Below are 57,671 nucleotides of genomic sequence, written 5' to 3'. Positions count from 1 at the left end.
AACATATAGCCGCCCCTTATTTATTTCATGGTTCTGTACCCCCATTTATTAAAATCCGTCTGCGCACTCATGAAAATATTGGATCAGGGCCCATTCATTTGCCTGAGGAAGAACTTCATACGAGCAGCTATTGGTTCTCCTTTAGTGAAGAGGCTGCTGCGCGTAAAAGCAAAAATGAAATGCAATTTGCCCTGCTAGGTCTTGCAAATGTTCTTGTTCATATTGCTCCGCTTTACTTAATGTGTGATCCTTTTGATATACGTGTCGTGCCACAGGTCAAAGCGATTCATTCACAACGTCCCACAATTTATTTCTATGACCGATATCCAGGTGGAATTGGTTTAAGTGAGCGGTTATTTGAGGTACATGATGAGTTGCTAAAGCAAGCCAAATCAATGATTACTTCATGCACCTGTTTAAGTGGCTGTCCGGCTTGTGTAGGACCAATTGAAGAGGTTGGTTTGCTCGGTAAGCAGCAAGCATTGGAGTTGATACTAGAAGCGGAGAGAAAGTCATGAGTAATTTACGTAGTCGAATGAATCGACTAAGAGGTCTTTCGCAAGAAGAGGATCAATTAAATGTAGAGGTTATGACAGAATCATCGTTCATTGAAGATGTTGTAGACAACCCAGAAGTTCAAGAGAATACGGAAGTATTGCATCCAGCATGGTCTACTTTTGGTGTAGAGCTGAAAATGACAGAAGAAGGTTCTTTTTTGTTTCGAAAAAGGATATTTCAGCTCTCACATTTCCATGGAACTCATCAGCTAGGTGAGCTTAAAGAAGCCGTATCTGGTCTTAAAGCATTTCACTCCGGAGCGGGTGAGGTGGATGTGGAGCAAGTGCTTTATTTGGATTTAGAAACGACTGGACTTGGTGTAGGGGCAGGCAATGTGCCTTTTATGATCGGAATTGCTTATCAAGAAGGTGAAACATTCGTTGTTGAACAAATGTTAATTCGACATCCCGCTGAAGAATTTGCAATGTTGAATGAGCTAGCTCGAAAGCTTCGCAATTATACTTATCTTGCTACATACAATGGAAAAACATTTGATTGGCCTCTTGTTCAGAATCGAATCATAATGAATGGCATTAGAGGGGCGAATTGGACACCGCTTCACCTTGATTTTCTTCATCCTTCACGATCCCTTTGGAGAAATACACTTGCCTCTTGTAAGTTAAGTCATATTGAGGAAGAACGACTTGGCATAAAGCGTGATGGGGATGTGCCTGGTTCATTAGCACCGCAATTGTATTTTCAGTATTTGGCGGAAGGGAATCCTGCTCCACTAGAAGGAGTATTTCTTCATAATGAAAGTGATCTTCTTTCTTTAACTTGTTTATCGATCCGATTTGGTTTTCTGCTTCAGGAACAAATTTTCAAGCGAATTCCTTATCCGGAGGAAGCCGAGGAACTTGTAAGAACCGGATTATGGCTTGAGAAGATGGGATATCGCTCATTAGCAGATACGTTGTTCGAAAGGTCACTCTTATCAGAATCAGCTCTTCCATCTGCACTTAACTTACTGGCTGCAAGAGATAAGAAGGCTGGAAATTGGGAGCGTGCTGTGTTATTGTGGCAGAAAGCCGTCAAGCCAACTAATCATCTAGCGGGCTCAGACATTCATGATGCGTATATTGAGTTAGCTATGTATTACGAACATCGTGTGAAAATGATTGATGTAGCATTATCCTATGCGGTTCAAGCATTAGATCGAAGTGAGCAGTCTTTTATGTATCAACGTAGAGATAGTAAACGTCGCGTTGAACTTGACGGAATTCATAATCGTATCGCTAGATTGCGGAGAAAACTAGAAGCAAAAACCAACTAAGTAATAGAGGAATGAACATATGACTACGACAGTTCGTGCCATGAAAGGTTTGCTTATTGATTTAGATGGCACTCTTTATCATGGTTCAAAGATGATAGATGGTGCTGATCGACTTATAACGTATCTCAGAGATAAGAATATTTCTTATCGTTTCGTTACTAACAATTCAGCTTCATCACCTATAGAAGTTGCTAATCGACTATTATCGATGGGAATTCCTGCAAAACAAGAAGACATCTGCACGTCTGCACAAGCGACTGCACAATATATCGCTGCTATTCATCCTCATGCATCTGTTTATGTCATAGGAGAATCTGGACTGCATGATGCTATTTTAGAAGCAGGATTGGATATAACGGAAGATAAGCCGCATTTTGTCGTACAAGGTATCGATCGAAAGCTTTCCTACGAACGGATTACTCAGGCTGTTCGGTATATTCGAGAGGGTGCGACTTCTATTTTAACTAACCCCGATCTGCTGTTGCCATCTTCAGATGGGCTTATACCAGGTGCTGGTTCCATCGGAGCAATGATAAAAGCAGCAAGTGGGAAAGAGCCAGTGCTGATAGGAAAACCGTCAACTATTTTAATGGAATATTCTTTAAAACAGCTTGGTGTAGAACGTGCAGATACATGGGTCATCGGTGATAATATTGCAACAGATATCGCGGCAGGAATAGCTGCTAACTGCGGAACTTTACTCGTATTAACAGGACTTACTACAGCTGATAATATGGACTATTATAAAAGTGTAGCCGGCTGCAAACCGGATTTGATTTGTGAAAATTTAGATGAACTGCTGTTAACGGTTTCAAATTATTACGCCGGCAATCCAAATGAACAATGACATATAGGGAGGAATGAAATTTAGATGCAGGAATTGCCCGAATTAGATATATATCGATCTATGCTTGCAGAACGATTCGCAGGAGCAGAGCTGACAGCACTTCATATTAAGCAGAACAAACTAACGAATTTATCAAGCGATCAAATTATAGAAGAAATAAATGGTAAGACTGTCTGGTTTGTTGAAAGACGAGCTCAGCATCTTGTGTTTCATCTTGATAATGGAAAACGATTAGTGATCCAAATTTCAAACCAATCCTATTTATATAGCCACACCCCAAGTGAACAATATGACATTTCGAAAGCTGCAATAACGTTACAGTTTGGAGATCGTATGTTGAGTGTCTTCGGATTACGTGCGGATGATCTTCAATTAATGACGGTAAAAGCGGTTGAGGTTTATATGAAGGCATTTGGATCAGATCCACTAGACAAACGTCTCACTTTAAACCGATTTATCGAGAAATTTTCGAAAAAGAGAAGTTCTTTGAAGACCGCTTTGATGGATCAAACTATCATAGCTGGTATTGGAACAGTCTATTCGGATGAGATTGCTTTCGCAGCAGGAATTAGACCTGATACTAAACTCACTGAACTTAATTCCACACGTTGGGAACAACTATATACTGCAATGGGAAATGTACTAAGAGAAGCGATTTCGCATGGTGGCGCAGGTTTGAATCCTTTATTTGCGAACGATATTTTAACTGGGGGTTATTCCGAACGGTTCAAAGTGTTTGATCGCGAAGGTTTGACATGTACGTGCTGTGGTGAAACAATTGTAAAAATAACAGTCGGTAATCGTAAAGCTTTTGCTTGCCCTAAATGCCAAAGTATAGATGAATAAGTGAAACTGAAATCGAAATTAAGGTAGGGGATCACTAATGATACATGTCTATTTGGACGATTATCGTCATTGTCCAGCAGGCTTTATTTTAGCCAGAAATGCGGAAGAATGTAAGCTGCTAATTGACAACGAGACCATTGATATTCTTTCGTTGGATTATGATCTAGGATGGGGGCAGCCAACTGGCTTGGAAGTTGTTCGTCATCTAATCGCTGGTGGCAACTATCCGAAACGAATTTATTTGCATACTTCCAGCGCTTCTGGCAAATTACAAATGTATCATTACCTCTCTGAAAATATACCGAATGATGTTATGTTACACGGAGGACCCATGCCTCAAAATATACTAGATGAAATTGCTAATGCGTAATCAGAATGTACACGCTAAGGTTTTATCCAACTTCATAATGAAAGAGGCATAACTAATCGTGAGTCAATGGATCGGAACTGCTAATCAAAGTTATGCACCACTTGCAATTGAGGAGATGCGCAGACTTTTACCTGGAGCAACTTTTGCCCCACTTGCTGCTGGCGAAGTATTCCTGATGAATTGTCAGCAAGAAAGAGAAGAGACACTTGAAGCCATTCATGGCCAAGAGCCAATATTTCTTCGACATATTCAGCCAGTAGACAGATTAATAGAAATAAGCGGCAGCGCAATTGACCTGGAAGGACTATCGGACATGATACGTCACGCCCGTCTTACTTTCTCGGACAAGCGTACTGCGGTTCATATTCGAAGAAGCGCTAAGTCGAACTTTCATTATTCGGCTTCTGATACAAAAGCTTTGCTTGATGCTGTGCTTGAAGAGATTGATGCTGAGCCAGTCGTACAACTGCCCGAAGTGATCATTTCGATCTATGCAGCAGAAAATGTACTGTATGTTGGCTTTGCAAGTCCAGAGCAGATGTTATCAGACTGGCCCGGCGGAGCCGTTCGATTTCAACGGGAGGAAGGTCAGGTTTCAAGAGCGAAGTTCAAGCTTCTAGAAGCTGAGCGTACATTCGGATTAAATTATGCAAGCTTTAAAAATGCATTGGACGTTGGGGCTGCGCCAGGAGGATGGACTTCATTACTACTTGAGCGGGGACTTCGCGTAACAGCTATCGATCCTGCGGACATGCACCCTTCTTTGATGCAGCATCATGCTTTAACACATCATAAACGTAATGCAGCCGATGTAAAGTTAGTCGCTAACACGTTTGATCTTCTTGTTTGCGATATGAGTTGGAGTCCGATGCTGATGAGCAGACTTATATTGGACTTGCAGGGATCGCTCAAACCGCATGCAACGGCAATTATAACAATCAAGCTTATGCATCGGAAGCCATTGCAGACGATTAGGGAAGTGAAGGAACGTCTAGGTACAGCTTTCACCATTCTCAAAGCAAAGCAGTTATTTCACAACCGTGAAGAAATAACGTTATTTCTATTGAAGAAATAGTAGCACCTATACCAGAAGGAATTAACGTTAACAGATATTCGTTATTATTGTAGGAAGACTTGAACGTATGCTACAATACTGTTTAGATAACCATAATTCGTAGGGAAAGCATCCCGATATTGTCTGCAATTTGCAGGCATTATCGGGGTGCTTTTTTTTTTCAACTGGAGGGGTCAAGAAGTGGATGGAATCGGAGTTAAGTTTCCCGTCTTAGAGAAGGGAATGTTAATCGGTAATAGATATCGAATCATTCGAACGATTGGACAAGGCGGTATGGGAGTCGTCTATGCTGTGGAGGATACAAGATTAGAAGGTATGCTCCGAGCGATGAAAGTAACAGCAGCCAGAGAAGGCCAAGGAGCATTTTCTGAGGAAGCAAATACATTGATGAGACTTAGACATCCATACTTGCCCTTAATTACAGACTACTTCCCTCCCGATTCGGGTTCAGGTGTAGAAATGTTAGTTATGGATTACATCGATGGCGATACGATATCAGCCATGATGTCGCAATCGCTGGCAGCATTTACGTTCCCTGAGATTATTCATATTGGCCTTGGATTATGTTCAGCCTTAAATTATTTACACACACTGCCTTCAGCGATTATTCATAGAGATCTTAAGCCGTCTAACGTAATGATTGACCGCAAAGGTCAAGTAAAACTCATTGATTTCGGAATATCGCGTCGATACAAAGAAGGCAAACTTCACGACACTGTAAAGTTGGGTACAGCAGGGTTTGCGGCACCTGAACAACAGCAAGGCAAACAAAGTGATGCAAGGACAGATATCTATGGACTTGGAGCATTGCTTTATTTTATTGGTTCTAATGGATCAGTTCTTTCACAACAATGGACGAATACAGGAAAAGCTCCCTTATTAAATCAACTATCTAAGCATATCCCTGCATCATTTAGAACACTATTGGAACGAATGTTACAACCATTGCCAGATTATCGCTATCAGAGTATGAAGGAAGTAGAACAAGCACTTCGAGCATTTTCAAATCATGCACAAGTGACGATAGATGAGCCTAAGCGTTGGGACAATCATATGGATCTAATTAAGCCTCCATTAGTAAGTGTTCTCTCACTTTCTCCTGGAGCTGGCGCAACAATGTTATCGATAACACTTGCGATAATGTTAGGCCGCAAAGGGCATACGGTTACGGCTGCAGAATATTATAATGTTCCACCCGAATGGCTTGAACTTCTACCATCAAAGTCTAAAAAAGATCAGTTAGAAGATGAGGGTATTACTAGTTTTACAGAACGTTTTATAAGGCGAAAATCACATGATAACTGTATTAATTGGCTTACCGTCAATTCACATTGCCTTGAGGGAAATAAACAAGACGAACGGCTTTTTGATCAGAAACTGCGTCAATTCGGCAGCGCTGTTAATATTATTGATTTCTCCAGCCAATGGCAAGATTCTCACGCAATGTATTGGCTTCGACAATCAAAACATATTATTGTCATTGCAGACCCGTTCATTTCACGATGGCAAGTAGGACAACTCCAAAAACTAAAAAAGATACAAGAAGAGGTACGAGTTAAAGGAGGAGCTTTTCACTGGGTTGCCAACAAGGATGTCCGATTTAGCGGACGAAGAGAATGGCTTTCTTTATTCCCTGAAAGACCTCTTGCTGCCGTACCGCTGCTTCCACAAGATGCTGTCCTTAATGCTTTATGGGGTAGTAAATGGGTTACAGATAATGCCGTTTTGGACTATCGTATTAGCAGAGCTTTATTACCTGTTTATGAACTTATAACCCAAAATTTGAAGTCAATCTAGCCTTTGTGAACTTGTAAATTTGTGAAAAGTGAGAAATAGTTAATGCAACATCAGTATTGATAGAGGGGCTGTTTACTTGCAATTCCACACTTCCTTCATTATGATGAATGTATTATTCAGCTATGAAGGAAGGTGACCGAGGTCATGAACGAACGAGTTCTTGTCGTAGAAGATGAAGCGGGAATCGCCCGCATTTTGCAGCTTGAATTGGAGCATGAAGGCTACACAGTGGGTGTAGCAACAGATGGGCGCAAAGGTTATGAAATGGCGTCAACAGGAGAGTGGCAGCTTATTTTGCTTGATGTCATGCTTCCAGAGATGAGTGGAATTGAAGTACTTCGATTAGTTAGACAAGCAGGGAATCCTGTCCCTATTATATTGTTGACGGCTAGAGATACAGTTCCTGATAAAGTAAGCGGTTTTGAACATGGAGCAAATGATTACATCACAAAACCATTTGCAATGGAAGAACTACTCGCAAGAGTTAGAAACATACTGCGAATTTTTCAGCAAAATCCTAAAGAGTCCGAAGGGTCAGATATGATTAAGCTTGGTGACCTGACGATCGAACTGCGTTCGCGCAAAGTATATCGGAAAGATATTTTGATTGAGTTGACGCCTCGTGAATTTGAGTTGTTAGTTTATTTGGTTGAAAGTCGCAATGAAGAGAAGTCTCGTGAAGATATATTGTCAGAGGTGTGGGGATACGACTTTATTGGAGAAACAAACCTGGTGGATGTGTATATTCGTTATCTTCGTCAGAAGCTGGATAAAGGTTACCGCCATAAGTTAATTCATACGGTTCGTGGCGTAGGCTATATGATAAAGGAGCCGGATGCATGACGCTGCGTAAACGATTTACGCTCTTCACCATTTTTTGGCTTATATTAATATTGATCTTTTTTAATATATTCGTTTACTTTTATGTCATCAAAATTACGACTGAAAGTGAAGAAGAGGTCATTTCGACTAAGGTCAATCTCATGCTTGATAATCCGCGAATACAGAGCGGTCGGGGACTAAACGACTCTGAACTGTTGAAAGAATATTCGAATGTAAATGAAATGATTCGTATCATTGGGCCTAATAATCGAGTTATCGTTATTGAAAACTCGAATTCTGTGCTTGCAGAAATTCCAGCAGCGTTTGAACCCTATCACCATACGGGGATGATTACGAAGGGTGGGGAGCGCATAATATTTATGCGCGTACCTTTATACGAAGATGGAAAAGTCATCGCCATGCTTGAAATCAATCGTATACTGGACGAGCTCGATAATTATTTGCAGGTGCTTGTCGCAGCTCTAAGTGTTACGAGTGCCGGAGCTATTTTATTCGCTATTTTTGGAACCTACTGGTTCACATCTAGATTAACTGCACCAATTCAGCAAATGGTAACTACGATGAGAGAAATCGATCGAAGCGGAAAGCTGCGTCAGATCGAAATGACTAATCGTGAGGAATCAGCTGAGTTACAGCAGCTTCTTCGAGCATTTAATCAGATGATCGAAAGACTAGATCGCACATTTGCAAGGCAAAAACAATTTGTCGCAGATGCATCGCATGAACTGAAAACGCCTCTAACCGTAATTAGCAGTTATGCTGGAATGTTGAAAAGATGGGGAAGAGACGATGAAAGTGTGCGCGACGAAGCAATAGAAGCAATTGCAAAGGAAGCAAACAGGCTTCAAAATTTAACGAAATCTATGCTAACGCTTGCTGAAGCGGAACAAGAGGATTGGCTAAAATTGGAAATGTTCGACGTCGTTCAAGTTGTTGAAGAGTTAGCGACGATGTTGCAGACGACATTCCAACGTCCAATTCGTGTAAAAGCTCTGACAAGGGTAGTACGAATGTCTGGCGACAAGGATAAGGTTAGACAACTTCTAGTCATCTTGCTAGACAACGCTATTAAATACTCCAAAGATCCAATCGATATTTCGATCACACTAATGAAGAATATAGTGAAAATCGAAGTAAAAGATAAAGGTATGGGTATCCCAGAGAAAGAAATTCCACATTTGTTTGAGCGTTTCTATCGTGTCGATGGTGCAAGAAGTCGTATTACTGGCGGTGTTGGGCTTGGCCTTTCCATTGCGAAACGAATCGTGGATCTACACGAAGGAAAGATCGATGTGTTCAGTCTTCCAGAGCTAGGAACGACGATTACATTACAATTTAAGCAACGTAAGTAACTCTAATGAATGTATAAACGAATATGCAATGTCACGGGAGGTTGTCAATGTATGAAATTTCGTACAGCCGCTGTGCAGTACAAGTTGAGCGATATTGAAACATTTAAACAATTTGAAGCACAGGTCACACATTATGTCCGCAACGCATCTGAATATGGCGTACAATTTTTATTGTTTCCTGAGTTTTTGACTACTCAATTGCTTTCTATTGGTGACGAGAATGGTAAAGCTCTCGGGATAGACAAGCTTCCGAGCTTCACAGAGCAATATTTACAGTTGTTTGTTTCACTTGCGAAGGAATACAACATGTATATTGTTGGAGGAACGCATGTCGTAGACGTTGGTAACGGAAAGCGGCGTAATGCAGCGCATTTATTCCATCCAAATGGACAAATTGATGTGCAACATAAAATACATCTTACGCCAACAGAAGTAACGGAATGGGATATGACACCTGGAGACGGAGTTGAAGTGTTCCAAACCGTATTTGGCAAAGTTGCAATGCTCACTTGTTATGATATCGAGTTTCCAGAAATCGTACGGATAGCAAGGGCGAAGGGGGCAGATGTTATTTTCTGCCCATCCTGTACTGACGACAGACATGGCTTCTATCGCGTACGTTACTGCTGTCATGCGAGGACAATTGAAAATCAGATTTATGTCGTTGCTACTGGTACTGTAGGGTCGCTTAGGAAGGTAGATTTCATGAGAGCTAACTTTGGACAAGCTGCAATTATTGCGCCTAATGATATACCATTCCCTCCCGGGGGGATTATTGCTGAAGGTGTCGTTAATGACGATATGTTAGTTGTAGGAGATCTGGATATCAGTCTATTAGAAGATGTTAGACAAAATGGATCTGTAATGACCTGGCGTGATCGTAGAACGGATCTCTACACGGACTGGGTAGAACATGAATAAACAATTGTATCTGCTTAAAGACGGCGTTCCAATTCATACCGTTATACGGAATTATACGATTGATGATGTTGATTCATTAATAGAAGTACAAACGACAAGCTTCCCTCCTCCATACCCGGAACATTTGCACTGGAATCGCGAGCAAATAAGTGAACAAGCCACACGATTCCCAGAGGGAGCTATTTGTGCAGTAGCAGAAGGTCGAATAATAGGCTCAATGACTGGATTAATTGTAAATATGAATGACTATTCTGGTACTCATAGCTGGAGTTCAATATCGGATGACGGATACATACGTAATCATCAATCGAATGGCGATACCTTATATGTTGTAGACTTATGCGTCACACCTCAGTATCGAAAAACAGGTGTTGGCAAATGGCTAATGCAATCCATGTATGAAACAGTCGTTCATTTACGACTGCAACGTTTACTCGGAGGCGGCAGGATGCCCGGATATGCCTCTAAAGCAAAAGAAGCAACTCCTATGCAGTATGTAGAGAAAGTAATGAATGGGGAATGGAGCGATCCTGTCATTTCATTCTTACTGCGGTGTGGGCGCAGCCCGCTATCTGTTATGCCGAATTATCTTGAAGATGATGAGTCGCTTAATCATGCGCTTTTGATGGAGTGGCGCAATCCTTTTCTAACAACTATCACGAAATCAAGCCTATAGCATTTACTAATGGATTGGAGTGTACATTTTTATGTTAACTTATCATCGGATTACTTCAATTAAAGATCCTTTTTTCAAACCACTTCATGAACTGCTTGGTACAATATTTCCTCCTGAGGAAGTATTAGCTTATGATCTTTGGAGCGAGCCGCTTCAAGATGCTGGCATTCATGTCTACGTCGCTTTGCAGGGCGATGAAGTAGTTGGATCTACAGAGTATCGTTATTATCCGGAGTTAAGAGTTGCAATGACGGACTTTACGATTATTGGTAAACCATCGTTAGGAATTGGAAGATTTCTTATGAGAAATCGTGAGAGGGACTTACAACGTTTAGCACAAGAGTCAAACACGATGCCAATCGGCATGTTCGCTGAAATCTATGATCCTTATCGTGCTGAAGCTCATGGATTTGGCGGAGTTTCTCCTATGAACCCATATGTAAGAAGAGAAGTGCTTTCTCATATCGGCTACAAAAAACTAAACTTGCAATACGTACATCCTTCTTGGGATCATGAAGGGCAAGCAGTTACGGAGTTAGATCTAGGGTTCCTGCCACAAGATGAGAACCTCTCCCATGTGGACGCATCATTAGTCGTTACTTTCTTAGAAGGCTATTACTCTGCTCTGCCTAACAAGCCATTGAGCTGGTTAGATATGGTCGCAAAGCTAAAAGAAACGGATCAGATTGAGCTTTTGCCATTATAAAGTTTTTACTTCTTCATGTTAAAGCTAGGGGCTGTCCCATTTGTAGTTAACTCTACTTATGATTCAGTCCTTTGCTTTTTTATTTAAGTTGTGTGGAACTAAATTACTAACAAAACAAGGGTACGTCAATTTTATTAAAAGTTTTTGTTTCAGAATTAAATAAATTGGGTATATGCGAATAGTACTTGATGTAAGCAATGGGAAAGAGTATTTTTTGAGCATCACTCATTCCAACATGTAGCCACACAAATTGTAGAAAGAAGGGGCGTTGAACTTATTAATATCAAAAAGATAAAAAGCTTCAAAAGATGGGTACACTTTTAGTGAAGAGTCAAGAGAGAAGAGTGCAAAGTGAAAAGTGAAATGTAATTAAAGGAAGAATAAAGATGGAATACTGGATGAAGATACTTAGGAACATAAGTAGACTGAAACGTTGCAAGACGGGACAGCATTGAGGCAACACCCAAGTTACATAAACTATAAAAACTAGATTTCCCTTAATTGGGGTCGCATGAATCTGCTTGAGAATACAACACGTTCATACTCAAAGTTGACATAATGTGTATCCGATATCATCAATGATATTTTTGTTAAAAATGGAGATGCTAAGGGAAAAAGGAGGGGCAACAATGGTCTTCTGGATATCCTTGATCATTATTTTGTTATTTGTTGTATGGGGAGCGCTAATGCCTGGTCGGATGTCAGATTTATCGACCATCGTATTTGACTATACGATTGAGAAATTCGGTTGGTTTTATTTAATGGCGATGTTTTTCTTTTTAATATTCGCTTTCATCTTAGCGTTTGGCAAGTATGGAGGCATAAAGCTTGGATCTGATGATGATGAGCCCGAATACTCGTTAACAGCATGGTTTGCTATGTTGTTTAGTACAGGAATGGGTATCGGCTTAGTGTTTTGGGGAGTTGCAGAGCCGCTTTCCCATTACTTAACTCCTCCTGAAGGAGTTGCCGGGGGAACGCCAGAAGCTGCTCGTGTTGCAATGCGTTATTCCTTCTTTCACTGGGGATTACATCCATGGGCGATTTATACCATTGTCGGCCTAACGCTTGCTTATCATCAATTTCGTAAAGGTCGCAAAGGACTAATCAGTGAAACGTTCTACCCTTTGATTGGTGAAAAAGGAGTAAACGGACCTATTGGTAAAGGTATAGATGTACTCGCAATAATTGCGACTGCATTTGGAGTCGCTACATCTTTAGGTTTAGGTGCTTTACAAATCAATGGTGGTTTAAATGCAATGTTCGGACTCGAAAATTCAGCAGTTAATCAAATGTGGATCATTGCATGTGTGACGATTTTATTTATGATCTCAACACTTTCGGGACTGGATCGCGGTATAAAACTATTAAGTACTTCAAATTTATTTATGGCTTTTGTGCTCATGATCTTCGTATTTCTTGTTGGACCTACAGCATTTCTAATGGATACGCTGACCAATACACTGGGGTCCTATGTTCAAAATATAATTCAAATGAGTTTGCGATTAATGCCGTTCTCAGAAAGTAATTGGATTGGTAACTGGACTTTATTCTACTGGGCATGGTGGATAGCGTGGGCGCCATTCGTGGGTACGTTTATCGCACGTGTTTCCAGAGGACGGACCATTAAAGAATATATTTTGGGAGTGCTTATCGTTCCCAGCCTCCTAGGTTTTGTATGGTTTTCTGTTTTTGGCGGAACAGGTCTACATATGGAGTTAATGAAAGGTATTCCAGTTGCGAAAATAGCTCAGGAGGACGTTACGTCTGCATTGTTCGTCACACTAGGCAATTTGCCGTTTGGTATGATCGCTTCGGGGCTTGCGACTATTCTAATTATTATCTTCTTCGTGACTTCAGCTGATTCTGCTACATTTGTATTGGGTATGTTGTCACAAAAGGGAAATCCAAACCCAAGTGCAAAAATAAAGTTGTCATGGGGTGTACTCCAATCGACAATAGCTGTTGTATTACTTTTAAGTGGTGGTTTAAAGGGACTCCAAACAGCATCCATTGTGACGTCACTTCCATTTGTTATCATCATTGTTGGCATGTGTTTCGCGTTACTTAAATGTCTAAAAGAAGAGGACAAAATATTTAGAGTACGTGAACGAAAGCGGAGAAAGAAACTAGATGAACTGATCGATCAACATGATATTTAACTAAAGAATCCGGTTAAAACGTATGATAATCCGAAAAATTCATTATAAGACTTGACTTGGACGAAATGGATTTAGTAATATGTAAATAGTTTTTAATTGGCGGAAGGGGAAATTTTAATGTTTGCAGGTGTTCTTAACTCATAAATTGGATATGGTCAGATCGTTACAACGGCACTGTACATGTACTCATAACGAGTAGTGTGTTTACAGAGGCTTAGTTTCGTGATCTGATGCCAAGAGTTGAGAACATGTGGATTTCCGCCTGAATGCCTACGGGATGATGGCCTGATCACCGTGCTCATGTAGCACGGTTTTTTTATACTTATTTTTGGTGAGCAATTTTGCCGGCTAAAAATGAGCTATTCAGGTATATCATCGTATATGGACAGGAATGGAGCGCACACGCGTTCTGTTCCTGTCTATTTTTTTGTCCAAAAAAAGGAGGAACGAACAATGAATGAAGCAACATTAGTTAAATTAGAATTTTCGAAAGTAAAAGAAACGGTTAAAACTATGACAATGTCTACTGCTGGTCGGAAGCTTGTAGACGACATGTATCCAAGTGCTGAATATAGGAGGGTGCAGGCTTGGCAGCAAGAAACGTTTGAAGGAGCACAATTGTTAGCAAGCGGGGCGAACATTCCTCTATCAGCGATGGAAGGGATCGAGCCGTTTTTATCTCTGCTAGGGAAAGGACGTATTTATACTGAGCAGGAGCTTGAACAGCTTGCTGTTTGGCTCACATCAGTGGCACAAATGAAACGATACATGAATACTAAGCGAGAAATAGCGCCGACAATATCGGGTTATGCTGATTCTATGCATGATTGCCCTGTACTAAGAGAAGAACTTGAGCGCAGCATACGTTTCGGTATATTGAGGGATGAAGCTAGTGCTGATCTCGGATATATTCGCAGACAAATCTATTCCTCAGAAGACAAAATCCATCGCAGAATGGAACAAGCTATGGGGAAATACAGGAGCTACTTGCAAGAAAGTGTCATTAGTAAACGTAACGACAGGTTCGTTCTTTCGGTTAAGCGTGAGCTACGTAAAAATGTGCCAGGATCTGTCTTAGATGAATCATCAAGCGGTCAAACGGTGTTTATTGAACCAAACGAAGTATCCGAGCTCCAAAGAGAGCTGCAGCAATGGAAAGGATCAGAAGAACGTGAAAGAACCATTATATTGTCCAAACTGTCAGAGCTTGCTGATGTTTATAGCACAGAATTAAAAATCAATGTTCAGGCTATGGCATCGTTCGATTTTCTCATGGCTAGAGCAAAGTATTCGAGAAGTTGCGGTGGACGACGAATAGAGTTAAGTAACGAACCGATAATTAAATTGATCGGAGCGAAACATCCGTTCCTGCCTCAATCAGCGATTCCACTAGATGTTGAACTAGGATTGAATTGGAAGCAGCTTATGATTACTGGTCCTAACACAGGCGGAAAGACTGTAACGCTCAAAACGATAGGATTGTTTGCTCTAATGAACCAAGCAGGGCTGTTAATCCCAGCCGAGCATGGGAGCAGTCTTGGGATTTTCAAGCATATTATAGCCGATGTTGGAGATGGACAAAGTTTGGAGCAAAACCTTAGTACATTCTCTTCTCACATTACCGTTCTTGGAGAGATGCTCAAAAATGCTGGCTCCAGATCGTTATTGTTGCTTGATGAACTTGCTGCGGGGACTGATCCGACAGAAGGCATTGCTTTATCAATCGCGGTACTGGAACAGTTGCTCGAACGAAATGCATTAGTCGTAGCGACAACTCATTTTAATGAGATTAAAACATTTGCATCAAAGACCAAAGGTTGTCAGAATGGCAGAATGGCATTTGATCCCGATTCGTTGCAGCCACTATATCGACTTGAAATTGGTGAAGCAGGAGATAGTCAAGCATTCGCAATTGCAAGAAGATATGGTTTGCCAGAAGGGGTTGTTCAGAGAGCGGAGTCGTTGCTTATGGACAGGAATATCAAAATGGAAGTCTGCTGCAAGAAAGAGAGTAATAATAAAGAATCGAGTGTTAATGAACGGGACGTAGTTCAAAAGGATTGTAATGCTCCACTTAAAAATAAAAAGAAGTTTGAGAAAGGAGACGTCGTATGGATTCATCCACTGAGGAGGGCTGGAGTTGTGTACCAGCCCGCGGATGAACGTGGAATTGTTATTGTGCAAGTAAAAGAAGAGAAGCTCAGCTTTAATCAAAAAAGATTAAAAATTTATATTCCTAAAAGCAAGTTATATCCTGATGAGAACTATGATCTTGACATTGTATTTGACTCTAAAGAAAATCGGAAGAAAAGAAACACTATGAGTCGCAAACATGTAGAGGGTCTTGAAATCGTGATTTCACAGGAGCTGCAAGACTAGTCGCAGCTTTGAATAACGAGTAGATGACCTTGCCTGAGATCTATAATTCCTTTGTCTTCCTTAAGAACGTTGCTAATTCCAATCGATTGGCCAACTTTGATCGTGGCGTCATTTAAAGGGTACTGAAAGCCAGTCAACGTAATGCCTACTACTTCTAAGGAAAGTGGAAGCAAAGATACTTGTGCATAATGGCTTCTTTCAATAATAGTCGTAGTCGTTATTAGTCGAATGCAGTTGTTGCTATCAATGATTTGTGCTTCAATGCCACATTCAAGTGCAAGATTGAGCAAGTGAATATTGCTAAGCGAATGGTCAAACCGACTTCCGAGAGCGCCAAGTAGCAGTATGCTGCTTGGCTTCATATCCAGCGCAAGTCTAAATGCCATTTCGGTGTCAGTATAGTTTTTATCAATGGGGTCACATTCTATCGTTTGGTGGCTTCGCATTCTTATCTGTTCCATTTCTTGTGGAGAAACAGAGTCGAAGTCACCAATCGCTATCTCTGGATTCAGTCCGTGTTCTATTAGGAAACGAGCACCGCTGTCAGCGCCGATTAATATATCTTCTTTTTGAATATAGTTAAGAGCCCAGTTGCCCAGACTACCTCCCGTACATATAACGATTCGTTGTTTCATATAAGTGGTCATCCCTTCAAACCTAGATTATTCGCGTAAGAGTACATGTGTCTCAGTATATCGCTTAAAAGACCATTCGACAATTAGTCGAAATTAGTCGTTGCCAATGAGCAATAGCGGCGATAAAATGGTAGAGGATGGTATATGTGAACAACTATGTACAGGTATCAGGAAGCGAGGAAATAAGCTGTGAGCATGGATATTTTCAACATATTCAGCATCATTGGGACGATTGCCTTCGCCGTAAGTGGGGCTGTTGTAGCGATGGAAGAAGAATATGACATCTTAGGTGTTTACGTTCTTGGTCTCGTAACAGCTTTTGGCGGTGGAGTTGTTCGGAATTTGCTTATTGGCTTGCCTGTAACATCTATTTGGAATCAAGGATACTTATTAAAGATTGCAATAATTGCAATGACAATTGCATTTCTCCTGCCTGTAAGATGGATTCTTCGATGGCGCCGAAGTGAAGCTTTTTTTGATGCCATTGGATTATCCGCATTCGCGATACAGGGTGCATTGTATGCCACTAAGATGGGACACCCATTAAGTGCAGTTCTCGTAGCAGCGATGATGACGGGAATTGGCGGCGGCATTATTCGTGATGTGCTAGCAGGTCGTAAGCCGCTAGTACTAAAGGATGAAATTTATGCTGTTTGGGCAATGCTAGCAGGTCTTGCTATTGGTATGGGCTGGTTTGTTACGACTACTGAATTGCTTATTCTGTTTGTTGTTATAATAACGTTCCGTATGCTTTCTGTATATTTCAAGTGGAAGTTGCCACGTCGTTCACTTAAGCGGGCTTTTGTTACAGAGCCAGCTGTTTCTATGAGTACCCGAAACTTATTTAAGAAAAGAGATGTTGATTAATGAAGTCTTCTGCACGAATATTGTTTGTATGTCTTGGTAATATATGCCGTTCTCCGATGGCAGAAGCGGTTATGCGTAATTTGGTTAACGCCGAAGGACTTTCTAATCGAATAGAGATCGACTCCGCAGGCACAGGTGATTGGCATCTGGGACATCCGCCGCATGAAGGAACTCGGAAAGTGCTTGATGAGCATGGAATATCTTATGAAGGAATGAAGTCTCGATTGGTCGAGCATGCGGATTTTGAGACGTTTCAATATGTAGTATGTATGGATACGAAAAATTTAAGAGATGTAAAGGAACTTTTTCTAAAAGCTATTGCGGACAATGGACTAATTGAAGCTCATTCTGCACAAGTATTAACTTTTATGGAGCTGTCACCACAGCGAGGAATTGTAGATGTGCCTGATCCTTATTATGAGGGTAATTTTCCATATGTATTTGAGCTGGTTGAAGAAGGCTGCAAAGCGCTCCTGAAACAAATAAAGGCCGACTTGGCATTGGATTAATCCAATGCCTCGTCTGGCCTTATTGCTGTTATACATTATTCCACTTCTATAAAATAACGCAATGCCTGTGGTACTTCTTGTTGCCAGAAGCCCCATTGATGCTTGCCGTCCTTCTCTTCATAAAAGATAGTTGCGTCTTTGTGCTCCAGCAGAGCTTTTGCATTGCGATTCAAAGCTACAAAATCATAAACGCCGGTATCGGTTTCAAATGCCGTTTCTTGTAGTCCAACGATCATATAGATGGTGAGCCAGCTCAAATCGTAGCAGTTACCGATAATGCTCTGTGAAACTCCATAAAATGCGCCAGACATCGACATTACTCTTGTGAACAAATGTGGATATTGAAGTGCAATATGAAGCGAAACCGAACCACCTAGTGAGTCACCCGCTAACAAACGATGTTCAGGTTCACGACGAACAGGGAAACGTTCCTCAATAAAAGGAAGCAGTTCCTCAGCAAAGAAGCGAACGTAAGCAGCATGGCGATCTCCGTCTGGTGCATACTCGGCAGTACGTACCTTTTTATCTACATCAACGCCTACTATAATGAAAGGTTCTAAACCTTCGTCTAAAATTAACTTCGTTGCAGTTGTAGCGATTCGTCCAAAGTTGAAAAAGTCTTCGCCATCCTGACAATAAACAACGGGATAGCTAAGCAGATCATTATAGCCTGGAGGTAGAAAAACGCGAAGATTACGTTCACCCTCGGGCAGCCACTTGCTGCTAACAGTTTCCTTCAAAATGGTTCGTTTCAAGTAACGTTCATCTGACATTGTGATTTCTCCTTCTAAATAATTGAATGGAATACGACTACAGTGGGTAAACAATAGTAAGGTGAAGAAGGGAATAGTGTGACAATCATTCTATTGTATTATGCTGTTATAGTGTATTTTAAACTCTGTAGCATATACAATTTCGTAACAGAATGATTACAAATGTCGAAAAAACAACGGTTTTTTTGTTTTTTGCTTTGACCATTATGATTAAACAGGGTTATAATAATTCTATAACAGAGGTACAAGATTTTCAAATATTTCGATTGAGGTGAGCGTTCAAAATGAGCAAACTGCCATACGAAGTTCAAACAGAACCGGTCACACCGCTAACTGTGTTGTCACTCGATGGAGACGTAACCAACCCAGAATTTATGCCGGATCTAACTGATGATCAGCTAAAAGAGATAATGTATCGCATGGTTTTCACTCGTACATGGGACGAGCGTGCAGTTAACTTGGGTCGTCAAGGCCGTCTAGGTTTCTACGCACCAGTATCAGGACAAGAAGCTTCCATGATTGGTAGCGAATATGCACTTAATAAAGATGACTTCATTTGCCCGGGCTATCGTGATATGCCGCAACTAGTGTGGCATGGACTTCCACTTTACCAGGCATTCCTATATTCCCGCGGACATCAACAAGGTGGTCAAATTCCTGAAGATGTTCATGTACTTATGCCGCAAATCATCATCGGCGCTCAAATTTTGCACGCTACTGGCGTTGCAATGGCATTTAAGAAAAAAGGCGAGAAGCGCGTAGCTATTACGTACACTGGAGACGGTGGTTCTTCCGAAGGCGATTTCTACGAAGGTCTAAACTTTGCTGGCGCATTCAAATTGCCGGCGATTTATGTTGTACAAAACAATGGTTATGCAATAACTACTCCTTACGCAAAACAAACAGCGGCATTGTCAGTTGCTCACAAAGCAATTGCAGCTGGTATCAAAGGCGTTCAAGTTGATGGTATGGATGTTCTTGCAGTTATTAAAGCTGTTCGTGATGCTGCTGAGCTTGCTCGCAGCGGCGGCGGAGCAACATTGATCGAAATGATTACGTACCGTTACCGTCCACACTCAATGGCAGACGATACGTCCAAATACCGTACAAAAGAAGAAGAAACAGATTGGGCACCAAGAGATCCACTTATCCGTTTCGGCAAGTTCTTGGAAAGCAAAGGACTATGGTCTGATGAAGAAACAGCTCGCGTAAAAGAAGAGGCGAAGGCTACTGTAAACGAACAGATCAAAAAAGCAGAAGCAGTTGAAAAAATGACTGTAGCTGGCTTGATCGATTCGATGTTTGAAACGACACCACAGCATCTTGAAGAGCAAAAAGCTGATTTCCAATAATAAGCCCTAAGCAAAGGAGGATCTATTAACATGGCTCAAATGAATATGAAAGAAGCGATCCGTGATGCGATGCGGGTCGAACTTAAGCGCGATCCAAACGTATTAGTATTCGGTGAAGATGTCGGTAAGGTCGGCGGCGTATTCCGTGCAACTGAAGGACTGCAAGGTGAATTTGGCGAAGAGCGTGTATTTGATACACCGCTTGCTGAATCTGCTATTGGCGGTTTGGCAGTTGGTATGGGTATCCAAGGATTCCGTCCAGTTGCTGAAATTCAATTCGTTGGCTTCATCTATGAAGCAATGGATCAAATGTTTATCCAAGCAGCACGTATGCGTTACCGTTCTGGCGGTCGTTACAACTCACCAATCGTATTCCGTACACCTTTCGGTGGCGGCGTAAAAGCGGCTGAGCTGCACACAGATTCACTAGAAGGTTTGGCTGTTCAAACACCAGGTATTAAAGTTGTTATTCCTTCGAACCCATATGATGCAAAAGGTCTATTGATCGCAGCAATTCGCGACAATGATCCTGTATTCTTCATGGAGCATCTTAACCTGTATCATGCATTCAGAGCTGAAGTTCCAGAAGGCGACTACACTGTTGAGATCGGTAAAGCGAACGTTGTTCGTGAAGGTAGCGACGTTACAATTATCGCTTACGGCATGATGGTTCATACTGCGGTTAAAGCTGCTGATGAGCTTGAAAAAGAAGGCATTAAAGCAGAAGTAATCGATCTTCGTTCACTTGTGCCTTTGGATATTGATACACTTGTAGCTTCTATCAAAAAAACGAATCGTGCGATTGTCGTTCAAGAAGCGCAAAAAACATCTGGAGTAGCTGCAGAAGTTATTGCACAAATTAACGAAAAAGCGATTCTTCACCTTGAAGCACCAGTTCTTCGTGTTGCGGGTCCGGATACCGTTTATCCGTTCGCACAAGTGGAAGATGCTTGGTTGCCATCCACAGCTCGCGTTGTAGCAGCTGCACATAAAGTAATTAACTTTTAATAAATGAAGAGCGATTTCGCTCTTCATCTAACATAAGATTAGAACCATTTCAAAGGAGGTTACTATCGGTGGCTAAATTCGAATATCGATTCCCTGAGCTTGGCGAAGGCTTGCATGAAGGCGAAATTATTAAAGTACTCATAAAGCCGGGTGCTACAGTAACGGACGATGATATAATTTTGGAAGTACAGAACGATAAAGCTATCGTTGAAGTACCTTGCCCAGTTAACGGCAAAGTATTGGAAGTGTTTGTAAAGGACGGTCAAGTGTGTCATGTTGGCGAGGTAGTAGCTATTATTGATGCTGAAGGCGATGTTCCTGAGCAAGCTGCTCCAGCAGAAGAGCCTAAGAAAGAAGCAGCACCAGCGGCTGCAAGCACGCCTGCGCAAGCAGCGGCACCAGCTGCAACTCCAGCACCACAAGCTGAAGTAAAAGCAACGAATGCATTAGTTCTTGCAACGCCAAGCGTTCGCAAATTTGCTCGTGAAAAAGGTGTAGACCTTACACAAGTAGATGGAACAGGCAAAAATGGTCGTATTACTCGTGATGACGTAACTGGATTCGGCGGAGCTTCTGCGCAAGCAGCAGTTGAAGCACCAGCTGCTGAACAAGCACAAGGAAATGCGGAAGAAGCACCAAAAGCTGCTGCACCAGTAGCAGCAGGTACAGCATATCGCCCTGAAGAGCGCGTTCCATTCAAAGGTATCCGTAAAGCAATCGCTAATGCGATGGTTAAATCGGTATACACGGCTCCTCATGTAACAATTATGGACGAAGTAGACGTAACAGAGCTTGTTGCTTTGCGTGCGAAATACAAGCCATATGCTGAGAAAAAAGGCTCCAAGCTTACTTACTTGCCATTCATCGTAAAAGCATTGGTGGCAGCTTGTCGTCAGTTCCCAATTATGAACGCTACGCTTGATGAGCAAAATCAAGAAATCGTATTGCGTAAATATTACAACATCGGTATCGCTACAGATACAGACAACGGCTTGATCGTTCCTGTTATCGAAGATGCGGATCGCAAAAACTTGTTTATGGTAGCAGACTCTATCCGTGACCTAGCTGTTCGTGGTCGCGATGGCAAGTTGACTGCTAATGAACTAAGAGGCAGCACAATTTCCATTTCCAACATCGGATCTGCTGGCGGTATGTTCTTCACTCCAGTAATCAACTTCCCTGAAGTTGCGATCTTGGGTACTGGCCGCATTACTGAAAAAGCAATCGTTCGTAACGGAGAGATTGTAGCTGCTCCAGTTATGGCGCTTTCACTTAGCTTCGACCACCGTCTAATCGACGGCGCAACTGCTCAAAACTTTATGAATTATATCAAACAGCTTCTGGGTCAACCTGAACTGTTCATAATGGAGGTTTAACGAATGGTAGTTGGAGATGCTTCATTAGATATTGATACTCTAATCATTGGCGCAGGTCCTGGTGGATATGTTGCAGCAATTCGTGCAGCTCAACTCGGTCAAAACGTGCTAATCGTAGACAAAGAACATGTTGGCGGCGTTTGTTTGAACGTTGGATGTATTCCTTCCAAAGCGCTAATCTCGGCATCACATCAATATGAATCCATCAGCCATGCTTCCGCGTTCGGTATTGAAGTAGGCGAAGCTAAAGTTGACTTCACTAAAGTTCAAGCATTCAAAAACGGTATCGTTAAAAAGCTTACAGGCGGCGTAGCTTCCTTGCTTAAAGCTAACAAAGTTCAATACTTCCAAGGTGAAGTAATGTTCATTAACGAAAACGAAGCGCGTGTATTTAACGATCAAGAAGCGCCTCGTTACCGTTTCAAAAACTGTATTATCGCTACTGGCTCACGTCCAATCGAGCTTAAAGCATTTCCATTCAGCGGACGTATCGTTTCTTCCACTGGCGCTTTGTCTCTTCCTGAAATTCCGAAAAGCCTAGTTGTAATCGGCGGCGGATATATCGGTATCGAGCTTGGCCAAATGTACTCCAAATTCGGCACGAAGGTTACTGTTATTGAAGGTTCTGATGCAATTCTTCCGGGCTTCGATAAAGATATGTCTTCCATCGTTGCGAAGAAATTGAAGAGTACTAAAGTGGACATCATTACTGGTGCACAAGCGAAGAGCGCTGAGCAAACAGATAACGATGTAACTGTTACGTACACAGTTGGCGACAAAGAAGAAAAAGTAACTGCAGATTACTTGCTAGTAACTGTAGGTCGTCGTCCGAATACGGATGGCGAACTTGGTCTTGATTTGATCAACGTTAAAACAACTGATCGTGGTTTGGTTGAAGTTGATGCGCAATGCCGTACGAACATTCCTCACATCTTTGCAATCGGCGATATCATTGCTGGACCTGCGCTTGCGCATAAGGCAATGTACGAAGGTCGCGTAGCTGCTGAAGCAATTTCCGGACAGCCTAGCGTTATCGATTACAAATGTGTTCCTGCTGTATGTTTCTCTGATCCAGAATGCGCAAGCGTTGGACTTAGCGAAAAAGAAGCAAAAGACAATGGTCATAACGTCAAAGTTGGCAAATTCCCGTTCGCAATCAATGGACGTGCTATGTCGCTTAACGCAAACGAAGGTTTCGTGAAGCTTGTTGCTGATGCGGACTCCGGCCTTGTTCTTGGTGCACAAATTATCGGTATTGAAGCTTCCAATATGATCGCTGAGCTTGCTCTAGGAATTGAAATGGGCGCTACTCTTGAAGATATCGCTCTTACAATTCATGCTCATCCAACACTTGGTGAGATCGTACTAGATGCAGCTGAAGTTGCTCTTGGACATCCGATCCATACTTTCATTAAATAATATTGCAATTTTGAATAGATATTACGAGCAGAGAGGTCACGCGGCACATTAGAGCCGTCGCGGCCTCTTTGTGCATATAATTGTATAGGCAAGGGAAAGATTCGAATCGAAGGGATGTTGATGATATGGATCAACCTGTAGCGAAGCGAGCAAGCGACTCTAGAACATTAATGACCCAACTTATTTTTCCGCTGGATACGAATCATTATGATACGATGTTTGGCGGCAAATTAATGGAGTATATGGATAAAGTAGCTGCAATTGCGGCGATGAGACATGCCAGAACTCGTGTAGTGACAGCGTCAACAGATAGTTTGGATTTTCTTGCACCGATCAGGGTTGGAGAAGTAATCGAGGTGGAAGCATTCGTAACGTGGACTAAGCGAAGTTCCATGGAAATTTACGTAACGGTAACCTCCGAGAACTTATATACGGGTATACGTGCAGTTATGGTAACAGCATTTTTTACATTTGTTGCTCTTGACGATAACGGAAAGAGTTGCCCAATAGCTACAATTATACCTGAGAGCGAGTTAGAGCAGCGTTTATTCGAGACAGCACCCGAGAGATATGAGCTTCGTAAGAAACGAAAGCAGGACAGAGAGGGCAACTAATGTTATAATGATGATTATTTTGTCTACATATAGACAATAGGCGAGAACATCGCTGATATAGTATTGGAAAGTTTTGCTGTGCAAAAGATGCTATTTCAATGTAGCATGTTTTGCTTCGCAAAACGAAGCTATTTCAATGTAGCATGTTTTGCTTCGCAAAACATAGGGGGAGGCAACATTAATGAGTAACAGCGAACAAGCCTATTTGCAGTTATTGAGAGATGTGCTGGATAAGGGCGTTAAGAAAGAAGATCGTACAGGAACGGGTACGATATCTACTTTCGGCTATCAAATGCGATTTCCGCTAAGCGAAGGATTCCCTTTGTTAACGACAAAGCGAATTCCATTCCGATTAGTTGCGAGTGAGTTGCTATGGTTTATAAAAGGAGATACGAACATCCGTTATCTTCTTCAACATAATAATAATATTTGGAATGAATGGGCCTTTAAGAAATGGGTGGAAAGTGCCGATTACAGAGGACCGGATATGACTAACTTTGGTCTACGCTCGCAATCGGATACTGCCTTTGCCAAACAATATAACGAGCAGATGGAAGCTTTTAAAGCACAAATCTTATCAGATGACACATTTGCAGCGAAGTACGGGGAGCTTGGTAACGTATACGGCAAACAATGGAGAGAGTGGAAGACATCACAAGGAGAAACGATTGATCAGTTAAAGGATGTTATTAAAACGATCAAAACGAATCCTGATTCCAGAAGATTAATAGTATCCGCGTGGAACCCAGAGGATGTACCTGGTATGGCGCTTCCTCCATGTCATACGATGTTCCAGTTTTACGTTTCCGAAGGTAAACTTTCTTGCCAGCTGTATCAACGCAGTGGTGATATTTTTTTGGGTATTCCATTCAACATTGCTAGTTACGCACTACTCACGCATCTTATCGCACATGAATGTGGTCTTGCGGTTGGAGACTTTGTACACACGCTTGGTGATGCTCATATTTATACAAATCATATGGAACAGATTGATTCACAGCTAGCACGTGCTCCTAAAGCGTTGCCTGTTCTTACATTAAATGAGGAGAAATCTTCTATATTTGACTTCGAATTGTCCGATTTGACAATTGAGCAATACGATCCGCATCCAGGTATTAAAGCACCAGTAGCGGTTTAAGTTTGAATGCTTGGCACATTTGAAAGAGAGTGGGTTTCATATGTTTATTACATTAATAGCAGCTATGGATCGTAATGGGGCAATCGGATTTGAGAACCGCATGCCTTGGCGGCTTCCTGCTGAGATGGCTTATTTCAAAGCGATGACTACGGGAAAGACAGTGCTTATGGGTCGCAAGACATTTGAGTCACTTGGAAAACCGCTCCCAAATCGGAGAAATGTGGTATTGACGAGACAAGAGAACTTAGTGTTGGACGGTTGCGAAGTTGTTCATTCAGTAGATGAAGCGCTGCAGCAATTCAATCAAGAAGAGTTAATGATAATCGGTGGAGGCGAAATTTATTCATTGTTTCTGCCTCATGCAGACATGCTTTTGCTTACTGATGTCGAAGTCGAGATCGATGCTGCGGATGCTTATTTCCCTAAGTTTTCAAAGAATGAATGGCAAGTGGTTGAGAGCCAGTTTAGAGAGAACGATGAGAAAAATGAATATAACTTTACTTTGCAAACTTTTAAGCGAATAAACGCGAAATAAGATGGAACAGATTGGCTTTATGACGAACAATTCGTCATAAAGTGCAAATGATTGTACGTATAGTCCATTAACGCGATAAACAATTGAATGCTAGCATGGTATAATATAGTTAACGGCTTTCTCGTGTAAGTTTATTGTTGAACAAAATATCGATTCCCGATATAGTTTGAAAAAGAATGATTTCTGATGCAATCGGGAAACAGGGATGGAGGAACTGCGATCATGTCAACACCTACTGGATTTATGGAATATCAGCGCGAATTGCCGGCCGATCGCGACCCGCTTGAACGTATTAATGATTGGAATGAATTTCACAAGCATTTATCAGACGAGCAACTCCGTACACAGGGTGCACGCTGTATGGATTGTGGCACACCTTATTGTCATACAGGAATGGAACTAGCTGGTTCTGTCTCTGGCTGCCCTGTAAACAACTTGATTCCAGAATGGAACAATTTGATCTATAGAGGATTGTGGCGTGAAGCGCTAGAGCGTCTTCATAAGACGAACAATTTCCCAGAATTTACGGGTCGCGTATGTCCCGCACCTTGCGAGGGCTCTTGTACGGTAGGCTTGATCGGTGATGCGGTCACGATCAAGACGATCGAAAACGCGATTATTGAACGTGGATTTGAAGAAGGTTGGGTCGTTCCACATCCTCCGAAAGTTCGTACGAGTAAACGAGTAGCAGTTGTTGGCTCCGGCCCTGCAGGACTTGCTACAGCAGCTCAGCTTAATAAAGCTGGACATACCGTTACAGTTTATGAGCGAGCTGACCGCATTGGTGGTTTACTTACGTACGGCATCCCAACAATGAAGCTTGAAAAACATGTTGTACAGCGTCGTGTAGATATTATGGCTCAAGAAGGAATTTCTTTCGTTACAAATACGGAAATTGGAAAAGATATTACAGCTAGTGAGCTAGTTGAGCAATTTGACGCTGTTGTACTTTGCGGAGGATCGACTCGTGCTCGTGATGTCGAGATCGAAGGCCGTGATTTGGAAGGCGTTCATATGGCAATGGATTATTTGAATGGAACGATTAAGAGCTATTTGGACTCCAATTTGGAGGATGGACAGTACATTTCTGCTAAAGACAAGGACGTCATTGTTATCGGTGGCGGCGACACTGGAACGGACTGCGTAGCAACAGCACTTCGTCACGGCTGCAAATCAGTTACTCAATTCGGTACACATGGCAAGGCACCTCTTGAGCGCGATTCGATTAACAATCCTTGGCCACAGTTCCCTAATGTGTATACACTTGACTATGCACAAGAAGAAGCTAAAGCGTTGTACGGAGAAGATCCACGTGCCTTTTCGGTATTGACGAAAAAATTCGTCGGTGACGGCAATGGCAAGCTAAAGGAACTTCATACTGTACAAATCGAACGTACTGTTGACGAATCAGGTCGAAAAATATACAGGGAGCTGGAAGGCACTGAAAAGGTGTGGCCAGCAGATCTAGTATTCATTGCTGTAGGCTTTGAAGGCCCTGAAACAACTTTGATCGAGCAGCTTGGACTTGAACAGGATCGTCGTACAAACGTAAAAGCTAGGTACGGCAAATATAACACTAATGTTGAAAAAGTATTCGCTGCAGGCGATATGCGTCGCGGGCAAAGTTTGGTCGTTTGGGCTATTAATGAAGGCCGTGAAGCTGCTCGTGAAGTAGACAAATATTTGACAGGTTCATCGATGCTGCCTTAGTGATTATGGTCATACTTTCTTTTGCAAAATGGGAAAATAGCAATTATACTAGCTAATAGAAGCGCCTTCGGGCGCTTTTCTTGCTTGATAGACCCCCCTTAAATCGATCATACTTTTTTGGATATGAACAATGAAATGTGTAATCACGGTTATGATTAAATATGGCCTGGACACGATAACAGAATTGAAGGTTGTTCAATTTAATCCTGTGATTGAACGCAGAAACGATCGTTGGGTTGATAATTGTATTTAGACCTGAGCTGGAAACACGAACCCCACTTTCAGTAGACTAGACAGCATTCTCAATTCTTGTTATCTGTACGTTGGGCGGAACGATTGTTCAAATTGTTCCGCAGGACGAAGATTGCGATTGTGAATCTCGATGTACATTTAGCGAAAAGGAATAAATACGGGCATTTATTGAGCAGGAACTAATACAAGCCGAGATTGGAAATCTAACTTCCCCACAAGAAGGAAAGTTGTGGTAAAATCGGTGTGAGATGTGTGTGGAGGGGAGATCTTCATGCCTGCAGATAACGCCTACGTATTAACACCTACAGATGTAAAAAATATTCGCACCTACGTGCATTCAAAATATGCAGCTATGTCTCATGACAAACGTGCGGAGATAGTTGCAGATGCTGTTACTCGCATTATACATAAACAATTGCCCGACTTTGCAATTGATATAAAGCGGCAACTTACAAGCACGCTTATTCGTACAACAGTGCTTGAGCATCAAAGACCGGTTAGTGCAGATGATATTTTTTTGCTGTGCATGGAACTGGATCAACAAGATGAAAGCATAGCAGTACCGCTAAGAGAGTGGACTCGAACGCAAGAAGCCAGATTTAATGGCATGAAGAGTACTGCTCAGACAAGCGTTGGTACAGCGAATGCTTCTTTGGGCGCTGAAATTATACAGTTACCAATAGCAAGTACTATGCTGATTAGGAAGAATAGACGCTCTAAATATCTTTTATTTATGACATTAAGTATTTGCGTAGCAGCCGTAACATTGCTGTTCGGATGGTCTCTGACTGATCGATCGGAACAAAAAGATTCTACTTCAACGATTGATACACAATTGCAACAAAAACCCGGTGCACCAGTGGTAGCGCTTAATGGGTTACCAAAAAATCTTAAGTATACAGGAATCGATCGGAACAAGCTCATTGCTTTTTTGAAGCAAAGAGATTCTATTCTTGCCGAACCTAAATATATTGATGCTATCTTGGAGACGTCTAAAGATTTCGATATTCATCCTGCTTTTATGTTTGCTATCACAGGGCAGGAGCAAGGTTTTGTCCCACGTACACATAAGAAGGCAAAAGAAATTGCGAATAATCCGTTTAACGTATTCCATAGCTGGGAAGAGTTTAATACGACGATCGATGAGTCATCGCAAATTGCAGCACGCACCATTGTTCGTCTTAGCAAGGACAAGCCAGAACATATAGATCCCTTTACTTGGATTAATCGTGAATACGCAGAAGACCCTAACTGGTCAAAGGGCGTACGTTCGATATTCGCTTTGATCTTAAATGAGATAGGCACACCTCAAGAGGGTAACTAATTACCGCAAAGGAGCGATCCTAGATTTGAAGACACTTATTATTGCGGAAAAACCCGACATGGGAAGAAATATAGCAGCCGCCATCGATCCAAAAGCAAAAAATAATCGCACCTATTTAGAAGGTGAACATTATATCATTACTTGGGCGATTGGACATTTGATCGGATTAGCCGAGCCGGATGCCTATGATGATCGTTATAAGAAATGGAATATTAATGACTTGCCTATCATTCCATCTCCGTTTAAGCTCGTACCTAACAAAAAAACAATTGATCAACTTAAAGTAATTGGCGATCTTGCTAAACGGTGTAATTCACTTATTAATTGTTGCGATGCGGGGAGAGAAGGGCAATACATCTTTGCATTAATTCAGAAGCATCTAAAGCTTAAGCAGCCCGTCAAGAGATTATGGATATCAGATCTTACACCAGAAACGATTCGTAAAGGATTCGCTGAGCTGAAGGAAGGATCTGAGTACGATAATTTGACGAAAGCTGCCACAGCTCGCAGTGAAGCGGACTGGCTTATCGGCATGAACGGATCTAGAGCTTTTACAACTAGACATAACGTACTGTTATCGGTTGGACGGGTTCAGACTCCTGTCTTAGCGCTTATTTATGATCGCCAAAAAACGATTGAAGCGTTTGATTCGCTGAAGTTTTTTGAGGTGGAAGCGCATTTCGACCAGCAAGAGACCAAATATCGTGGAATGTGGCAAGGCGACCGAATAACGGATCCTAAGCAAGCTGAGGCTATTGTAGCGAAGGTGAGAGGTAAGGAAGGGAGTATTGCTTCCTATGAAATTAAGGACGTTAAAGAATATCCTTATAAATTATATGATTTGACGTTACTTCAGCGTGAGGCGAACGGTAAGCTCGGCTTTTCTGCCAAAAAAACGTTGGACACTGCTCAAGCCTTATACGAGAAGCATAAAGTCATTTCCTATCCGCGTACTAACTCTAATTATGTGACAGAGCAAAACATACCGGAAATGCACAAAACATTGTCTGCGTTACAGGGGACTGCTTATGATGAGTGGGTTAAGGGTGCAAATCGTAACTTAGTTCATAAAGGAAATAAATTTATTTGTAATCCTACTAAGGTTGAAGATCATCATGCTATCTTGCCTACATATAGGAAAGCGAACGGTTTAGCTCCAGATGAACAAAAGCTTTATGATCTCATTGTTCGCAGATTTCTGTCGCAATTTTACCCTGCTGCTGAATATAAATCGCATAGTGTTATTACTGAAGTTGAAAAAGAATCTTTTAAAACTTCGGTTAAGGAACTTGTTAGTTTAGGTTGGAAAGTTATATATAGTGATCAGAAAAAAGATAAAGATAAACAAAAAGTGAGCAAAAAAGATGAAGATACGGATGAAGAAGAGGAAGTAAATGAGCCTTTTTCCGTTCGAGCACAAGAAGCAGTTCAATGTACGGATGCTTTGATGAAAGAAAAGGATACACAACCGCCAAAGCATTATACCGAAGGTACTTTGCTTAAGGCAATGGAGAGTGCAGGTAAACAAATTGAGGATGAGGAAGTTCGGGATGCGATGAAAGATTCGGGTCTTGGTACTCCAGCAACCCGTGCGGCAACGATTGAGCGGTTAAAAAATGTCGGTTATGTAAGCATGCAAGGAAAACGGATTATGATTTCCCAAAAGGGTAGTACGGCTATTGAACTCATTCGAGGCGCCGGAGTGGAGTTGCTCACTTCCCCCGAGATGACCGGGATGTGGGAAAGAAGATTAAACGATATTTCTAGGGGCAGTGCATCCGACACTCAATTCATGGAAAATGTGAAGAAGTTTGCAACGATGATCGTAGAGAAGGTTCGTCAACAGTCTCGTGCAGATAAACTGATGTTTGAAGCAGACGCAACACCTGATAATAAACGAACAACGAGCGGTAAAAGGTCAGCAGGTACTGCTTCTACAAGTAAAAGCGGAACAACCAGAAATAGAACAAGTGGCACTAAACCTTCTACTAATGAGCAAAGCGAATCGAAGCAAAGGGGAGTAGCTGTTGCTGATAAGAAGGCAAGTATGAATGGTGTACCTGCTATTATAACCAGCTGCCCACGTCCTGGTTGCGGTGGTTCGATCTTTATGGGGCGGAAGGGTTATGGTTGCTCTAACTATAAAATTGGATGTAAATTTGTCATTTGGAAGGAAAGTTTTGGCCGCAGCTTAACTGACAGCCAAGTTAAAGCGTTAGTGGAAAAGGGGAAAACTGCTAAGCTTAAGCTCGTATTAGAGGATGGGACGACGACAGAAGGTAAAATCATCGTCCAAAATGTTGAAACGGGTCAGCTTGCCGTGGATTAATGGATTAACGATTAGATGCGATTCAGGAAGCCTTGAATTGTACTTGGCACATCCTTTAATTGATCTAATGTAAAGAAGGCGCCTTTTGGCTCTACATTAATTTGAACGACGTTGTAATGCCATTCTTCCTGAGTTCGCATGTGAATGGCATGAATACCAGCTGTAAGTGCAGGTACAACGTCTGTTCGAATGGAGTTACCGATCATCCATGTGTGTTTCCGATCAAATGGACCATTCGCCAAAATATTTTCAAGTGCTGCATTGTCTTTTAATTGTCTAATATAGATACGTGATTCGAAATAGCGCTCAAGTTGCATACGCTCAATCTTGCGTTGTTGAATTAATATTTCGCCGCCCGTATACAGATGAAGCTCATGCCCTTCAGAAGCAAGTGCATCTAATGTGTGCTCCATGTTAGGGTATGGCTCTGTATCGTGATCATAAACGCTCATACCAAGCTTCCAGAGGAAGTTCTCTTCCGTAGAAGATCGTTGTTTTCCTGTCATATCACAGAAGTGAATATAAGTATCAACAAAAGATTGAGGGAAATGTTCACTCTTAAAGCCAGTAGTGCCAATCAGGACGATATCAAGTTCAGTTTGTTTCTCTCTGACAGAGTCAGGTGTAACGAGATCAGATCCACCGAACCATGTAGTCATCGAATCAATAAATTGATCAACCACATAAAAAAAGTATTTGTTGCAATAAATCAACGTATCATCAAGGTCAAATATAATTTTTTGCTTCATCTAATACAAGTCTCCTTTGCGGCAGTAAATGCTGCTGTATGAACAATCTACCGCATATGCTAGTGTATAGTCAATGAAAGCGTTGTTAATATAGCAGCATAATTATAGTAGCGTTCATACCTATTATAATCAAAAAAGAGGCGAGATCGGTTATTCCGATCTCGCCTCTTCTCGTATTAAGCATATTTTAATTGTGAAGCAGTTAGTTGGTTTTTAATGAATGCAATTCGTCTGCGAATATAGAAATCTCGACTGTCGCTCCTCAGGTCTCTAGGGTCGATCACCTCCTCATTGCTATTGTCAATAATGACAAGACGCCCGTCGTTATAAAATTTAAAAGTTAAATCGCGATTAGGACGACTCTTTTCTACGTAACGGAAATTTTCACAGTTGGTTTTCATGATGATCTAGCCTCCTTTGAGTGGTTGTTTTATCGAAATAGAACGTTTGTTCTTATTTGTTATTATAGCAAACATTTGTTCGTGTGGAAAGTGTTTTTTATTTACCGTACACTAAGATTAGTAGAAGTTTCAGCAAGCAGCAGGGGGGAAGAAAAGATGCTAAGAGTCAAAGGTTTGACGAAACGAATTCCTGGTGGACCTACGATCCTTAACGATATTAGTTTTGAGGCTTACGAGGGGGATTTTATCGCTGTCAAGGGGAGCAGTGGAAGTGGAAAGTCTGCGCTTCTTAAATGTTTGGCGCTGCAAGAGCGATGGACCTCAGGATCGTATAAGTTTAATGGCAAAGACGTATTTAATGATGGATGGGCAACAAAGATTAAAGTAAAGAGACAAGTTGCATACATAGAGGAAAAGCCTTTTCTATATCCTGAGAAGAGCGGACTGAAAAATGTAATCATTGGATCAGTTAGTCAGACACCTGCTTGGAGAAGATGGACAGGCAAGATGCGCAGCGATGATTATATGGGTGCGATGGATATGATTGAAAATCGTGGACTGTTGGATAAGGCACATGTATTAGCAAAACATTTAAGCGGTGGGGAACGTCAACGTATGGCAATTGCTAGGGCACTCGTGCATGGAGCGAAAGTAATCGTTGCAGACGAGCCTGTTGCAGGACTAGATCCACATGCAGCGAATAATGTGCTTGGTGAACTAAAAGCTCTTTGCAAAGAAAAAGGGATTATCGTAATCGCAGTTATGCATCAAGGGGAATGGGCTGAACGTTACGCAGATCGGATACTCGGATTAAATAAAGGTAATCTTGTAGTAGATGTGTATGGAAGGCGACTAACAGAACGAGAGAAGACACTTTTTTAATTGATAGAAAAGAAGAAACAGTTAGATGAAATGCGTTATATTGTCTTATGGCGGTTTCTGAACTGAAGTGATAACAGCAGTGACTGAACAATACGCGCGACAACAACAGTATCTGAATGATACCCTCATCTCATATTATATAAGGACTCCTTAGCGGCATAACCTATGCAGCGATTAAGGAGTCCTTTTACTATTGTATCTGCATGTCTACTGGGATCTATTCATATAGTAGAGTAGGGGGTGGAGAAATGATAGGAATGTATATAGGGCTGTTATTGGCTTTAGGTGTGTGCGTCCTCCTTATTGCCATTACACATAAAGCTCAAAAGGGAATGAATTACTCCAGCTATCAAAGTATGGTTAAATATGGGATAGAAACGCAGTTATTTCAGGATAAACATGATCTTCATCGTTTTGGCATTGCACAATTGCTTGCGAGAAGATGGGGTCGAATGTCGGCCTTTGGGATGTCCTGTAATGTAATGGCTTTGATTGGCAGTGCATCGTTGTTATTCGGGCCAGCGATTCATACAGGCGGATTGTCTATTGCTGGATATGGGCTACCTATTATAGGCTTATTTTCACTATGTGTGAGCGTATGTCTAGCAGAACTATCTTCAGCAATACCTACATCAGGTCATATCTATCATGCTGCTGGTAAGCTGGGAGGTCGCAAGTGGGGAGTTCGTGCGGGCTGGTTTCACGCAGTTGGTCACCTTGCATTGCTTGCCCTATACATAGGCGGCTGTGCTTACATTGCTGATACAATTGCCTCAGCAATGATAGGCTATAAATCATCAGCGATATCATTTTGGGGATTCATCATCATCATTGTTTCTACCCAAGCTGCAATGAATCATTGGGGAACTATGGTGCTTGGCTGGATTAGTAAATGTGCCGTTTGGGTGCAACTATTCATTGCAGTCTCAATACTGGCAGGATTAGTATGGTTTTTCTGGCCAGGTGGATACTCACCGGTGCTTTTATATCATTTTCAAAATTTCAACTTTGATGGAAATGTACAAATCAATTCTTACATACTTGGATGTTTGCTTCTGTTGAAACTATTTATAGGAATGGATGGAGCTTCATTAGGAGCAGAAGAAACGATAGAGCCTCGTATACGTGTTCCATGGGCTATCTTTTTGTCCACCGCTTATACGTTTGTAATCGGGTATGTCTTACTCCTGTTTATGGGGTTAGTTACTGGACTTACAGGTGGATCTGAACAAGCGATAAGTTATGCCCGTTCGATAATGGGTTTGGATGGGATAGAGCTTTTTGTTCAAACAGCAATGGCAGGATGGGGGGGATCATCTATCATTGCGTTAATGATTGTTATTTCCTTGTGGGTAAGTGGTCAACATTCTATGTTTGTATGTTCGCGAGCACTGTTTAGCTTAGCTAGAGATGAATCAATGCCTTTCAGCAATCGACTTGCTAAAGTTTGTGTTAGGCGGCAGCAGCCTATTCATGGTGGTTGGTTTAGTGGCTTGTTGTCAATCTGCATCATTATCGTCGTGTTAGTCATCCGAGATGGCGGATTAATATTGCCGCTTTTATCGATTGCGATCATTACTCTTCATATCTCGTACGCAATTCCCATTGGTCTTCGATTAAAGGAGAGGTGGGATGCAAAATATATATCAAAGTACGGCGCAAACGTTTCCGAGCATCTCTGGACTGATGCGCCTTGGCGACTTGGTACTTGGAGTATGCCAATACATGGAATAGCATTTCTTTGGTTGATTGGAAGTGCGATCTTAACAGCAATTTTTGTTGATCTAATTGGAGTTATTAGTGTAGCGATCTTGTTACTTGCGATGACCACAATGGATATGGGTTATAGCAGAGAGCGAAAGCTGACCTCGCACAAAAGCCTGGCACATGTCCCGAATAAACGAACGGATAAAAAGGCTCATTAAAACGAGGAAATGAGCGGGAAATGATAGGTAATATCAGGTGGTCATTTCCCGGGGAAGCGCAATAAGCTACATGAAGTAGACGATTTCGACATGCTGACGTATAAGAAGAAGTAACCTGTCGAAATGATTGATTTCATGGCTAATCCATAACCTTATTAGATAGTTAACCTAGTTAATTTGTTTTCTAAACAACAAGGGAATAACCTTTCAACAATGGGGAGGTTATTTTTTTTGCCAACATATCCCTGTAATGTTTATAATACAAATAGACGAGATTACTAGATTTAGAATAGAGGTCAGTCTGATGAATAATACTCAAACTATTGCAACTCTAGCTTCACTGCTTATTGGTAAACCTAAAATGATTCAACATGGCTCTAAAGAAGTGCTCAGCGGAATTTTTAAGGAACCGACAAAGGAAAGCCATTTTGTTAGTCGTATGGGTATTCAAGGAGATGGGCAAGGAGATTTGGTCCATCATGGTGGAGAAGATAAGGCGGTATGTGCCTATTTTCAAACCCGTTATCCTTACTGGGAAGCGTTGTTTAATCGTTCGTTTGCGCATGGGTCCTTCGGCGAAAACTTCACTTTGTCTCATTGGACAGAAGATGATTTATTTATTGGAGATATTGTAACGATTGGGGAAGTAACATTGCAAATTAGTCAGCCAAGGCAACCTTGCTTTAAACTCGGACTTAGAAATGAAATGCCTGCTTTACCGATGTTGTCACAACAAACGGGTTATACGGGATTTTATTTCAGAGTCCTTAAAGAAGGATACGTACATGCTGGGCAACAATTTAATATTGTTGATAGACATCCTGCAAAAGTATCGCTCGCCTATGCAAATCAGATGATGTATGTGGAAAAAGACAATGTTGAAGCAATACGAAAAGTTCTTGAAGTGAAAGAGCTCGCTGCTAGTTGGCAGAATCAATTCACAAGTCGTCTCGAGAAGTTATTGAATAATTGAAATATAAACGACATGGCAATTTTGCCGAAACTATTTGAGGGGGAACAATGATGAGTTTAGCAAAAGCACTCGGTTATAATGAAAATGATCGTCTTCTAATCGTTAATGCTGATGATTATGGTTTATGTCATTCTGTTAATGAGTCAACACAGCAATTACTTAAGGAGGAAGTCATTAGCTCCGCTACAATAATGATGCCTTGTGCATGGGCTCGGTCAGGTGCACTTTGGAGCGCACAGAACCCTCAATATGATGTTGGCGTTCATTTTACATTTACTAGTGAGTGGGAGCCTTATAGTTGGGGACCTGTTACAAGCAATGCTGATGTTTCCTCATTAGTTAATGAAGAAGGATATTTCTATAAGGACTCTCTTGGATTCGAGCAACATGCTGAAGCAGAACATGTCAAGATTGAGCTTGTGAATCAGATCGAAAAGGCACTTAAGCTAGGAATGAATCCAACACATGCAGACAATCACATGGGAAGTTTATATGGATTGCGAACAGGTAAACATTTTATGGTTGAAGTACTCGATGTATGTGCTGCTTACGGGCTGCCATTCCGGTTACCACGCTATATTACGATAGAAGAGGGTCAGGTTGCCCCACCAGAGATGAAAGAACAAGTACAAGCTATTGCTAATCTTGCGGATTCAAAAGGTGTTGTCATTTTAGATTATTTGATAGGCTTACCTTTCCAATTGGAAGATGGACAAACGTATGATAGTTTCAAAACGAATATGAAAGACTTGCTAGGCGTATTAAAGCCAGGTGTTACCGAGCTGATCATTCATCCTTCATTATTAACAGAAGAATTCCAAGCTTTCCATCGTGAGCCGGCAAAAAGAAATATGGAACATGACATATTCCGTGATCCAGAAATTATGAATGTGCTTAAGGACGCAGGGATTAAACTTATTCACTGGCGAGAACTGCAGAAGCTTCAACAGGAACGTACAAACAAATCGAATTCACTATAAAGGAGATTTGGATATGTCTTTCCAAGTTATTAAGCTGCTGGCTGAGCAGGTGAAAAGGAACGTCGGAGAAGTAATCATAGGAAAAGAAAATGTTATTGATTTATTGTTAATTGGGTTAATTACTTCAGGGCATGTATTACTAGAAGATGTACCCGGCACAGGAAAGACGATGTTAGCAAAAAGTTTCGCAAAATCTTTATCCCTTTCGTTTAAACGCATTCAATTTACTCCAGATTTGCTTCCTTCTGATTTGAGCGGTATTTATTTCTATAATCAGAAGGAAAGTGAGTTTCAATTCCGCCCGGGACCTGTTTTCACAAACTTGTTGTTAGCAGATGAAATAAACCGAGCTACTCCACGAACACAATCTAGCTTGCTTGAATGTATGGAGGAGAAACAGGTTAGTGTAGATGGTGAAACGAAATTATTGGATCGTCCTTTTATGGTCATCGCCACACAAAATCCGGTAGAACATCAAGGGACATTTCCACTTCCTGAAGCACAACTCGACCGGTTTCTATTCAAAATAAAGATGGGCTATCCTTCTACAGAAGAAGGTCTACAGTTATTAAAACGTTTTAAGGATCAAGATCCGCTAAAGACGCTTTTGCCTATAGCTAGCGCAGATGAAATCGAGGCTGCACAAGCGTCTTATGTTCACGTTAGAATGGAAGATGATGTGATGGGATACTTACTTGAAATAGTCGAAGAAACACGGAAGCGAGAGGATGTTTCCATTGGAGTTAGCCCTAGGGGAAGCCAAGCGCTACTTCGTGCATCCCAAGTACATGCCATTTTTCAAGGACGAGATTTTGTAACTCCGGATGATATAAAGGCAATGGCGAAGCCAGTATTAGCCCATCGCTTGTCACTCCGTGGTATCGCTCGATCACAAGGCAGTGCCGAAACGATTATCGATGAAATTATTCGTCAAATTAATGTTCCCGCAGAAGCCGACCTATGGGCAAGATAGGAGACAGCTTATGTCCATTATTGTCTTCGTAGCAATTACTGTCATTGTTGTTCTTACTCAAGGGTATATTTTTAAACGTTTCGCACTACATAAGCTTGGTTATGAAAGACGCTTCAATAAGAAGGTTTGTTTCAGAGGTGATGAAATTGAACTAGTTGAGCAGCTGATGAATTCAAAGTGGCTACCAGTACCTTGGTTAAGAGTGGAGTCTCAAATATCGGTACATTTGCGTTTTGGCAAACAAGAAAACTTTTCTGTGAGCAGTGGTCAAGTGTATCAAAATCATCGAAGCTTCTTTAGCTTAGGCCGTTATATGAAACTAACCCGAACGCATCGCATTACTCCAACGAAACGTGGTTGGTACAAACTTAGCACTGTATCTTTAACAAGTGGTGATTTACTTGGTAACTTAAACTGTATAACGCAAATCCCGTTAGATGATGAGTTAATCGTTTACCCAAAGCCAGCTTCAGTACCTTTTCATGAATTGCCTAGTCAAAGTTGGCAAGGTGAGCATCTGGTTAGAAGATTTATAGTACCTGATCCCTTTGTTATTGCTGGAGCACGGAATTATGAGTGGGGAGACTCGATGAAGACGGTTAATTGGAAAGCAACAGCAAGAGCAGGTACCCTTCAAGTTCATCGATATGATTTTACAGCCGATCGAAGCATTATGATTTGTTTAAATGTAGATGACAGGGAAGGTATGTGGAGAGTTGTTTCCGATGAATCCGTTATCGAACTTGGAATTGAATGGGCTGCAGGTGCAGCGGAAGCAGCTATCAACCAAGGTATGGATGTTAGCTTTAGTACGAATATGCCGATGTCTGGTATGACGGAAGCAACCCATGTTGAAGCCGGTCGTGGCCAAGAACATCTATTTATGTTATACGAGGTTATGGCAAAGTTGAATATTGTACGAACTGGTTTATTTCTTGAATTGTTGAAAATTGAGGTACTGAAGCGATATTCGAATCGTGACATTGTGGTCATTACTTCATTCTGGAATGATGAATTAGAACATACAGCTCATTCCTTATATATGAACGGTAATTCCGTATCTATTTGGCGACTGCCTGAGAGTCATTGCGCAGAACAACCAACAACTTCCATTTATAAAAGCAGTGAGGGGAGAAATGTATCATGATCATGTCAAAATTGATAAGATCATTATCCCCTTTAGGCAATGCTTTATTTGAAATGGTTTTTTTACTTCCAATTATAACAATTACAGCTCTGAACTTACTTCCAGCAACTTCAATTGTAGGCTGGATTGTTACTCTGCCGTTAGTATTCCTCGCACCTGCTGTCATCTATCGTAATAAAGTTCAAACTCGCATGATATCTAGAATAATGACAGCTGTTGTATTAGGTGTTGCTCATAGTAGTATCATAGTTTTTTTGTCGGTATCAAAATTTTTGACTATTCCAATACTGCTAAGTAGCTTAGTAGTTTGCTACATAGCAGACAGAGGTTATTTACAACATAAGCGTGGTTATGACAAGTTGGCGGAATCACCATTTATGTTTGGTTGTATTGTTGTTTACATAATTGTTCAACCACTAAATTTTATAATAGTTGATGAGCTACTAGTTATATATCCTAATCTACTAAATGTCGGAGCTATCATTGCAATTATTTTTTATATTATCCTTACAAACGAAAGACATTTCGCTAAAGAATTGGTAGAGACTCGTAACAATAGGGCAACGATCATTTCTAGAAGGCGAAATCGGACCTTAATTGGTTTATTAACGATATTAATTATATGTATTTCTATGTTTCTTCAAGCTCAAGCCTGGCTGGGTGAGAAGTTGAAAGAGATTTTGCGAGCTTTATTAAATCGCTCTAATCGTGACGAACCTGAAACTCCACCGGAAGCAGAATTACTTGCACCGGACTTTATACTTCCATCCACAGAGTCTAAAGTGCCTTCAATTTTTTGGACTATTTTTAACAATATTATATTGTTCCTTGGGACAATTATTATTGCTTTAATAGTAGTAGCTATTCTTTACAAGTCGATTAAGGTAGTCTTTCGTATTATTCAATTAATTAGAGCGAAGCTATTAGAAAAGCAATATGGAAATAACAGGGATGATAGTGATTATAAAGATGAAGTTGAAAGTTTACTTCATACTTCGAAATGGCGTAAAAAATTAAGTGGAACTTATTTTTCTAATAGAAAAATAAAAGAGGTGGGTTGGAACGATTTAACGACGAACGGGGTGCGAGTACGTTATTTGTATAAAGAATGGTTAAAGAAAAAGGTTCATAACGGTTATTCATTTAATGCGTATTCAACACCTAGAGAAATTGCAGCAGAACTTGCAGTGACGAATCCAAATGATCGTTCCCATTCCAATGAGCTTGAAGATTTTATTACTACCTATGAAGAGGCTCGCTATGGCAATGAAGATCCAACCGATGATAAGATTAATAAATACAAAAGTTGGCTAGAGCGGATGCGCAAGAAGTCGCCATAAAGCATATAACAAATGAGGTACCCATTCATGTAAAGTAATAATTAAATGCTACATTGGAATAATGGTCAGATGTCTATCTCGCTGAACATTATTATAATGTATAATAATATGGAGGCGTATGTATGTACGTTTAGAGATAGGGGGAAACACCATGCGGCGACGGTTTGTAATAGAGGCAGTAATGATTGCTACGTATGGACATCTTCTTGTGCCAAGTCGTCCTGTTGAATACGTTATACCCTATTCATCAATTGCTGAACTTTATGAGATGAGAGAAAGCTCTGATCCTGTAATGGAAGATCCTGATGATGATAGTCATGTGAAGTCGAAAATTAATGAATTAATTACTTTTTTTGAGAACGCTTTGAATCGTAAAAAAATTGAAAAAGCGCTGCAAATGCCTTGGCGAGAAAGCTCACCACTGCTTCTCGATGAAATGATACAATTCACCGTCATTCATGCTGTAGACAATGCGCAATACGGAGAGATATTTGATCCCATTGAAACGGAACTTTTATTAACTGCCTTACGGCTAAATACTCCACTCCTTTCGGATCAATATGAATTTCAAGAAATACTAATCGAAGCAGAAGTTCCAGTTCAAGTGTATGACATCGAAGATTTCGAATTTGCAGTTGAAGAGGGCATTTCTTCAGTTGATATGCAATTATAAGGTTCCAGCATACAGCTCCAATTGGGCTGTACATAAGAAAAGAAGGCAAGAGGATGTAAACGCAATAATTTGCGCTAATCCTGCTTGCCTTCTTTGTTTCTTCGATCAATCGCTTCAGCCATCGTCTTATCTGTGAGGTGAGCGTAAATTTGTGTTGTTTCTGGTGAAGCATGGCCAAGCTGCTCCTGAGTTTTGTAAATATCATTTTGCAAATAATAATCTGTTGCAAAGGAGTGTCTGAGCTTATGAACGGAAAGGTACGGCTTGCCGAACCGCTTTGCATATTTAAGCACCATTGCTTGGATCGCACGTTTCGTCATACGAGAACCTTCGTTTTTCCCATTTGCAATAGCTAGAAAAAGTGCTTTTTCTCGTTTTGGAGCCTTGTAGCGAATATCACGTAAAGCTAAATATGCAGTAAGATCTTCAATCGCTTCTTGGCGGAAGTAGACCGGAGTTTTAAACGTGTCGTCGTTTTTACCTTTTCGAAATACATAACATAGCTTCTTCTTCATATCGATATCTTCCACATTCAAATTAACTAATTCAGAAACACGAAGCCCGGAGTGAAGAATAAAGCTTATCATACATGCATCACGTGTCATATTGAGTTCGTAAGAAAAGAGTGCCTGTTTGTTTTTGACAATATCAGTACCGTAATGTACTCGTATGTAATCTAAAAATTCCGCGATTTCTTCCTCTTGAAGCAACTTTCCTTCGAGCTTGGCGGCTGTGTCCTTCGGCTTATGTGTACGTTTAATCGTAACTTTTGCCATGACATTACGTTTCAATAAGGGGTAAAATTGCTCGTCCTCAGCTATTTGGCTCAAATAATGAAATAGTGACCTTAGAGAAGATAGTTTCCGTGAAATCGTCGTTCGATTGTTTCGTTCTGGCTTATAAGTTGAGAGAAACATCCGATAATTGTCGATGCTCTCCATTCGTAAAGTTTCTAGTTCCAATAGAGTAATATCTTTAAGTGTTCGTGCTTCTGTGAGCCCTTCACCCATCATCCACTTCATAAACGTTTCGTAATCTCTCATATACTCAACAAGAGAAGAAGGGGAAAGGTCAGGCAGCTTATAATTAATAAATTGTTCAATATACCAAGGCATTGTAGGCAACTTTGCCTCAAGCTCAAGGCGATCCTTCTGTTTAATAATATTGATAGGCGTAGGCCTCCTCATGATGCTTACAGGGTTTGGATGGTTCTCGTTGGTAACCTTAAACATTATTGTATCAATTGCTCGTATAGGGTACAATATAGGCTTGTATAAATATAGACTTGGATGGTGAATGTTTTACATGAAAAATTTCAGTAGGGAGCTGGCTGTTGAGCAAGGTGCAGAACCTTTGGCGAATACAATTCAACTGCTTATACGTCAATTAAGACCTAAACAATGGACCAAAAATTTGCTTTTATTCGCTGCGCTCCTGTTTTCTTTTCAACATATAAATGCTGAATCAGTCATTAATTCGACGATCGCATTTATTCTTTTTTGTTTCGTTTCTGGGACAGTTTATATTATGAATGATTATGTAGATCGTGAAGCAGATCGATTGCATGAGACAAAGAGGTTCCGGCCAATAGCCTCGGGCAGGTTGAATCCTAAGTTGGCTTTAGCATTTGGAGCTGTGCTGCTTATTGGTTCATTACTCGTGTCGTTGTTATTAGAGCCATTATTTAGTGTTGTTCTGTTCATTTATTTTGTAATAAACATGTTGTACTCACTCGTTCTTAAACATGTCGTTATTATAGACATTATGCTTATAGCTGCAGGATTTGTCCTTCGTGCGTTGGCAGGCGGACTAGTTATCCAGGTTCCATTTACGCCATGGTTTCTACTTTGTACGATGCTTCTGTCATTATTTCTAGCAATAGGAAAAAGAAGACATGAACTCATCCTTCTTGAATCAAATAGTGAAGCGCATCGTAAGGTACTAAGTCAATATTCAGTAGCCTTGCTAGATCAACTTTTAGGAATAGTTGCAGCTTCAACGATTATTTGCTACTCCTTATTTACTTTTACTTCAGGTCGTACGATTCATCTGATGTGGACGATACCGTTTGTTCTGTATGGCATCTTCCGTTATCTTTATTTGATTCATATGGAGCAAAAAGGCGGCGCACCTGACAAGGTTTTGTTAGAGGACAAGCCAATAATGATCACAGTTATTTTATATGCTATAGTTTCAGTTATTATAATGGCTATTTTTGAATGAGAGAGAAGAGGAGTGGGCCATTGAAATGGGTCATTTAATGAATCCAAATGAACGCAGTAGCTATTCTTCATTTGCTGCTTACTTATTTCACAACAGCAAGGATAATGTAGTTGCTGCGCTGTTACTTTTTTGTTTTTCCGCCTTTTATATATTTTTAAATATGCCTTACGTAACTTATATTGATCAAAATTCAGCAGTACTCTCCAAGTTTAGTCCATTTTACGGAGCTCCATTTACGCTTAACTTATTTAATTTCGATCCATCGTTTTATTATGGCTACTCTAATGTTACTGTTATCCATCCTATTGCGAATTTATTGGCAGGAAGTTTGGCCAAGGTGGCTGAGCAAGCAGGGGGCAACCTGTTTTTCCTAGTGCTGCAAAGCGCACTTAACGCATTTTGCGTCGTACTACTTTATTATTATTTGCGTAGAAGAGGAGAACAATTGGGTCAAAGTGGATTTGCACTTCCTTTATCGTTCGCAGCATTTTTTGGTGTAAGCTCGTACTCCGTATTTTCCGCTCTAATCCCAGACTCATATGCATACGCGCAATTTGTCATTATCATATCCGTTGTATATTTGGCTTATGGCGAGATGACTAGTAAACATAATTATTGGTCAATGGCAGTTCTAGCATTTCTTAATTTTGCCATTACTTCGACAAATATCGCAACTTACTTCGGTGCAATGTTTGTATCACTTTATAAAAAAACAAAATCAGAAATGGTACGTCCAATCGTTCGTGTAATGGTATATTCTGCAATATTAGTTGTCTTATTTTCAGGACTACAGCTGTTATTGTTCGATGGGAAATCATGGTTCAATAATGTACAGCAGGGACTATCAAATGGTGGATTTTCTTATGTTGCTTCTTTTTCGCTTTCTCATCATTGGAAGTCCATTTATATGCTCTTTATTAGCCCTGTATTGTCGCCAGAGATGGTGCTGCTCGATCCAGGTATTGTCGCATTTACGACCAATCTTTCAGTTCCATATCCGCTTTATGTGACCATTATCGGTTTCGTATTACTTGGGCTCGCAATAGCTGGTTTCATACGTGGTATTCGAACAAAACAAGCCTGGATGTTAGCGGTATATATTGGCTTTGCAATTGCATTGCATATCGTAGTTGGATACGGACTTGCAACATTTAATTATGATCTTTATTTGTATGCTGGCCATTATTTATTTGCAATATTCCTGCTCGCAGCATCCTTCATAATGGGATTGAAAAGTGGGAAACTTCGGAAAATTGGTCTTATAATTATAATGATTTGCACCCTAGTTACGCTTGGTAACAATGTCATTAAACATACGGAATCTTTAGACTATATTCGTGATTCTTATGTGCAATTGAATGCTAATAAAGAAACAGGTGCCAGTAAATAGAAAATAAATGTAATTTTTGTTTACAGGTTACATTTAATTTTGTCATATGGTAAACTCTTACGAGTCATTGAGCGGTTAATGACTAATAAGGGAGTGAATCCAAGATGGACAAAAAATATATCGTAATTGTTTTAGGTATAGCCGTAGTAATTTCAATCTTCTTTATGATACAAAATAAATCTGTACAAGCATTTGCACCCGAATCATTAGCTTACAGTTCAGCTGCTCATTCAGTTATGGATGCAGAGCATCGACAGAAGGAGCTGGATTATTTCAGCCCAAAACTGGATACTCTCAATGAGGTAGTGGATCGACATTCTATGTTGCTGTTTCAGAGGGATCATGCGTTAAAGGCAATTGGTATAGAAGGTCCTGGAACTTGGAGGGCTCTTGAGAAAGCCTCAGTCAGCCGAGATGAGCTTGATATGCTCGCCAAAATTATTCATGGGGAAGCTCGTGGAGAAAGTTATGAAGGTAAAGTAGCAGTAGGTGCAGTTGTAATGAACAGACTGGAATCTGCCAATTTCCCCAAAACGGTAGAAGATGTTATCAAAGCGCCGCGTGCATTCACCGCCATTGATGATGGACAATACAACTTGAAACCGGATAAAGCTGCTTATCAAGCTGCACTTGATGCTGTGCAAGGTCACGATCCAACAAACGGAGCTTTGTATTATTTCAACCCCGCTACAGCTACTTCCTCTTGGATATGGACACGAAAACAGGTCGATAGAATAGGTAGTCACGTCTTTGCAATTTAAAGTAATGAAAATGGATTAAAAAGCAAGTTCGGGCAACGATGTTGATCGAACTTGCTTTTTTTAATGTCCTTCCAATTCGTCCTCAGCGCAAGAACATGATATAATGAGGATCGTATGAACGCATCAGGAGGTGTAAGAAGATGAGGGTAGAAATATGGTCGGATTTTGTTTGTCCGTTTTGTTATATCGGCAAAAGAAAATTTGAAGAAGCATTAAGCAAGTTCCAACATAAGGATCAAGTGGAAGTGCAGTTCAAGAGCTTTGAGCTCGATCCAAATGTGGATTCATCTGTGATCGTTACCATTCACGAGAAGTTATCGCAAAAATACGGTATGAGTATTGAACAAGCGAGAGCAACAAGTGCAAATGTAGCTCAGCAGGCAGCAGCAGTTGGTCTAGACTTTAGATTTGATAATATGTTGGATCAAAATACGTTTGATGCACATCGTTTGGCTGAATATGCCGCTGATAAAGGTAAAGGCTCTGCCATGTCGGAAAGATTACTTAGAGCTTATTTTACTGATAACGATAATATTTCTAATCATGCCAGGTTGATTGAACTTGCAACAGAAGTCGGGTTGGATCAAGATGAAGTAAAGCAATTGCTTGACTCAGAGCAATATGGAGATATAGTCAGAGGTCAAGAGGAAGAAGGTAGTCGCCTTGGTATTAAAGGTGTGCCTTTCTTTGTTATCGATCGTAAATATGCTGTGTCTGGTGCTCAATCACCCGACGTATTTCTCGATACACTTAGCAGAGCATGGGATGATAAGTACCCTACACTAGTTCAAGTTGAAGAAGGAACAAAAGACGCTAGTTGCGTTGATGGATTATGCGTTCCAGGTTCTGATAAAGCTTAACCATCTTGTTTTGTTGAATGTAGTTCGCCTTATTTGCTAACAATAATGATCTGATCGCGGGAGGAATAGGTAGTGGCGGCTGAACAAAATCAATTGCTCGTATTTGTAGGCTCATATGCAGAGAAAAATGAAAATGGGCTTAACGTTTACAAATGTAATGAGATGAGTGGAGAATTAACGGCAGTAAGTCATAGCTCTAACATTAAAAACCCAACCTTTTTGAATGTTGATACTGATCGAGAAATACTTTATTCAATTGCTGAAGCAGTCAATGAAGAAGGTAAGAAGATTGGTGAAGTCGTTTCTTTTCAAATTGACACTGCAACTGGTGAACTAACGTTACAAAGTAGTCAGTTGACTGTTAATTCAACTACTTGCCATGTACAAAGAGACGTTGACAGTCGCTATTTGATCGTGACTAGCTACCATGGTGGAATGATCGGGCTGTTGCAAATAGAAGAGGACGGCAGTATTGGCTCTCTTCTTGATATTCAGCAGCATGAGGGTCATAGCGTAGATCTTGAAGATCAAGACAAACCACATCCACATTCCAGCTTCTACAGCCCGGACGGTAAATATCTGTTCGTGTCTGACCTTGGCCTGGACCGAATTATTAGCTACTCATTGAATAAAGAAACAAACAAGCTTATTCGTCATAATGAAGTAACACTACCTGGTGGCTCAGGACCTAGACATTTTGTGTTCCATCCGAATGCCAAATTCGCCTATGCGATCAATGAGTTAAACTCTACGATTACGATTTTTTCCTATTCACAGGCAACAGGTGAACTAGTAATTATTGAATCGGTTAGTACTTTACCGGATTCATGTAAGGATGAAAATAGTTGTGCGGAGATAACGATATCAAAAGATGGTAGATTTTTATATGGGTCAAACCGCGGACATGATAGCATAGTTGTATTTGAGGTAAATGAACGTACAGGACAATTATCGACCATACAACATATATCAGTAGAAGGTGGACATCCTCGTCACTTTGCTCTTACTCCAAACGGTAATTTTTTAATAGCAGCTAATAGAGACACTAATAATTTAGTTACGTTCCATGTGGATGCTGACAATGGTACTTTACGTTTTACAGGTCATTCCACCGAAGTTTCCAAACCAGTATGCGTAATTCCAGCTTATTTCAACTAACAATTAATATACTTAACAATTAACCGCACTAATGGTTTTTACCGAAAGGAATTATTAATAAGTGACTACTAATTCAGACACACCAGTAAATTTAAAGCCAACGAAAATATGGAAATGTAAAAATGCAGACTGCAAAGCGTGGGTAAGGGATGAGTTTTCTACAACGGAACAGCTTTGTCCAATCTGTAAAGGCCCGATGCTTCGCAGTATGAGACATTTGCCACCTGTGCAGAATAAAGTGAAATCGCAACCGCGCAAGCCGAAATCAGAATTTTAATCCACTAAATGAAATGCCCCTAATCCGATAATGGACTAGGGGTGTTTCATTTCATACGATGTTATTCAATAAGCTTTAAGCCTACGACAGCGAAAAGAACTAGCAAGATAAAGAAAATACGAAGCATACTCCGAGATTCTCGGAAGAATAAGATACCGACGAGAGCACTTCCAACTGTACCAATTCCTGTCCATACGGCATAGGCTGTCCCCATTGCCATTCCTTCCATCGCAAGTGTAAGAAATAGGAAGCTAATCAGAAAGCCACATGCCATCATGGCTACGTTTTTAAAAGATAATTTTTTATTCATTTTAGCAATACCTGCAACTCCAACAACTTCAAATAAACCTGCCAAAACGATAAACAACCAGCTCATGCTTTTTCACCTCGTTTCCCATCTACTGCACCCGTGTCGGGACCATCGTGGGTGACCATCTTCAGACCAATTATTCCGGTTAGCAACAGGGCAACTAAGATTACCTTTGCCCAACTGAAAGGCACACCATAAACAGTCATTTCTAAAATGACTGTTCCTACTGTACCGAGTCCTACAAATACTGCGTATGCCGTACTTGTGGGAAGCTTCTTAGCTGTGAATATTAAAAGCCCAAAGCTGATAACGATAGCAACGATTGTAATTGCCCAGAAAAGCAACGTGTCAGCATTCTTTAAACCCATAACCCAAACAACTTCGAAACAAGCAGCGACGATGACGAGCAACCAATACTTATTTTGACCTTTTTCCACTTTAATCGAACTCCTTCTCTCCAAATTTTAGTAAAGAAAAACAAAAAAAGCCTGGGAAGTATCTGGTCAGATATCTCCCGGGCTTTTGTCCCTCCGTGTGTCCGCAGCAGTGCTGCGTGTTCTCCCTCGGACCAGACCGGCGATTGCCGCGGAACCCTAGAGAACTCATTTTTTTAAGTTTCGTTTGATTATAGTACATCTGGGTGGAGGGGTCAAGTGCAAGATCGGGCTCGATATGTTAGGATAAGCATAGGATTGTAGTAGATGAGGTGAACATGTCAATGAAAATCAATGTTGACCAGAGTTTGCAACCAAACAATAAAAGCACTGAAAAGTTAGTTATATTAATTGATGGTCAATGCCATATGTGTCAAGCAATCACTCGTTTCCTAGTCAAAAATGATCACAAAATAAAATTTCGATTTGCTGCACTTCAATCTACTGCCGGTCAGCAATTACTTAATCAAAGCACCAAATTAAAAGGGAAAACATTTGATTCCTTTGTTCTATATGACAATGGTCACTACTGGATCAAGTCAAGCGGTGCGCTTCGTGTGCTAATGAGACTAGGTGGATGGTGGACGCTGTTATATGGCTTTATTATCATTCCAGCTCCGATCCGTAATGTCATCTACCACTGGGTCGCACGTAATCGCTATCGTTGGTTTGGCAAATCCGATGTATGTCTCATGCCTACAAGGGAAGTAATGTCTCGGTTTCTTGAGAATGGCGTTGGTAACGCCGAAACTGAGCAACAATAATCTATTGTGATTATGTGCAAAACAATAAGAATTTAAACAGATGGAGCGTTAGAAGATGAAACGATTTAAAAAATTTTATATAGAAACGACAAGCATTTGTAATTTATCCTGTCATTTTTGTCCGCCAACATTGCGTGGAAAAGGCTTTGTTACAATTGAAGATTTCAAAAAAACATTAGATCAAATTAAACCTCATACCGATTATATATATTTTCATGTCAAGGGAGAGCCATTGCTGCATCCCAAAATTGATGAATTACTCGACATTAGCCATGAAAAAGGCTTTAAGGTGAATATAACAACAAACGGCACATTAATAACAAAAAACAAGGAAAAGCTGCTTGGCAAGCCAGCCCTTAGACAAATAAATTTTTCACTGCACAGTTTTGATGGGCATGCCGGATCTAAGGATAAAGCAGGTTATTTGGCCCAAATCTTGTCTTTTGTTAGAGAAGCAACTGCAACAAGCGATATTATTATTTCGTTCCGACTATGGAATTTAGATATGAACAACGAAATTAATAAGCAGCAGGATAAAAATCGTGAATTGCTCGGTATGATTGAAGAAGCTTTTGGACTGGATTATTTGATTGAGGAGAAGTTTAAACCAGGTTCTGGTGTGAAAATTGCGGATCGAATTTATTTGAATCAAGATCCTGAGTTCAAATGGCCAGATTTAAAGGAGCCTGAGGATGATGGGAAAGGTTTCTGTCATGCACTTCGAAATCAAGCAGGAGTATTAATCGATGGCACTGTAATTCCATGTTGCTTGGATGGAGAAGGGATTATTAAACTCGGAAACATTCACGAAAACCACTTTTCGGATATCGTAGAAGGCGAACGAGCGAATAACCTCTATGACGGCTTCTCACGAAGAGAAGCCGTTGAAGAGCTATGTAGAAAATGTGGCTATCGTCAACGGTTCGGCTGAAGATTGCGTATATGAGCTTCATAAATAGTAGAACGTCCCGAGACGATGCTGCTAATGAAACAAGAAAGTAATAAATAAAAAGCTCCTTCTATGCCGAATAGCTCTAGTCCTAACACGACACACGCAAGCGGCGTCTTGGAAGCAGCGCCGAAGATTGACGTTAATCCAAGTGCCGCCAGAAATGAAGCGGGGAGCAGCAGATAAGAGGATAAGGCACTGCCTAGAGTTGAACCAATAACAAAAAGTGGTGTCACCTCTCCGCCGATGAAACCTGTTCCTAGTGTAACTGCGGTGAATAACATCTTTAGAAAAAAGTCAGCTAGCGGCATCGTATCGGTGAACGCTTTTTCAATTAGTGGGAGCCCAAGACCTAAATAGTCTCGGCTTCCAATAATGAACACTAAAGAAATGATGATACAGCCGCCTGCAAAAGCACGCATAACCGGATGCGAAATGAGATGCGTCATTACTTTTTTGAAGGTGGAGGTCATTAGAACAAATATTGTCGCAGCAAAACCAAATACAATAGCAGCTAAAACTACTTTGCCCAGTACTAGCCAGCTCAATGATGGTACTGTAGCAATCACATAATGGCTATGTACAATTCCCCAGCCTAACGTTACATAATGTCCCGTATAACTTGCAATAAGACAGGGGAGAAGCGCCTTATAGCGCATAGTGCCTTTTGTGGATACTTCGAGTCCAAATAGTGTTCCAGCAAGCGGAGTTCCAAACACAGAAGCGAATCCAGCGCTACAACCTAATAACACTATAAGTCTTTGATCCGAGTCATTAAGCTTAAATAGTGTTCCAATCGTTGCAGCTAGGCTGCTGCCTAATTGGACGGCCGTCCCTTCTCGGCCAGCGGACCCACCAAATAGGTGGGTTATTAGCGTACCAACTAGCACAAGTGGTGCCATAAGTGCTGGCACGGAGCCACTGCCCGAATGAATTTGTGAAAGTATAAGATTAGTACCTTTGATGGCTTCCTTGCCATACTGCAAATAGATGTAACCGACCAGTGCTCCTCCGAAAGGAAGCAGCCAAAGCAACCATAGATAATTCGTTTGCAGAAACATTATGTACTCCAAACTCGTTAGAAATAGGGCAGAGGCAGATCCAGCACAAATTCCAATTGCAATCGTAAGCAGCAGCCACTTTACTTGTTTCTTCATTAGCGTGACCTCTTTTACTTATGTTGTTGAATGTTTAAATAATTCGTTTATCTTGTTATTTTACGATGAATGAACATGAAGCGATAGAAAAAATAATTACTTAAGATTGAAATACTTCATTTCAACTCAGCATATTTCACCAAAGGAGTACAGATGACAAAAAACAAACATACATTAGATGGACATGTATTATTTATTATCGTGTTAGTTATTGCAACGACCAGTTGTTTAACGGTTACACAATATTTGCAAATGAAAACAAATACAAATATGTACAACTTCTTGACTTGGGATATTTTTTTAGCATGGACTCCACTGTTTTTGTCTATTGCTATCACTAAATTTTTTAACAATGACCGTACGATGTTGAATAAACTGCTCATTATTTTTTTGAGTGGAGCATGGATATTTTTCCTGCCAAATGCTGCTTATCTATTCACTGAAATCATACACAGCTTTAGATATTTTGAAAGGCAAGGTGAAGAAATCTTTTGGGATAAAATGTGGTTTTGGTACAGTTTAACGATTGCTTTTGTAACTGCAATTATTGGTTTATTGCTGTCGACGTACTCGATTTATCAGATGAGCAAAATAGTCAATCGCATTTTCAATAAATATGTTAGCTCTCTATTTGTTGTTTTTGTTATGTTGCTTAGCAGTATTGGCGTTTATATAGGGAGATTTAACCGTTGGAATAGCTGGGATATCATCGATCAGCCAAAAATAATTATGAAGGATATCCTTAACGATTGGTTTAAGGAAGGCAGTATACTCTTAGAATTTGTTACGTTAATGTTTGTCATTCAATTGTTTTGTTACCTTGTTTTTAGCGCTGCAATCCGCAATAAAAATAATGTTAGGAACAACGAGATCATCCATTCAAGTCGATAAAATGTAATTTGAAATGTCAAATATGTAAAGCTTAAAAATACGCTAGGCCATTTCATTTAAATGGCTGGCGTATTTTTAGTATTTGCGCGAAAATTAATGCTTCGTGAGCAGTATAAATGAGAGATTATATTTGCAATCTATAGAGGGGGGAATTTAATGAAATGGTTAAAACGAGTCCTATTATTTGTAATAGTTGGGATAACAGTCACTTATCTCGCTTCGATCATATTGAATGTAACGTACCGAACAACATTTGAGAAGTTGAGTGCAACCGATCAACAGATGCTGACGGAACTAGCGACGATTTATCAACATTTCGAGAAATCAAGCGATCAGTTGTGGAATACAGATTATCATTTTGAGAACGAACCGCTAATTGTTATTCAAAGTAATAAATCGAACGGTATTATTCGACAGGCCCCGTTTGTAATAAATGTAAAAGGAATGGAAGATCGTTTTTTTGCAAAAGAGATAGAGATGCCTGCGTCTTTACAGTTGCCTAAAATTTACAGACTACATCATTTTGACTTATCAACGTTGACTAGTTGGGCACCTTGGAACTTCGGGGAAGTTAAAATGAAAGGGACAAAAACTTTTTATTTAAAGTATTATCCAAAAATGTTTAGTGATCCTCATTTGTATTTTGATTTTTCATCCTTCCTATTGCATGAATCTTTTCATGCGTATAAACAGAGGGATTGGATATACGATAAAAACGGAGTAGAACATATTATCGATTACCCTGTAGATAAAGAAAACTATGCATTAATGGGTCTGGAATTTACATTGTTAGATAAAGCAATGGCGACGAAAAATCCGAGTATAATTAAACAATTGCTTCAAGATTGGACGATAATACGTAATTATCGCTATCACAAATGGCCTCAATTAATTGGTGAAACGAAGGCTGAGGCGATTGAGGGATCGGCACGTTATTTAGAATACAGTTACAGCAAGTTAAATGGTGGTAACCTCACGGTACTTGCGACGAAACATGAGCCATATCACATAACGTTCATGCAAGCATTTCATTTTATAGCTAATGGACAAGCAGAATCGCCAACCTTCCTAGAGAGGGATATTCGGTATGAGACAGGAGCAGCATTAGGCTTGTTAATGGACAATGCGAATATACCTTGGAAAGACGCTATTGAAGATCATGTTACGAAACGCGGGAAAACACAATTTGAAACGTTAAAAGTATATTTCCAGTTAATCCATTCCTCAGATTACAGCAAACATGTTGAAAACATTAAAAGAGATAATGATTATAGGGTTCTGCTTGAGCAGGGAGAGAGATTGGTGCGAATATATCATGGGGAGTTCGGAGGAGAAGAACAAACGAAATAACTACGTTATTGGAAAGAAAAAGGGCTGACATTCGAGTTTCGTTCGATGTCAGCTCTTTTAGATTTTATATTATTCAGCAAGAACTTTGACGCAGCTTTATTCTTGCTTCCAAGTAACTATTCCGTTGTCATCCATAATACTTAATGTTACATCTGATAAATCGGAATCCGCTAGAAGTTTCTTTTTAATGCGTGATTTGATTTCAGTTGCCTGAGCCAGAGTAAAACCTTTGCGTAATTCCACATACGCTTCCATATGGTAATGACGACCTTCTTGCACAATACGCATTTTGCCGATGTCTATTACATCTGGATCATTTAGTATAAGAGAGCTTATACGATCCTCCACATCTTTGGGAGCTGCAACACCGATAAGACCAACCATATTGTCGTAACCCACTTTGTAAGCTACTCCTACCATGAGGCAAGCAATTAATATGGTTGCAATTCCGTCCATAAGCTTGAAAGTGGTAAACTCTGCGAGGACAACTGCAAGTAGTGCGAAGACAGCACCGAGAGTTGCTACGATATCTTCATAAAAAACAAGACGAGTAGGAGGAGCTGCTCTTCCTGCATTACGGAATGCAGAAGCGACGATGCCTAATCCCTTTGCGTCTGCACGTGTTTCTTTTATTATTTCTTTCATCGCTTTCAGCAAAATAGCACCATCGATCAAAATCGCAATTATCAATACGATAAAGTTAAGCCAGAAGTTAGTCGATGCTTCGGGATATTTTATGAGCTTAATACCTTTAAGAAAAGTTTCATAAGCCATTATCGTAACGACAATTACCGCTATCATACAGAAGAGGTTGACCACACGACCGAATCCAGTCGGGAATCTCTTGGTCGGTTGCCGTTCGGCTAGAACGCTTCCGATGAATACGAAGCCTTGGTTGATTGCATCTGCTACGGAATGCATAGCTGAAGCGAACATCGTTCCACTACCACTTATCGAGGCAGCTATAGCCTTAATGATTGCCAGACCGGTATTACCAAGTGCTGCAGTGGCAGAAGAGGTGTTACCCTTTTTAATTAACGATATCCAATTGCTCATAAAATACCAAATCCTCCATATTACATCTATTTTAAGTCATTATATGCTTAATTGATTGTTACTTCAATCTGATGAGTGTTATGAGTTCGTGTCGCTATTATTCGATCTTTTTTGGCAATTCACGCAGAAGCCATTATAATAGAGATTGACTTGATGAAGGGAGTGGCACAAGGCCATGATTACAAAACAACGTGTAGAGACAAAAGAACAAATGGACGAGGCGTACCGTATCCGTAAAGATGTGTTCGTACGGGAGCAAGGAGTGCCTGAAGAAGTAGAAATTGATGAGCATGAGTCCGATGCCAATCATGTGCTAGTGTTATATAATGGAGAGCCCGCTGGGGTAGGCAGAATTCGCCAAGTAGATGGTATTGCCAAGATTGAGCGTATCTGTGTGCTTGAGCCGTTCCGCAAGCATAAGATTGGCGTAGCGATCATGGAAGAACTTGAGGCAATAGCGAAGGAGCATGGTTTCGTTAAAGCCAAGCTTCATGCACAGACGCAAGCTGCTGGATTTTATGAGAAACTGGGATATAAGGTTGACTCAGAACCATTTACGGAAGAGGATATACCCCATATTCGTATGACTAAGACGTTATAGTCGTGACTGCATCTTCATGCATATGAGCGAAAGAAGGTTAAGCTTGTGATTTTTTCTACCTATACGTTTATATTTGTTTTTCTGCCAATCACATTTTTTGTATTTAGACTATTAAGTGTATTTAAACTACAGAATGCCGCAAAGCTATGGCTTGTAATGGCCTCTATATATTTTTATGCACAAGGAAGCGGAAATTTTGTTCTACTGTTTATCGCTGATATTTTCGTGAATTTCGCTCTCGGAAGTCTCATCGTGAAAGCAGGGCGATCGGGTGCATTTTGGAGCAAAAGACTACTTATAACGATAGGACTCTTGCTAAATATCGCCTTTCTGGGGTATTACAAATACGCAAACTTTGCCATTGAAAATATTAACTTAATAAGCGGACAAGGGTTTCCTCTGCTTGAAATTGTGCTTCCGCTTGGTATTTCATTTTATACATTCCAATTAATAGCGTATTTGGTTGATTGCTACAGGGGACATACGAAAGAAACACCAATCATTGATTTTCTATTGTTCATTACCTTTTTCCCGCAGCTAATAGTAGGACCGATCGTTCATCATGGTGACGTCATTCCTCAGTTTCAGGACAAGGGTATGCGAATGTTCAACAAGACAAATATAATGCTAGGAATGTTCTTGTTTTCAATTGGATGTGCCAAAAAAATCATGTTAGCAGATCCGCTGACATCATATGCTTCGGCCTTTTACGCAAATGTAGGAGCAGGGGACACTTTGACAGCGTGGTTAGCGTCAGTTGGTTTTACGATTTCTTATTACTTTGACTTATCAGGTTATGCAGATATGGCACTTGGGCTTGCGTTGCTATTCAACATTCGATTGCCGCATAACTTTAACTCGCCTTATAAGGCACGGAACTTCCGTGAATATTGGCAACGTTGGCACATGACGTTATCAAAATTTCTGTCAGATTATATATTCCGCAGCTTTTATCGTAAAGGAAGCGGAAGCTTCAATTTCTACTTTGCCGTAATGATGACCTTCTTTGTTTCTGGCTTTTGGCATGGTGCTGGCTGGCAGTTCATTATATGGGGATTAATTAATGGTGTATTCGTATGTGCGTCCCACTTTATGTATCGCAATAAATTGAAGCTTCCGTTTTTACTTGCTTGGACGATGACATTTGCTGGCGTAGTTGCTACACGTATTCTCTTCGTATCTCAGTCAAGCTCTGACGCTTGGGAAGTTATGAAGAAGATGGTGAGCCTGCAAGACTTTGCTGGTATGACGACGACAGAAGCAATGGACAAAATCGTGACATTCGCTGCCTTTAATGCATACACGATTTTACTGCTATTGATTGGATTAGCAATTACATTGTTTGCTCGTAACTCTTCTCAGCTTACAGAAGATTTCAAACCGAGCATTAAACATGCGGTTGCAGCGGCATTCCTGCTTGGGATCTCGCTCACCCAAATGACTTCAGTATCAAAATTTTTATACTTCCAATTTTGAGGTGACGTAATGTCTTTACGCAAATGGCTGATCGCATTTATCGCTGCTTTGGCACTCGCTGCGACAGTCGTAGCAGGTTTTAACTACGTCGTCGATCCTTTTGGCGTGTTCGGCGATAAAGTGCTGAAGTGGCACTCTTATAACATGGTTAACAATCCTCGTGTAGCGAAAATTAGCTATTTGGATCAAAACCATGAAAAGTATAATTCTTATATTATTGGCGGTTCCAAATCTGGATCGATATCGCCAGAGCTGCTGGATCAGTATTACGGAGACGATGCAAGTTTCTACAGTATGCTCATGTATGGTGGTGACTTTCATGATT

56 protein-coding genes, 1 pseudogene and 1 riboswitch (2 of these 58 running past the window's edge) are annotated in these 57,671 nt (G+C 40.7%); of the genes and pseudogenes, 48 read left to right on the top strand and 9 right to left on the bottom strand.

The window, feature by feature from the left end; translation table 11 throughout:
* The 15 genes and pseudogenes from MFF31_RS18450 to MFF31_RS18380 all read left to right on the top strand — a co-directional run.
* On the top strand, positions 1-52 hold the final stretch of the coding sequence (locus MFF31_RS18450; RefSeq protein WP_238189868.1) for a hypothetical protein. The gene continues 140 nt to the left of window position 1, outside the view; the window shows 52 of its 192 coding nt (coding positions 141-192); its start codon lies off the left edge, out of view; it ends in the stop codon at positions 50-52.
* Positions 45-518, top strand: a pseudogene (locus MFF31_RS18445) (Zn-binding domain-containing protein); the annotation flags it as partial. The gene MFF31_RS18450 and the pseudogene MFF31_RS18445, both read left to right, overlap by 8 nt.
* Complete coding sequence (locus MFF31_RS18440; protein WP_238189866.1) at positions 515-1,831, top strand: ribonuclease H-like domain-containing protein; 1,317 nt, start codon at positions 515-517, stop codon at positions 1,829-1,831. The pseudogene MFF31_RS18445 and the gene MFF31_RS18440, both read left to right, overlap by 4 nt.
* 19 nt (positions 1,832-1,850) lie before the next feature.
* Positions 1,851-2,678, top strand: coding sequence for a TIGR01457 family HAD-type hydrolase (locus tag MFF31_RS18435; RefSeq protein WP_238189864.1), 828 nt, complete (start codon positions 1,851-1,853; stop codon positions 2,676-2,678).
* 24 nt (positions 2,679-2,702) lie between these two features.
* Complete coding sequence (locus tag MFF31_RS18430; RefSeq protein ID WP_238189862.1) at positions 2,703-3,524, top strand: Fpg/Nei family DNA glycosylase; 822 nt, start codon at positions 2,703-2,705, stop codon at positions 3,522-3,524.
* Positions 3,525-3,561: 37 nt separating this feature from the next.
* Entirely contained in the window at positions 3,562-3,894 is a 333-nt protein-coding gene (locus tag MFF31_RS18425; RefSeq protein ID WP_238189860.1) for a cyclic-phosphate processing receiver domain-containing protein, read from the top strand.
* A gap of 58 nt (positions 3,895-3,952) precedes the next feature.
* Entirely contained in the window at positions 3,953-4,969 is a 1,017-nt protein-coding gene (locus MFF31_RS18420) for an SAM-dependent methyltransferase (RefSeq protein WP_238189858.1), read from the top strand.
* A gap of 180 nt (positions 4,970-5,149) precedes the next feature.
* Positions 5,150-6,766 carry a serine/threonine-protein kinase gene (locus MFF31_RS18415; RefSeq protein ID WP_238189856.1) on the top strand — a complete coding sequence of 539 codons (1,617 nt, stop codon included), beginning with the start codon at positions 5,150-5,152 and terminating at the stop codon, positions 6,764-6,766.
* Between the two features lie 144 nt (positions 6,767-6,910).
* Entirely contained in the window at positions 6,911-7,609 is a 699-nt protein-coding gene (locus tag MFF31_RS18410; RefSeq protein WP_238189854.1) for a response regulator transcription factor, read from the top strand.
* On the top strand, positions 7,606-8,961 hold the full coding sequence (locus tag MFF31_RS18405; protein WP_238189852.1) for a HAMP domain-containing sensor histidine kinase: 1,356 nt from the start codon (positions 7,606-7,608) through the stop codon (positions 8,959-8,961). The genes MFF31_RS18410 and MFF31_RS18405 overlap by 4 nt, the downstream gene beginning before the upstream one ends.
* 51 nt (positions 8,962-9,012) lie before the next feature.
* On the top strand, positions 9,013-9,882 hold the full coding sequence (locus MFF31_RS18400) for a carbon-nitrogen hydrolase family protein (RefSeq protein WP_238189850.1): 870 nt from the start codon (positions 9,013-9,015) through the stop codon (positions 9,880-9,882).
* Positions 9,875-10,558 carry a GNAT family N-acetyltransferase gene (locus MFF31_RS18395; RefSeq protein WP_238189848.1) on the top strand — a complete coding sequence of 228 codons (684 nt, stop codon included), beginning with the start codon at positions 9,875-9,877 and terminating at the stop codon, positions 10,556-10,558. Before MFF31_RS18400 ends, MFF31_RS18395 begins: the two co-directional genes overlap by 8 nt.
* 31 nt (positions 10,559-10,589) lie before the next feature.
* Complete coding sequence (locus MFF31_RS18390; RefSeq protein WP_238189846.1) at positions 10,590-11,264, top strand: GNAT family N-acetyltransferase; 675 nt, start codon at positions 10,590-10,592, stop codon at positions 11,262-11,264.
* 629 nt (positions 11,265-11,893) lie between these two features.
* Positions 11,894-13,426 (top strand): glycine betaine uptake BCCT transporter, encoded by a 1,533-nt coding sequence (locus tag MFF31_RS18385; protein WP_282570526.1) that lies wholly within the window; start codon positions 11,894-11,896, stop codon positions 13,424-13,426.
* A 453-nt stretch (positions 13,427-13,879) separates the two neighbouring features.
* Positions 13,880-15,805 (top strand): endonuclease MutS2, encoded by a 1,926-nt coding sequence (locus MFF31_RS18380; protein WP_238189844.1) that lies wholly within the window; start codon positions 13,880-13,882, stop codon positions 15,803-15,805.
* Here MFF31_RS18380 and MFF31_RS18375 read toward each other — a convergent pair.
* Entirely contained in the window at positions 15,802-16,440 is a 639-nt protein-coding gene (locus MFF31_RS18375) for a thiamine diphosphokinase (RefSeq protein ID WP_238189843.1), read from the bottom strand. The two genes, MFF31_RS18380 and MFF31_RS18375, sit on opposite strands and share 4 nt — an antisense overlap.
* A 195-nt stretch (positions 16,441-16,635) precedes the next feature.
* Here MFF31_RS18375 and MFF31_RS18370 point away from each other — a divergent pair, with 195 nt between their 5' ends.
* Positions 16,636-17,307 (top strand): trimeric intracellular cation channel family protein, encoded by a 672-nt coding sequence (locus MFF31_RS18370; protein ID WP_238192138.1) that lies wholly within the window; start codon positions 16,636-16,638, stop codon positions 17,305-17,307.
* A complete protein-coding gene (locus tag MFF31_RS18365) occupies positions 17,307-17,816 on the top strand; it encodes a low molecular weight protein-tyrosine-phosphatase (protein WP_238189841.1) in 510 nt (169 codons plus the stop codon). The genes MFF31_RS18370 and MFF31_RS18365 overlap by 1 nt, the downstream gene beginning before the upstream one ends.
* Before the next feature lie 35 nt (positions 17,817-17,851).
* On the opposite strand, the gene MFF31_RS18360 is transcribed toward MFF31_RS18365, so the two are convergent.
* Positions 17,852-18,589, bottom strand: a complete 738-nt coding sequence (locus MFF31_RS18360) for an alpha/beta hydrolase (RefSeq protein ID WP_238189839.1) — start codon at positions 18,587-18,589, stop codon at positions 17,852-17,854.
* 284 nt (positions 18,590-18,873) lie between these two features.
* Here MFF31_RS18360 and pdhA point away from each other — a divergent pair, with 284 nt between their 5' ends.
* The 10 genes from pdhA (at position 18,874) to MFF31_RS18310 (ending at position 31,646) form a co-directional block, all read left to right on the top strand.
* Complete coding sequence (gene pdhA / locus MFF31_RS18355) at positions 18,874-19,941, top strand: pyruvate dehydrogenase (acetyl-transferring) E1 component subunit alpha (protein ID WP_238189837.1); 1,068 nt, start codon at positions 18,874-18,876, stop codon at positions 19,939-19,941.
* Between the two features lie 30 nt (positions 19,942-19,971).
* Positions 19,972-20,949, top strand: coding sequence for an alpha-ketoacid dehydrogenase subunit beta (locus tag MFF31_RS18350; RefSeq protein WP_238189835.1), 978 nt, complete (start codon positions 19,972-19,974; stop codon positions 20,947-20,949).
* A gap of 68 nt (positions 20,950-21,017) precedes the next feature.
* Entirely contained in the window at positions 21,018-22,325 is a 1,308-nt protein-coding gene (locus tag MFF31_RS18345; RefSeq protein ID WP_238189834.1) for a dihydrolipoamide acetyltransferase family protein, read from the top strand.
* A gap of 3 nt (positions 22,326-22,328) precedes the next feature.
* On the top strand, positions 22,329-23,744 hold the full coding sequence (gene lpdA / locus MFF31_RS18340; protein ID WP_238189832.1) for a dihydrolipoyl dehydrogenase: 1,416 nt from the start codon (positions 22,329-22,331) through the stop codon (positions 23,742-23,744).
* 125 nt (positions 23,745-23,869) lie between these two features.
* Positions 23,870-24,358 carry an acyl-CoA thioesterase gene (locus MFF31_RS18335; protein ID WP_238189830.1) on the top strand — a complete coding sequence of 163 codons (489 nt, stop codon included), beginning with the start codon at positions 23,870-23,872 and terminating at the stop codon, positions 24,356-24,358.
* A 181-nt stretch (positions 24,359-24,539) separates the two neighbouring features.
* On the top strand, positions 24,540-25,496 hold the full coding sequence (locus MFF31_RS18330) for a thymidylate synthase (RefSeq protein ID WP_238189828.1): 957 nt from the start codon (positions 24,540-24,542) through the stop codon (positions 25,494-25,496).
* Positions 25,497-25,536: 40 nt separating this feature from the next.
* Positions 25,537-26,031: a dihydrofolate reductase gene (locus tag MFF31_RS18325; protein WP_238189826.1), complete on the top strand. Its 495-nt coding sequence runs from the start codon at positions 25,537-25,539 to the stop codon at positions 26,029-26,031.
* A gap of 222 nt (positions 26,032-26,253) precedes the next feature.
* Complete coding sequence (locus MFF31_RS18320; RefSeq protein WP_238189824.1) at positions 26,254-27,741, top strand: glutamate synthase subunit beta; 1,488 nt, start codon at positions 26,254-26,256, stop codon at positions 27,739-27,741.
* Positions 27,742-28,264: 523 nt separating this feature from the next.
* Complete coding sequence (locus MFF31_RS18315) at positions 28,265-29,317, top strand: hypothetical protein (protein ID WP_238189822.1); 1,053 nt, start codon at positions 28,265-28,267, stop codon at positions 29,315-29,317.
* Between the two features lie 25 nt (positions 29,318-29,342).
* Positions 29,343-31,646 (top strand): type IA DNA topoisomerase, encoded by a 2,304-nt coding sequence (locus MFF31_RS18310; RefSeq protein ID WP_238189820.1) that lies wholly within the window; start codon positions 29,343-29,345, stop codon positions 31,644-31,646.
* 11 nt (positions 31,647-31,657) lie between these two features.
* Here MFF31_RS18310 and MFF31_RS18305 read toward each other — a convergent pair whose 3' ends face one another.
* Together MFF31_RS18305 and MFF31_RS18300 are read right to left on the bottom strand one after the other, a co-directional pair.
* A complete protein-coding gene (locus tag MFF31_RS18305) occupies positions 31,658-32,395 on the bottom strand; it encodes an HAD family hydrolase (RefSeq protein WP_238189818.1) in 738 nt (245 codons plus the stop codon).
* Positions 32,396-32,571: 176 nt separating this feature from the next.
* Complete coding sequence (locus MFF31_RS18300; RefSeq protein WP_238189817.1) at positions 32,572-32,796, bottom strand: hypothetical protein; 225 nt, start codon at positions 32,794-32,796, stop codon at positions 32,572-32,574.
* A gap of 156 nt (positions 32,797-32,952) precedes the next feature.
* On the opposite strand from MFF31_RS18300, the gene MFF31_RS18295 reads away from it, so the two are divergent.
* The 8 genes from MFF31_RS18295 to MFF31_RS18260 all read left to right on the top strand — a co-directional run bounded on the left by MFF31_RS18295 (position 32,953) and on the right by MFF31_RS18260 (position 41,689).
* A complete protein-coding gene (locus MFF31_RS18295) occupies positions 32,953-33,678 on the top strand; it encodes a phosphonate ABC transporter ATP-binding protein (RefSeq protein ID WP_238189815.1) in 726 nt (241 codons plus the stop codon).
* Between the two features lie 248 nt (positions 33,679-33,926).
* Positions 33,927-35,603 carry an amino acid permease gene (locus MFF31_RS18290; RefSeq protein WP_238189813.1) on the top strand — a complete coding sequence of 559 codons (1,677 nt, stop codon included), beginning with the start codon at positions 33,927-33,929 and terminating at the stop codon, positions 35,601-35,603.
* 304 nt (positions 35,604-35,907) lie between these two features.
* Entirely contained in the window at positions 35,908-36,576 is a 669-nt protein-coding gene (locus tag MFF31_RS18285) for an MOSC domain-containing protein (protein WP_238189812.1), read from the top strand.
* A gap of 47 nt (positions 36,577-36,623) precedes the next feature.
* Complete coding sequence (locus tag MFF31_RS18280) at positions 36,624-37,556, top strand: polysaccharide deacetylase family protein (RefSeq protein WP_309296688.1); 933 nt, start codon at positions 36,624-36,626, stop codon at positions 37,554-37,556.
* A gap of 13 nt (positions 37,557-37,569) precedes the next feature.
* Entirely contained in the window at positions 37,570-38,529 is a 960-nt protein-coding gene (locus tag MFF31_RS18275) for an AAA family ATPase (protein WP_238189808.1), read from the top strand.
* A gap of 10 nt (positions 38,530-38,539) precedes the next feature.
* Entirely contained in the window at positions 38,540-39,676 is a 1,137-nt protein-coding gene (locus tag MFF31_RS18270) for a DUF58 domain-containing protein (RefSeq protein WP_238189806.1), read from the top strand.
* The gene (locus MFF31_RS18265) at positions 39,673-41,016 is read left to right on the top strand and encodes a DUF4129 domain-containing protein (protein WP_238189805.1); all 1,344 of its coding nucleotides are present in this window, start codon (positions 39,673-39,675) and stop codon (positions 41,014-41,016) included. The genes MFF31_RS18270 and MFF31_RS18265 overlap by 4 nt, the downstream gene beginning before the upstream one ends.
* A gap of 151 nt (positions 41,017-41,167) precedes the next feature.
* Complete coding sequence (locus MFF31_RS18260; RefSeq protein WP_238189803.1) at positions 41,168-41,689, top strand: ADP-heptose synthase; 522 nt, start codon at positions 41,168-41,170, stop codon at positions 41,687-41,689.
* A 74-nt stretch (positions 41,690-41,763) separates the two neighbouring features.
* On the opposite strand, the gene xerS is transcribed toward MFF31_RS18260, so the two are convergent.
* Complete coding sequence (xerS, locus tag MFF31_RS18255) at positions 41,764-42,858, bottom strand: tyrosine recombinase XerS (protein ID WP_238192136.1); 1,095 nt, start codon at positions 42,856-42,858, stop codon at positions 41,764-41,766.
* Between the two features lie 136 nt (positions 42,859-42,994).
* Here xerS and MFF31_RS18250 point away from each other — a divergent pair, with 136 nt between their 5' ends.
* The 6 genes from MFF31_RS18250 (at position 42,995) to MFF31_RS18225 (ending at position 48,358) form a co-directional block, all read left to right on the top strand.
* Positions 42,995-43,912: a decaprenyl-phosphate phosphoribosyltransferase gene (locus tag MFF31_RS18250; protein WP_238189801.1), complete on the top strand. Its 918-nt coding sequence runs from the start codon at positions 42,995-42,997 to the stop codon at positions 43,910-43,912.
* Positions 43,905-45,302, top strand: a complete 1,398-nt coding sequence (locus tag MFF31_RS18245; RefSeq protein ID WP_248565527.1) for a DUF6080 domain-containing protein — start codon at positions 43,905-43,907, stop codon at positions 45,300-45,302. Before MFF31_RS18250 ends, MFF31_RS18245 begins: the two co-directional genes overlap by 8 nt.
* Positions 45,303-45,406: 104 nt before the next feature.
* The gene (locus tag MFF31_RS18240; protein WP_238189797.1) at positions 45,407-46,063 is read left to right on the top strand and encodes a cell wall hydrolase; all 657 of its coding nucleotides are present in this window, start codon (positions 45,407-45,409) and stop codon (positions 46,061-46,063) included.
* A gap of 140 nt (positions 46,064-46,203) precedes the next feature.
* Entirely contained in the window at positions 46,204-46,923 is a 720-nt protein-coding gene (locus tag MFF31_RS18235; RefSeq protein WP_238189795.1) for a DsbA family oxidoreductase, read from the top strand.
* 72 nt (positions 46,924-46,995) lie between these two features.
* Positions 46,996-48,081, top strand: coding sequence for a lactonase family protein (locus tag MFF31_RS18230; RefSeq protein ID WP_238189794.1), 1,086 nt, complete (start codon positions 46,996-46,998; stop codon positions 48,079-48,081).
* 61 nt (positions 48,082-48,142) lie between these two features.
* Positions 48,143-48,358 (top strand): cold-inducible protein YdjO-related protein, encoded by a 216-nt coding sequence (locus tag MFF31_RS18225; protein WP_238189792.1) that lies wholly within the window; start codon positions 48,143-48,145, stop codon positions 48,356-48,358.
* Positions 48,359-48,419: 61 nt separating this feature from the next.
* Here MFF31_RS18225 and MFF31_RS18220 read toward each other — a convergent pair whose 3' ends face one another.
* Complete coding sequence (locus MFF31_RS18220; RefSeq protein WP_238189791.1) at positions 48,420-48,734, bottom strand: DMT family transporter; 315 nt, start codon at positions 48,732-48,734, stop codon at positions 48,420-48,422.
* Positions 48,731-49,105, bottom strand: coding sequence for a DMT family transporter (locus MFF31_RS18215; protein ID WP_282570525.1), 375 nt, complete (start codon positions 49,103-49,105; stop codon positions 48,731-48,733). Before MFF31_RS18215 ends, MFF31_RS18220 begins: the two co-directional genes overlap by 4 nt.
* A 72-nt stretch (positions 49,106-49,177) precedes the next feature.
* Positions 49,178-49,276, bottom strand: a riboswitch (guanidine-I (ykkC/yxkD leader).
* Between the two features lie 110 nt (positions 49,277-49,386).
* Between MFF31_RS18215 and MFF31_RS18210 the strand changes: the two genes are divergently transcribed.
* Positions 49,387-49,866, top strand: coding sequence for a thiol-disulfide oxidoreductase DCC family protein (locus tag MFF31_RS18210; RefSeq protein WP_238189790.1), 480 nt, complete (start codon positions 49,387-49,389; stop codon positions 49,864-49,866).
* A gap of 55 nt (positions 49,867-49,921) precedes the next feature.
* Positions 49,922-50,797, top strand: coding sequence for a radical SAM/SPASM domain-containing protein (locus MFF31_RS18205; protein WP_238189789.1), 876 nt, complete (start codon positions 49,922-49,924; stop codon positions 50,795-50,797).
* Here MFF31_RS18205 and MFF31_RS18200 read toward each other — a convergent pair.
* Positions 50,782-51,972: a chloride channel protein gene (locus MFF31_RS18200; RefSeq protein WP_238189788.1), complete on the bottom strand. Its 1,191-nt coding sequence runs from the start codon at positions 51,970-51,972 to the stop codon at positions 50,782-50,784. The two genes, MFF31_RS18205 and MFF31_RS18200, sit on opposite strands and share 16 nt — an antisense overlap.
* Before the next feature lie 153 nt (positions 51,973-52,125).
* Between MFF31_RS18200 and MFF31_RS18195 the strand changes: the two genes are divergently transcribed.
* Positions 52,126-52,863 (top strand): DUF1361 domain-containing protein, encoded by a 738-nt coding sequence (locus MFF31_RS18195; protein ID WP_238189787.1) that lies wholly within the window; start codon positions 52,126-52,128, stop codon positions 52,861-52,863.
* Positions 52,864-53,019: 156 nt separating this feature from the next.
* Complete coding sequence (locus MFF31_RS18190; RefSeq protein ID WP_238189786.1) at positions 53,020-54,213, top strand: hypothetical protein; 1,194 nt, start codon at positions 53,020-53,022, stop codon at positions 54,211-54,213.
* A gap of 96 nt (positions 54,214-54,309) precedes the next feature.
* On the opposite strand, the gene MFF31_RS18185 is transcribed toward MFF31_RS18190, so the two are convergent.
* Positions 54,310-55,269, bottom strand: coding sequence for a cation diffusion facilitator family transporter (locus tag MFF31_RS18185; protein WP_238189785.1), 960 nt, complete (start codon positions 55,267-55,269; stop codon positions 54,310-54,312).
* A gap of 175 nt (positions 55,270-55,444) precedes the next feature.
* Here MFF31_RS18185 and MFF31_RS18180 point away from each other — a divergent pair, with 175 nt between their 5' ends.
* The 3 genes in view from MFF31_RS18180 to MFF31_RS18170 are tightly spaced (at most 45 nt apart) and all read left to right on the top strand, a layout consistent with a single transcriptional unit that may run on beyond the window.
* The gene (locus MFF31_RS18180; protein WP_238189784.1) at positions 55,445-55,870 is read left to right on the top strand and encodes a GNAT family N-acetyltransferase; all 426 of its coding nucleotides are present in this window, start codon (positions 55,445-55,447) and stop codon (positions 55,868-55,870) included.
* Positions 55,871-55,915: 45 nt separating this feature from the next.
* A complete protein-coding gene (locus MFF31_RS18175; RefSeq protein ID WP_238189783.1) occupies positions 55,916-57,346 on the top strand; it encodes an MBOAT family O-acyltransferase in 1,431 nt (476 codons plus the stop codon).
* A 9-nt stretch (positions 57,347-57,355) separates the two neighbouring features.
* Positions 57,356-57,671, top strand: the 5' portion of a protein-coding gene (locus MFF31_RS18170; RefSeq protein ID WP_238189782.1) for a polysaccharide deacetylase family protein. Its footprint extends 1,526 nt past the window's final position; 316 of the gene's 1,842 nt are visible here — the first part of the coding sequence; the start codon lies at positions 57,356-57,358; its stop codon lies off the right edge, out of view.

Source organism: Paenibacillus sp. L3-i20, from assembly GCF_022180385.2.
Lineage (GTDB): Bacteria > Bacillota > Bacilli > Paenibacillales > Paenibacillaceae > Pristimantibacillus.
Note: the sequence above shows the minus strand (reverse complement) of the source record. Positions and strands in the feature narration are given on the sequence as shown.

Coding starts and splice junctions, on each gene's coding strand:
- MFF31_RS18440 (WP_238189866.1), top strand. CDS start 515: ATGAGTAATTTACGTAGTCGAATGAATCGACTAAGAGGTCTTTCGCAA.
- MFF31_RS18435 (WP_238189864.1), top strand. CDS start 1,851: ATGACTACGACAGTTCGTGCCATGAAAGGTTTGCTTATTGATTTAGAT.
- MFF31_RS18430 (WP_238189862.1), top strand. CDS start 2,703: ATGCAGGAATTGCCCGAATTAGATATATATCGATCTATGCTTGCAGAA.
- MFF31_RS18425 (WP_238189860.1), top strand. CDS start 3,562: ATGATACATGTCTATTTGGACGATTATCGTCATTGTCCAGCAGGCTTT.
- MFF31_RS18410 (WP_238189854.1), top strand. CDS start 6,911: ATGAACGAACGAGTTCTTGTCGTAGAAGATGAAGCGGGAATCGCCCGC.
- MFF31_RS18405 (WP_238189852.1), top strand. CDS start 7,606: ATGACGCTGCGTAAACGATTTACGCTCTTCACCATTTTTTGGCTTATA.
- MFF31_RS18400 (WP_238189850.1), top strand. CDS start 9,013: ATGAAATTTCGTACAGCCGCTGTGCAGTACAAGTTGAGCGATATTGAA.
- MFF31_RS18395 (WP_238189848.1), top strand. CDS start 9,875: ATGAATAAACAATTGTATCTGCTTAAAGACGGCGTTCCAATTCATACC.
- MFF31_RS18390 (WP_238189846.1), top strand. CDS start 10,590: ATGTTAACTTATCATCGGATTACTTCAATTAAAGATCCTTTTTTCAAA.
- MFF31_RS18385 (WP_282570526.1), top strand. CDS start 11,894: ATGGTCTTCTGGATATCCTTGATCATTATTTTGTTATTTGTTGTATGG.
- MFF31_RS18380 (WP_238189844.1), top strand. CDS start 13,880: ATGAATGAAGCAACATTAGTTAAATTAGAATTTTCGAAAGTAAAAGAA.
- MFF31_RS18375 (WP_238189843.1), bottom strand. CDS start 16,440: ATGAAACAACGAATCGTTATATGTACGGGAGGTAGTCTGGGCAACTGG.
- MFF31_RS18370 (WP_238192138.1), top strand. CDS start 16,636: ATGGATATTTTCAACATATTCAGCATCATTGGGACGATTGCCTTCGCC.
- MFF31_RS18365 (WP_238189841.1), top strand. CDS start 17,307: ATGAAGTCTTCTGCACGAATATTGTTTGTATGTCTTGGTAATATATGC.
- MFF31_RS18360 (WP_238189839.1), bottom strand. CDS start 18,589: ATGTCAGATGAACGTTACTTGAAACGAACCATTTTGAAGGAAACTGTT.
- pdhA (WP_238189837.1), top strand. CDS start 18,874: ATGAGCAAACTGCCATACGAAGTTCAAACAGAACCGGTCACACCGCTA.
- MFF31_RS18350 (WP_238189835.1), top strand. CDS start 19,972: ATGGCTCAAATGAATATGAAAGAAGCGATCCGTGATGCGATGCGGGTC.
- lpdA (WP_238189832.1), top strand. CDS start 22,329: ATGGTAGTTGGAGATGCTTCATTAGATATTGATACTCTAATCATTGGC.
- MFF31_RS18335 (WP_238189830.1), top strand. CDS start 23,870: ATGGATCAACCTGTAGCGAAGCGAGCAAGCGACTCTAGAACATTAATG.
- MFF31_RS18330 (WP_238189828.1), top strand. CDS start 24,540: ATGAGTAACAGCGAACAAGCCTATTTGCAGTTATTGAGAGATGTGCTG.
- MFF31_RS18325 (WP_238189826.1), top strand. CDS start 25,537: ATGTTTATTACATTAATAGCAGCTATGGATCGTAATGGGGCAATCGGA.
- MFF31_RS18320 (WP_238189824.1), top strand. CDS start 26,254: ATGTCAACACCTACTGGATTTATGGAATATCAGCGCGAATTGCCGGCC.
- MFF31_RS18315 (WP_238189822.1), top strand. CDS start 28,265: ATGCCTGCAGATAACGCCTACGTATTAACACCTACAGATGTAAAAAAT.
- MFF31_RS18305 (WP_238189818.1), bottom strand. CDS start 32,395: ATGAAGCAAAAAATTATATTTGACCTTGATGATACGTTGATTTATTGC.
- MFF31_RS18300 (WP_238189817.1), bottom strand. CDS start 32,796: ATGAAAACCAACTGTGAAAATTTCCGTTACGTAGAAAAGAGTCGTCCT.
- MFF31_RS18295 (WP_238189815.1), top strand. CDS start 32,953: ATGCTAAGAGTCAAAGGTTTGACGAAACGAATTCCTGGTGGACCTACG.
- MFF31_RS18290 (WP_238189813.1), top strand. CDS start 33,927: ATGATAGGAATGTATATAGGGCTGTTATTGGCTTTAGGTGTGTGCGTC.
- MFF31_RS18285 (WP_238189812.1), top strand. CDS start 35,908: ATGAATAATACTCAAACTATTGCAACTCTAGCTTCACTGCTTATTGGT.
- MFF31_RS18280 (WP_309296688.1), top strand. CDS start 36,624: ATGATGAGTTTAGCAAAAGCACTCGGTTATAATGAAAATGATCGTCTT.
- MFF31_RS18275 (WP_238189808.1), top strand. CDS start 37,570: ATGTCTTTCCAAGTTATTAAGCTGCTGGCTGAGCAGGTGAAAAGGAAC.
- MFF31_RS18270 (WP_238189806.1), top strand. CDS start 38,540: ATGTCCATTATTGTCTTCGTAGCAATTACTGTCATTGTTGTTCTTACT.
- MFF31_RS18265 (WP_238189805.1), top strand. CDS start 39,673: ATGATCATGTCAAAATTGATAAGATCATTATCCCCTTTAGGCAATGCT.
- MFF31_RS18260 (WP_238189803.1), top strand. CDS start 41,168: ATGCGGCGACGGTTTGTAATAGAGGCAGTAATGATTGCTACGTATGGA.
- MFF31_RS18250 (WP_238189801.1), top strand. CDS start 42,995: ATGAAAAATTTCAGTAGGGAGCTGGCTGTTGAGCAAGGTGCAGAACCT.
- MFF31_RS18240 (WP_238189797.1), top strand. CDS start 45,407: ATGGACAAAAAATATATCGTAATTGTTTTAGGTATAGCCGTAGTAATT.
- MFF31_RS18235 (WP_238189795.1), top strand. CDS start 46,204: ATGAGGGTAGAAATATGGTCGGATTTTGTTTGTCCGTTTTGTTATATC.
- MFF31_RS18220 (WP_238189791.1), bottom strand. CDS start 48,734: ATGAGCTGGTTGTTTATCGTTTTGGCAGGTTTATTTGAAGTTGTTGGA.
- MFF31_RS18210 (WP_238189790.1), top strand. CDS start 49,387: ATGAAAATCAATGTTGACCAGAGTTTGCAACCAAACAATAAAAGCACT.
- MFF31_RS18205 (WP_238189789.1), top strand. CDS start 49,922: ATGAAACGATTTAAAAAATTTTATATAGAAACGACAAGCATTTGTAAT.
- MFF31_RS18200 (WP_238189788.1), bottom strand. CDS start 51,972: ATGAAGAAACAAGTAAAGTGGCTGCTGCTTACGATTGCAATTGGAATT.
- MFF31_RS18195 (WP_238189787.1), top strand. CDS start 52,126: ATGACAAAAAACAAACATACATTAGATGGACATGTATTATTTATTATC.
- MFF31_RS18190 (WP_238189786.1), top strand. CDS start 53,020: ATGAAATGGTTAAAACGAGTCCTATTATTTGTAATAGTTGGGATAACA.
- MFF31_RS18185 (WP_238189785.1), bottom strand. CDS start 55,269: ATGAGCAATTGGATATCGTTAATTAAAAAGGGTAACACCTCTTCTGCC.
- MFF31_RS18180 (WP_238189784.1), top strand. CDS start 55,445: ATGATTACAAAACAACGTGTAGAGACAAAAGAACAAATGGACGAGGCG.